The following is a 46,360-nucleotide window of genomic DNA, read 5'->3' on the forward strand; positions in this document are numbered from 1 at the left end:
ATAACATTGCGATGACGGTTAACCTGATCGCGCCGATTGCCATGGATGAAGGCCTGCGCTTCGCTATCCGCGAAGGTGGCCGGACCGTCGGCGCCGGCGTCGTTGCCAAAATCGTCGAGTAAAGCTGGACATTGGGCTCGGTCACCGAGCCGGAGATAGAAGAATATGGACAGTCAAAACATTAGAATTCGCCTCAAGGCATTCGATCATCGGATCCTCGATCAGTCGACTGGCGAAATCGTGAACACGGCGAAGCGCACCGGCGCGCAGGTCAAGGGCCCGATCCCGCTGCCGACCCGTATCGAGCGCTTCACCGTTCTTCGCGGTCCGCACATCGACAAGAAGAGCCGTGAGCAATTCGAAATCCGCACTCATAAGCGGGTTCTGGACATCGTCGACCCGACCCCGCAGACGGTCGACGCTCTGATGAAGCTTGATCTCGCGTCCGGTGTTGACGTCGAAATCAAGCTCTAACGCTGAAGGATTTGGATTCATGCGTTCCGGAGTAATCGCACAGAAGATGGGCATGACCCGTGTGTTCACCGATACAGGTGATCACGTTCCGGTCACGGTCCTTAAGATGGACAGCTGCCAGGTGGTAGGTGTCCGCACCGAAGAGAACGACGGCTACAGCGCCGTTCAGCTCGGCGTTGGCGCAGCCAAGGTCAAGCGCGTCAGCAAGCAGATGCGTGGCCATTTCGCGAAAGCGAAAGTCGAGCCGAAGCGCAAGCTCGCCGAATTCCGCGTCAGCGCGGATGCTCTGCTCGAAGTGGGCGCGGAAATCACCGCGGATCATTTCGTTGCCGGTCAGAAGGTCGACGTTGTCGGCACCTCGATCGGTAAGGGTTTCGCCGGTGCCATGAAGCGGCACAATTTCGGCGGCATGCGCGCCAGCCACGGTGTCTCCATCTCCCACCGCGCACACGGTTCCACGGGTAACTCCCAGGATCCGGGACGTGTGTGGAAGGGCAAGAAGATGGCCGGCCACATGGGCGACGAGCGGGTGACGACGCAGAACCTCGAAGTGGTTCAGCTCGACGTCGATCGTGGTCTGATCCTGGTCAAGGGATCGGTTCCGGGCGCCAAGGGCGGCTGGGTTCTGATTTCCGATGCCGTAAAGGTGAAGCAGCCTGAAAATCTCCCGTTCCCGGCAGCCGTGCGCATGCCGATCGCGGAAGAGGTTGCCGAGCCGGAAGTTGTCGAAGCCGCTGCTGACGCTCCGACCGAAGCCGAGACCTCGGCTGACGACAACGCCGAGAACAAGGACTGAGGGTCATGAAGCTTCCTGTTACGACACTCGACAACAAGAAGTCTGGCGACATTGAAGTCGCGGACTCCGTGTTCGCCGTCGAGCCGCGCCGGGATATCCTTGCCCGTGTGGTAAACTGGCAGCTGGCCAAGCGCCGTGCCGGTACCCACGCGACCAAGACGATTTCCCAGGTCAGCGGCACGACAAAGAAGCCGTTCAAGCAAAAAGGTACCGGCCGGGCCCGTGCGGGCTCGCTGCGGGCTACCCAGTACCGCGGTGGCGGTATCTCCCATGGTCCGATCTCTCGTGACCACGGGTTTGCTCTGCCGAAGAAGGTTCGCAAGCTCGGCATGCGCTCGGCGCTGTCGGCCAAGCAGGCCGAAGGCAAGCTGATCGTGATCGACGATGCAGCCGGCGAGACCAAGACCAAGGAACTGGCCAAGAAGCTTTCCGCTCTCGGTTGGAAATCGGTCCTGTTCATCGGTGGCACCGCGCTTGATGAGGGCTTTGCCCGGGCCGCGCGCAACATCCCGAATGTGGATGTGCTGCCGGAGCAAGGCGCGAACGTCTATGACATCCTCCGCCGGGACACCTTGGTTCTGACCAAGGCGGCAGTGGAAAGCCTGGAGGCTCGCCTGAAATGAGCATGCGTCCTTACAATACCAGCCAAGTCCGGCTGAGCGACGAGCGCGCGTACGACATCATCGTCCGCCCGATCGTCACCGAGAAATCCAGCCTCGGCTCGCAGTTCGGCCAGGTGACTTTCGAAGTCACCCTCGACGCGACCAAGCCGGAAATCAAGGTAGCCGTCGAAAGGCTGTTCGACCGCAAGGTGAAGGCCGTCAACACCGTGCTGACCAAAGGCAAGGTGAAGCGCTTCCGTGGCAAGCTCGGCAAGCGGTCGGACTACAAGAAAGCGATCGTCACTTTCGAGGACGGTCAGGACATCGATGTTACGCAGGGGGTCTGATCCATGGCGTTGAAGACATTCAATCCGACGACGCCGTCCCAGCGTTCACTGGTGATCGTCGACCGCTCGGAACTCTGGAAAGGCAAGCCGGTCAAAGCACTGACCCGCGGTCTGACCAAGTCTGGCGGACGGAATAACACGGGCCGTACCACGTCGTTCTGGCGTGGCGGCGGACATAAGCGTAAATACCGCATCATCGACTTCAAGCGCCGCAAATTTGACGTGGCGGCGACGGTCGAGCGGCTCGAATACGATCCGAACCGGACCGCGTTCATTGCGCTGATCAAATATGACGACGGTGAGCAGGCCTACATTCTGGCGCCGCAGCGTCTCAAGGCTGGTGACAAGGTCATCTCCGGTGAGCGCGCGGATATCAAGCCGGGTAATGCTATGCCGCTGAAGAGCATCCCGGTGGGCACGATCGTCCATAATGTGGAGTTCAAGGCAGGTAAGGGTGGGCAGATTGCCCGTTCCGCCGGTGCTTATGTCCAGATCGTCGGTCGTGACCAGGGTTACGCCCTGCTGCGCCTCACCTCGGGTGAAGTGCGGATGGTCCGCGGCGAATGTATGGCAACTGTCGGTGCGGTATCCAATCCGGACCAGCAGAACGTCAAGCTTGGCAAGGCGGGACGCTCCCGCTGGCTCGGCAAACGCCCGCACGTTCGCGGTGTCGTTATGAACCCGGTCGACCACCCGCATGGTGGTGGTGAAGGCCGGACCTCTGGTGGTCGCCATCCGGTGACACCGTGGGGTAAGCCGACCAAAGGTAAGCGTACGCGCAGCAACAAGAAAACCGATCGCCTTATTGTGCGTCGGCGCCGGAAGTAAGAGGAGATAGACGTTGTCACGTTCTGTTTGGAAAGGCCCGTTTGTAGACGGGTATCTCCTGAAGAAGTCTGATGCGTCGCGCGCGTCCGGCCGTAACGAGGTCATCAAGACCTGGTCGCGCCGGTCGACGGTTCTGCCGCAGTTCGTCGGACTGACCTTTGGGGTTCATAATGGCCAAAAGTTCATTCCGGTCCTCGTGACCGAGAACATGGTCGGACACAAACTCGGCGAATTCGCGCCGACCCGGACTTATTACGGCCATACGGCCGATAAGAAGTCGCGGCGCTAGGACTGGAGCAGAGACCATGGGCAAGAGTGCGGTCGAACGCCGACTGGACGATACCGAGGCGAAAGCGGTGCTCCGCAATGTGCGGGTGAGCCCGCAGAAGCTTAATGTCGTCGCACAGATGATCCGCGGCATGGATGTGGAAAAGGCCCTTGCGGCCCTGACCTTCTCCCGCCGTCGCATCTCGGACGATGTGAAGAAGCTTCTGCAGTCCGCGATCGCGAATGCTGAGAATAATCATCAGCTCGATGTTGACCGGCTTTTCATCAAGGAAGCCTCGGTTGGCAAGAGCATCGTCATGAAGCGCTTCCGTCCGCGGGCGCGGGGGCGTGTCGGCAAAATCATGAAGCCGTTTTCGCACCTGACCGTTGTCGTGCGTGAGCGCGGGGAGACCGAATAATGGGTCATAAAGTTAATCCGATCGGGCTTCGCCTCGGCATCAACCGGACGTGGGATTCACGCTGGTTCGCTGCCAAGGATTATGGCGATCTTCTGCATGAAGACATCCGTATGCGGCGCTATCTGCATAAGCGTCTGGCGCAGGCCGGCATTTCCCGGATTGTCATTGAGCGGCCGGCGAAGCGCTGCCGGGTTGCCATCTACACGGCGCGTCCGGGTGTGGTTATCGGCAAGAAGGGCCAGGACATCGAGAAGCTCCGTCAGGATCTCTCCAAGATGGTCGGCACCGAGGTCAGCCTGAATATCCTCGAGATCCGCAAGCCGGAAATCGATGCCAAGCTGGTCGCCGACAACATCGCGCAGCAGCTGGAGCGCCGGGTTGCATTCCGCCGCGCCATGAAGCGTGCCGTTCAGTCCGCCATGCGTCTTGGTGCCCAGGGCATCCGGATCAACTGTGCGGGTCGTCTCGGCGGCGCGGAAATCGCCCGGACCGAATGGTACCGCGAAGGCCGCGTTCCGCTGCACACGCTGCGTGCGGATATCGATTATGGCGAGTCCACCGCTCAGACCACCTACGGCGCCTGCGGCGTCAAGGTTTGGGTCTTCAAGGGCGAGATCCTGGAACACGATCCGCTCGCCCATGAAAAGCGGCTGACCGACCAGCCCGGCCATCAGCGCTGAGCAGGCGGATAGGATAGAGGTTAGATAGATGCTTAGTCCGAAGCGCACAAAATTCCGTAAGGCCCACAAAGGCCGGATTCACGGAAACGCAAAAGGCGGTACGACGCTTAATTTCGGCTCTTACGGTCTGAAGGCACTGGCGCCCGCGCGCGTCACCGCCCGTCAGATCGAAGCAGCCCGTCGTGCCATCACCCGTCACATCCGCCGTTCCGGCCGGGTGTGGATCCGGATTTTCCCGGATGTTCCGGTGTCGTCGAAGCCGGCGGAAGTACGTATGGGTAAGGGTAAGGGTACCCCGGAGTTTTGGGTCGCCCGTGTTAAGCCCGGTCGGATCATGTTCGAGCTCGAAGGCGTTCCGCGGGACCTGGCTGAGGAAGCGTTTACGCTTGCCGCCGCCAAGCTTCCGCTTGATACGCGCTTCGTTGCCCGGCTCGGCGAATAAGGCCGCGGGAGAGAATGATGGCAAACAAGGCAGCAACAGATCTTCGCGCCAAGACGGGCGATGAGCTGAAAACCAGCCTGGTGGACCTGAAGAAGGAGGCTTTCAACCTTCGTTTTCAGCGCGCCAACGGTCAGCTGGAGAACACTGCGCGGATGCGGCAGGTGCGCCGTGAGATCGCGCGCATCAAGACGATCCTGCACGGGCAGGCCAGCGCCTAAGCAGCGCTGGATTTAGGAGACGAGAAATGCCGAGGCGAATTTTGCAGGGCACCGTGGTAAGCGACAAGGGCGAGAAATCTATCGTCGTCCGTGTTGAACGCCGCGTCATGCATCCGATCTATAAGAAGTTCATCAAACGCTCGAAGAAATTCGCTGCGCATGACGAACAGAACCAGTACAAGGTCGGCGACATTGTGCGGATCCAGGAATGTGCTCCGATTTCGAAGCGCAAGAACTGGACCGTTGTCGTCGATGATGCTGGCAGCAACGCCTAAGCGGCAGGGGACGACGACATGATTCAGATGCAGTCAAACCTTGATGTCGCTGACAATTCCGGCGCGCGCCGTGTTCAGTGCATCAAGGTTCTCGGCGGTTCCAAGCGCAAAGTCGCTGCCGTCGGTGACGTGATTGTGGTCTCCGTTAAGGAAGCAATTCCGCGGGGCCGCGTTAAAAAGGGTGAAGTGCTTCGGGCCGTTATCGTCCGGACCGCAAAGGAAATCCGTCGGAATGACGGTTCCTCGATCCGGTTCGACAACAACGCCGCGGTGCTCATCAACAAGCAGAACGAGCCGATCGGGACCCGTATTTTTGGTCCGGTGACCCGTGAACTTCGCGCTAAGAAGTTCATGAAGATCGTCTCGCTCGCACCGGAGGTGCTGTGATGGCAACTAAGTTCAAGGTGAAGAAGGGCGACAAAGTTGTCGTCACCACCGGCAGGGACAAGGGAAAGACGGGCGAAATTCTGCGCGTCATCACGGATGAAAACCGTGTCCTGGTTCAGGGTGTGAATATGGTCAAGCGCCACACGCGTGCGACCCAGACCTCAGCCGGCGGTATTATTGAGAAAGAAGCACCCGTTCATGTTTCGAACGTGGCGCATATCGACCCGAAATCCAACGAGCCGACGCGCGTCGGGATCCGTACTCTCGAGGATGGCCGCAAGGTCCGCTTCGCGAAACGGTCCGGCGAAGTGCTCGACGCTTAAGCGCGCTCGAAACGAGGCCAGACATGTCGCGATTAAAAGAAGTTTATGAAGCCGAGATCAAGCCGGGAATGCTGTCGGAGTTCAAATATGCGAACCCGATGATGTGCCCGTCGATCGAGAAAGTCGTCGTCAATATCGGCGTCGGTGAGGCGGTGCAGGATTCCAAGCGGGTTAAAGCCGCTGCGGAAGAGCTTGCCATCATCACCGGTCAGCGTCCGATTGTGACCCGCGCGAAGAAGTCGATTGCCGGCTTCAAGCTCCGCGAGGGCATGCCGATCGGCTGTAAAGTCACCCTCCGCCGCGAACGGATGTACGAGTTCCTGGATCGTCTGGTGAACATCGCCCTGCCGCGCGTGCGTGACTTCCGTGGTCTCAGCCCGAAAAGCTTTGACGGACGCGGCAACTATTCGATGGGCCTGAAAGAGCAGATCGTGTTTCCGGAAATCGACTACGACCAGGTCGACCACATCCGGGGCATGGAAATCGTCGTGGTGACGACGGCCGATACCGATGATGAGGCGCGCGAACTGCTGCGTCGCTTTAACTTCCCGTTCGTGAACTGATCGGGCTGGAGAAGAGTCATGGCGAAGAAAAGCGCGATTGAAAAGAACAAGAGCCGCGGGAAGATTGTCCAGCGGGATGCCGAGAAGCGGGCGCGCCTGAAGGCGATTGCCGGCGACAAGGATCTCCCGATGGAAGATCGGTTTAAAGCCCGTCTGAAGCTGAACGAGCTGCCGCGCGATGGTGCGAAGATCCGTCTTCGCAACCGGTGCGAGGTCAGTGGCCGCCCGCGCGGTTACTATCGCAAGCTGAAGATGTCCCGTATTGCCCTGCGTGATCTTGGCTCGATTGGCCAGATCCCGGGCATGGTTAAGTCGAGCTGGTAAGAGAGGAGTCTTACAATGACGATGAGTGATCCTCTCGGGGACATGCTGACCCGAATCCGGAATGGCCAAACTGCTGGTAAAAGCGTTGTGGTCAGCCCGGCATCGAAAATGCGGAGCAATGTGCTCGAAGTGCTGAAGCGCGAAGGTTTCATTCGCGGTTATTCCAGCGCCGAAGTACGCAAGGGCATTGGCGAGCTGCAGATCGAACTGAAGTACCATGACGGCGAGCCGGTCATTCGCGAGATCCATCGCGTTTCCCGTCCGGGCCGCCGGGTGTACTCAAAGATCAAGGACCTGCCGAGGTGTTACAACGGTCTGGGTATCCAGATCTTGTCGACGCCGCGCGGGATTCTTTCCGACAATGAGGCCCGCGTTGCCAATGTTGGCGGCGAAGTCCTCTGCAAGGTATTCTGATCGGAGCCGGGCGAATGTCACGTATTGGAAAACATCCGGTCGCTCTTCCGAGCGGCGTTACCGCTGAAATCGGCGCTGACGTCTTCTCCGCGAAGGGCAAACTCGGCCAGCTATCTGTTCCGCTCAGCGATGATGTTGATATCGCTATCGAGGACAACCTGGTCACCGTGAAGCCGAAGAACGCCTCCAAGCGTTCCCGTGCGATGTGGGGCACCATGCGTGCCCGCGTCCAGAATGCCGTCACCGGCGTATCGGACGGTTTCACGATCAATCTCGAAATCAACGGCGTCGGTTATCGTGCGGCGGTCGAAGGCAAGAACCTCGTTCTGGCCCTCGGTTTCAGCCACCCGGTGAACTATCCGATCCCTGAAGGCATCACCATGAAGTGTGAGCGCCCGACGGCTATTTCGATCCATGGTGCCGACAAGCAGAAGGTTGGTCAGATCGCGGCTGAGATCCGCGGGTATCGTCCGCCGGAGCCTTTCAAGGGCAAGGGTGTTAAGTACGAGACCGAGACCGTCCTCCGCAAGGAAGGCAAGAAGAAGTAAGGATTCGTGGCATGCTGACATCAAAACAACTTTTCCAGCGTCGCCGCCAGCGGACCCGTGCCGCGCTGCGCGCCAAGACAAATGGCAAGGCCCGGCTCTCCGTGTTCCGGTCTTCCAAGAACATCTATGCTCAGGTCATCGACGATCTGAAGGGCGAGACCCTGGTGAGCGCATCTTCTCTCGAGAAGGCAATGCGCGAGCAGCTCAAGACAGGTGCGGACAAGTCCGCGGCTGCGGAGATCGGCAAGCTGATCGGCGAGCGTGCGGTGGGCAAGGGCGTTACCGACGTCGTGTTCGACCGTGGCGGCTACCGGTATCATGGACGCGTCAAGGCTCTTGCCGACGCTGCCCGTGAAGCCGGACTGAAGTTCTAGAAAGGGCCGGAACATGGCACGAGGCGAAAGAAGAGATCGCGACCAACGCGAAGATCCGGAACTGGTTGAAAAGCTGGTCGGTATCAACCGCGTCGCGAAGGTTGTGAAGGGTGGCCGCCGGTTTGGCTTCGCCGCCATCGTGATCGTCGGTGACGGTCGCGGTCGCGTCGGTTACGGTGCGGGCAAGGCCCGTGAAGTGCCGGAAGCGATCCGGAAGGCGACCGAGCAGGCGAAGCGTGGCATGGTCCGCGTTCCGCTGCGCGAAGGCCGTACGCTGCACCACGATATCGGCGGGCGCTTCGGTGCTGGCCGCGTGATCCTGCGCTCGGCTCCGGCCGGTACGGGTATCATCGCAGGTGGCCCGATGCGCGCCATCTTCGAGGCCCTCGGGATGCAGGACGTGGTGGCGAAATCCACCGGGACTTCCAACCCGCACAACATGATCAAGGCCACTTTTGAAGCGCTGAAGAACGTCAGGTCTCCGCGCGCGGTTGCAGCCAAGCGTGGCAAGAAGGTCGCTGAGATCTTCGGCCGGGCTCCTGGCGAAGCCGAAGCGGCTCAGGCCTAAGGACGGAGAAGAGCCATGGCGGCAACAAAGAAGAAAGCGGCCAAGACGACTGTTACGGTCACTCAGACCGGCAGCCCGATCGGCCGCACCAAGGACCAGGAGCAGACTCTCGTCGGCCTGGGCCTGAACAAAATGCACCGCACGCGTACGCTGGAAGATACCCCGGCAGTCCGCGGCATGATCGGCAAGGTTGCCCATCTGGTGCGCGTCGAAGACGCGTCCTAAGGCAGTCGGGCAGAACATCTAGGCGATCCGGTTGAAGCCGGAACGAGGGCAAGAACGATGAAACTCAACGAACTTCGCGACAATCCGGGCGCGCACAAGCCCGCCAAACGGGTCGGTCGTGGCGCCGGTTCCGGCCTCGGCAAGACTGCCGGTAAGGGTCAGAAGGGCCAGACCTCTCGCTCCGGCGTTGCCATTAATGGCTTCGAAGGCGGCCAGATGCCGATCCACCGGCGTCTGCCGAAGCGCGGCTTCAAAAACCCGTTCCGCAAGGAATTCGCACCGGTCAATATCGGTTCGATCCAGGCGGCAATCGATGCGGGCAAGCTCGACGGCAAGAAAGTGATCGATATCGCTGCCCTGCAGGCGGCCGGTCTCGTCGGTCGGGTGCGCGACGGTGTGCGTCTGCTTGCAACGGGCGAGCTGAAGGCCAAGGTAAAGGTGGAAGTTTCCGGTGCGTCGGCTACTGCTATTGCAGCTGTCGAAAAAGCCGGCGGCTCCGTGACGGTCACGGCTCCGGCCGCGAAGCCGGCTGAAGAGGCGGGCGACTCCTCCACCGACTGATTGGGTTCAGCGAAATGGCTTCCAGCGCCGAGCAATACGCGTCATCGATCAACTTTGGGGCCTTCGCGAAAGCGGCGGAACTCAAAAAGCGCATCTGGTTCACACTGGGTGCGTTGATCATTTACCGCCTCGGGACCTATATCCCGATCCCGGGTATCGATCCCGCGGTGCTGGAGCAGATCTTCCAGCAGAACTCGGGTGGCATCCTGGGCATGTTCGACATGTTCGCGGGCGGTGCGCTCGGGCGGATGACGATCTTTGCGCTGAACATCATGCCTTACATCTCCGCGGCCATCATCATGCAGTTGATGACCGCGGTTTCCCCCAGCCTCGAGACCCTGAAAAAGGAAGGCGAGGCCGGGCGCAAGAAGATCAACCAGTATACCCGTTACCTGACGGTGCTGCTGGCGGCGGTCCAGGCCTATGGTATCGCCTCCGGTCTTGAATCCATGGCGGACGGTACGGCGGTCGGAAATCCGGGATACTTCTTCCGGGCGACAGCTGTGATCACGCTCGTTGGCGGTACAGTCTTCCTGATGTGGCTCGGCGAGCAGATTACTGCCCGTGGTGTCGGTAACGGCATCTCGCTGATTATCTTCGCCGGTATCGTCGCGCAGTTGCCGACAGCATTGGTCGGGATGCTTGAGCTTGGCCGGACAGGCGCGCTTTCGGCTGCCGTGATCGTGCTGATCATGATCATGGCGGTCGCGGTTATCGCCGGCATCGTGTTTATCGAGCGCTCGCAGCGCCGTATCACGGTGCAGTATCCGAAGCGCCAGCAGGGTAACCGTATGTTTGGCGGTGAAAGCTCGCACCTGCCGCTGAAGATCAACGTCGCGGGTGTGATCCCGCCGATCTTCGCCAGCTCCCTGCTGCTGATGCCGGTGACGGTAGCGCAGATGAGTGCTGCAAGCGGCGGCGGCCCTGAGTGGCTGAGCACCTTTACGGCGATGGTCGGGCGCGGTCAGCCGCTGTATCTGGCGATCTTCGTCAGCCTGATTGTGTTCTTCGCCTTCTTCTACACGGCGATCGTGTTCAATCCGGCAGATACGGCAGACAATCTGCGTAAGTATGGCGGCTTCGTACCGGGTATCCGTCCGGGCAAGAATACAGCCGACTACCTTGATTATGTCCTGACCAGGCTCACGGTGGTGGGCGCCGCCTATCTCGCGGCGATCTGTATCCTGCCGGAGATCCTGATCAGCCAGTATCAAGTGCCATTCTACTTCGGGGGAACGAGCCTGCTGATTGTGGTGACGGTGACAATGGACACCGTGGGGCAAATTCAGTCGCATTTGCTGGCGCATCAGTACGAAGGCCTGATTAAAAAATCGAAACTGAGGGGGAAACGTCGATGAATTTGATACTGCTCGGCCCTCCGGGCGCTGGAAAGGGCACCCAGGCGAAACGTCTGGAAGAAAAATTCAAGATCATCCAGCTCTCTACCGGCGACATGTTGCGGGCGGCAATCGCTTCCGGCAGTGACGTCGGCCTCAAGGCGAAGAGCATTATCGATTCCGGCGGACTCGTTTCCGACGACATCATGGTTCAGATGATTTCTGAGCGCGTTGATCAGGATGACTGCAAGAACGGTTTTATCCTTGATGGTTTCCCGCGCACGGTGGCTCAGGCGGAAGCGCTTGACGTCATGCTGGCCGAAAAGGGACTGAAGATCGATCACGTGATCGAGCTGAAAGTCGATGAAAGCATTCTGTTCGACCGGATCCGGACCCGCATCGCGGAGACCCCGGAAGCCGAGCGGCGCAGTGACGATACCGAAGAGACGCTGCGAACGCGCCTCCAGGTGTTCAAGGAACAGACGGCACCGATCATTCCGTATTATGCGGATCGCGGTGCGTTGAAGAGTGTGGACGGTATGGCGTCCATTACTGAAGTGAGTGGTCAGATCGACGCGATTGTGGCGGCCTGATCGAGCTGTTTGAAGGTGTGGGTAAACCGGTTGACTCGGCAATCCGGTTGCGTATAATCCGCGCCCTCGGTTTCAGTGAAACCGTGCGCACTTGCTCGTGCGGATTTTCCGAGTTCGGTGCCTGGGTCAAATGACCCGTATTTTTGTTGGACGCTGACAAGCGTTGTACTGAGGAGTTTGCCCGTGGCGCGCATCGCAGGCGTGAATATCCCGACGCAAAAGCGTGTCGAGATTGCTTTGACTTACATACATGGTATCGGCCGGACCACCTCCACGCAGATTTGCGAGAGCGTTGGTATTCCGCGGGAACGCCGTGTGCATGAACTGACTGAAGACGAAGTCGCGCGGCTGCGTGAAGTCATCGACCGCGATCAGGTGGTCGAAGGCGATCTGCGCCGTAAAATCGCGATGGATATCAAACGTCTTATGGACCTGGGCTGCTACCGTGGCCTGCGTCATCGTAAAGGCCTGCCGGTGCGCGGACAGCGGACCCATACCAACGCACGGACCCGTAAGGGCCCGGCGAAGGCTATCGCGGGTAAGAAGAAGTAATTCGGGTCTGACCCGACAAGCCGGAGCGGCAAATTAATGGCTAAACAACCGACCCAGGGACGCGTAAAGCGCCGCGAACGGAAGAACATCACTTCCGGCGTCGCGCATGTGAGCGCATCCTTCAACAACACCATGATCACCATCACCGACGCCCAGGGCAATGCGATTTCCTGGTCTTCCGCCGGCGCGATGGGCTTCAAGGGCTCCCGTAAGTCCACCCCGTACGCGGCTCAGGTCGCGGCCGAGGATGCCGGCAAGAAAGCTGCCGAGCATGGCATGAAGACCCTCGAGATTGAAATCAGCGGCCCGGGTTCGGGACGTGAATCCGCTCTGCGCGCACTGCAGGCTGTCGGTTTCGCTGTGACTTCCATTCGCGATGTCACGCCGATCCCGCACAACGGTTGCCGTCCGCCGAAGCGGCGCCGGGTTTAAGCTGTTAGGGCGGCTTCGGCCGCCCGACCGGTACAGCCCGTGGTCCCGAAACGACCGGTTTTGGGGCCGAAAGCATAAGTTAGAGGCCTGCGGGTCTCGTTAGCGATGAGGTCACTCCCGTGATTCAGAAGAACTGGCAGGCTCTTATCAAGCCGAATAAGCTCGATGTGCAACCGGGTTCCGATCCCGCCCGCAAGGCGACGATCGTAGCCGAGCCGCTGGAACGTGGATTCGGTCTGACCCTCGGCAACGCGCTGCGCCGTATTCTGCTGTCGTCCCTTCAGGGCGCGGCGGTGACTGCGGTTCAGATCGACGGCGTGCTGCACGAATTCTCCTCTGTCGCCGGCGTCCGTGAGGACGTGACCGACATGGTCCTCAACATCAAGGCGATCGCGCTCAGGGCTCATAGTGAAGGCCCGCGCAAGATGCGCTTGAAGGCTGAGGGTCCGGGCGAGGTGAAGGCCGGCATGATCGAAGCCGGATCCGACATCGAGGTGATGAACCCCGATCTGGTGATCTGCACCCTCGATAACGGTGCCAGCCTGTCCATGGAATTCACGGTTGAGACCGGCAAGGGCTACGTCCCGGCCAGTGCCAACCGTCCGGAAGACGCTCCGATCGGTCTGATCCCGGTCGATGCGATCTTCAGCCCGGTGCGCCAGGTGACGTACAAGGTGGATAACACCCGCGTTGGTCAGGTCACCGACTATGACAAGCTGTCCATGCTGGTCGAAACCGACGGCTCTCTGACTCCGGAAGACGCTGTGGCATACGCCTCGCGCATTCTTCAGGATCAGCTTCAGCTCTTCATCAACTTCGAAGAGCCGCAGCAGGTCGTCGAGACCGAAGAAAAGGCCGAGCTGCCGTTCAACAAGAACCTGCTTCGCAAGGTCGACGAGCTGGAACTTTCCGTCCGTTCGGCGAACTGCCTGAAGAACGACAACATCGTCTATATCGGCGATCTCGTTCAGAAGACCGAGCCGGAAATGCTCCGCACGCCGAACTTCGGCCGTAAGAGCCTCAACGAGATCAAGGAAGTGCTTGGTCAGATGGGCTTGGCGCTGGGCATGGATATCCAGAACTGGCCGCCGGACAATATCGAAGAGCTCGCCAAGCGGCTCGAAGAGCCGTTCTGATCGGCTGAGCGCAATTGAATACTGTTTGTGCCGTGAGGCGCTGACGAATACGAAACTGGAGTTTTCGCGATGCGACATCGTTTTAAGGGCCGCCGTTTCAACCGGTCGTCCAGCCACCGCAAAGCCATGTTCAAGAACATGGCCAATGCGCTGATCAAGCATGAGCAGATCATCACCACCCTGCCGAAGGCGAAAGACCTGCGCAGTGTCGTTGAGAAGCTGATCACCCTCGGCAAGCGCCAGGACCTCCATGCCCGTCGTCAGGCGACGTCGGCGCTGCAGGATCCGATCATGGTCCGCAAGCTGTTTGACGTCCTGGCAGAGCGCTACAAGGAACGTCAGGGCGGTTATACCCGGGTCCTCAAGGCTGGCTTTCGCTACGGCGACAGCGCCCCGATGGCCGTGATCGAACTGGTCGACCGTGATGAAGATGCCCGCGGCCAGGATTCCGGTCCGGTACAGGTCGAAGAAGAAGAAGCACTCGAAGGTGCGATGCCGGCTGCGATCTGATCGCGCCTCTCGCTCCGGAAATATGAAAGGCGGCCTTCGGGCCGCCTTTTGTTTTTTGTGCTTCGGTATCAGCCAGGCCGGTTGGGCTAGGCCGTGTTGAGCGGGCTGATCCGGGCGGCGATATCCCAGATCTCCGGATCGTCCGGCCATGCCGAGATCAGTGCCGCCAGTTCCTGGCAGAGAAGATCAGCATGAGCGTCCTCATCGAGTGCGTCCGCGGTCAGGAGCAGGTTCGCGCAAGCCTTGGCGTGCAGCTGGGCCATCTCGGCGTTGGCGGGCTCTTCGGACGACGCGGCGAGGATGTCGTCATAGACGTGACGCGCTTTTCCGATATTTCCGTCCCGGCAGAAATCGGTCATCAGGTTAAACGCCGCGAGCATTGTCTTCTCGCGCATCGTTTCGGATGCTGCCGCGCGCTGGCTCATATCCATATAGATCGTCTCGGCCGCATCCAGCTTCTCATTGTCGCCGAACACGGTGATGAGGCCAAAGCCTGCATCGGCCAGCACATCGTTGAGCCCGGCAGTATGACTTCTCGCATCCACGAAGACAGCCAGATTGAAATAGAGGCCGATGGCTTTCTCCGATGCGCCGGACTGGGCCAGATGGGTCGCCAGATTGAAGCTGCCGTTCGCCCTGTGCAGCATTGTGTCCGGCTGGCTGTTCGATACTTCGGCCAGAGCGCAAAGTGTGCGGTGCAGATGCTGCGCTTCGCGGGTTCGGCCTGCGTCGCAATGGGTGGCGATCCTGTTCGCAATGGCTTTGGCAAGGGTGGAACGCAGCAATCGATCCGTCGGGTGACGGGTGGCAATGGCCTGGATTTCCTCGAATGTCTCGTCAGCCTCTGCGGTCTTGCCATGGCGCGCATATTCGAGGCAAAGCGTCACCGACAATTCGCAATACCCGCGCCGCATGCCGGGGTCGTCCGGATGGCCCAAGGCATAGCGTTCCAGATGCGTGCGCACGTCATGGATGGCACTCAATTCGCTGCGCCTGGCATGACAGGCCGCGAGCCTCAGGGCGCCACAGATCAGGCGATCCCTGATGTCGGCGGAATTGGCATGAGTGCTGGCGAGAGCGTATAGAGAATCGTAACAGGCGCGGGCGCGTTCGATCTCGCCATCGCTGTCGCCGAGAGAGCTGATAGCATCCGCGAGCTCTCCGGCTTTGGAAATCGTGGCTTTCCCGGCGTTCTGGGCGCCTGGCATTGACCCCTCCATTCCCGGTCCGGTGTTGTCTGGTGCGTCCCTTTTGCCCCATGCACCGGCAACCCATATAGGATAGCCTACCTTCGACTTTATTTTGTGACAACAAACGGAAAAGCAACCGATGCGCCGCCCTGATTCTTCTCGCTTTTTCTCCTCGCCAGTCGCTTCGATGCTTCGTTACACGGCATTGATGGCGTGTCTCGGGGGGCTTTTCCTGGCGATTGCAGGGCCGGGTGTGGCGGCGGCTCAAGTCGTAAAACAGGTTCCAGGCTCAAATGCGGAGCTCCAGTATTCCTTCGCGCCTCTCGTAAGGAAGGTCGGGCCTGCCGTCGTGAACATCTATGCTCGGGCGGAAGTGACCGAGCGTCGGGCGTCGCCGCTGTTCGACGATCCATTCTTCCGGCGTTTCTTCGGCGATGTGTTTCCGGGCGAAGCCCGCAAGCGGACGGCGCAGTCGCTCGGCTCCGGCGTTATCATGCGCGCGGACGGGCTTGTCGTGACCAACTATCATGTCATCAAGGGCGCGGATGAGATCACCGTCGTGCTGTCCGATCGCCGAGAGTTCGATGCGAAAATCCTGATTCAGGAAGAGCGCACCGATCTGGCCGTGCTGAAGATTGAAACGGATGGCGAAAAGCTGCCCCATCTCGAGGTCCGCGACAGTGACGAGCTGGAGGTCGGCGACCTGGTGCTGGCCATCGGTAATCCGTTCGGGGTCGGCCAGACAGTGACGAGCGGGATCATCTCGGCATTGGCGCGGACCGCGCTCGGCATCACCGATTACAGTTTCTTCATCCAGACCGACGCGGCCATCAATCCTGGCAATTCCGGCGGCGCGCTGATTTCCATGGACGGACGCCTGGTCGGCGTGAACACGGCGATTTTCAGCAACCAGAAAGGCGGCGGCGGGTCTGTCGGGATCGGCTTTGCCGTGCCGTCCAATATGGTTCGGACCATTCTGGACGGGGTGGACAAGGGCAATGTGGTGCGCCCCTGGATCGGCGTCTCCGGCCAGACCATGACTTCAGACCTGGCGGAACAGTTTGGCTTGCCTCGACCGATCGGCGTTGCCGTGACGGACGTTTATCCTGAGGGCCCGGCTGCCAAAGCCGGGATCCGGGTTGGCGATGTGATCCTGAAAGTCGGCGGCAGGGAGATCGTCGACGAGCAGGCACTGAGATACCGCGTGGCAACGCGCCCGCTCGGGGGCGCGGCGCGGATCGAGATTCTCCGCGGCGGTGTATACGAGGTTGTCGAGGTGCCGATGCGGGCGCCTCTCACTCTGCCGGAACCGGACCTTCGTGACATGCATGGCCAGCATCCGATGGCGGGCGCGCGGGTGGCGAACCTTTCGCCGGCATTTGCCCTGGAACACGGGCTCGACGATATGATGCGGGGAGTCGTGATCATGAAGGTGGCGCGGCAGTCGCCCGCGGCCAGGGTCGGTCTGCGCCCGGGTGATGTCGTGCTGAAGATCAATGACGATGAAATCGATCTGGTCTCGGATCTGGAGCCGGCTCTGATGTCGGCCAGGAATGCCTGGCGGATTTCGATCCGTCGCGAGGGGCAGGTGCTGACCACGGAAATCAAGGGCTGACCGGTGGCAAGTCTGTTTGAAGCCGACGCGCCGAGGCCGCTTGCGGACCGCCTCCGCCCCAAGGTGCTTGCCGAAGTCGTTGGGCAGGATCATCTGCTCGGCCCGGAGGCGCCGCTTGGCCGCATGCTGGCGCGTCAGCGGGTCGCCTCGATCCTGCTCTGGGGTCCTCCCGGCTGCGGCAAAACCACCATCGCCCGTCTGCTGGCGGATGGCACGGATATGGAGTTCGAGCCGCTTTCGGCGGTGTTCTCCGGCGTTGCCGATCTGCGCAAGGTGTTCGAGAAGGCGAAGGAGCGGCGCCAGATGGGGCGCGGCACACTGCTGTTTATCGACGAGATCCACCGCTTTAACCGGGCCCAGCAGGACGGTTTCCTGCCCTATGTCGAGGACGGCACCGTCGTGCTGGTCGGTGCGACGACGGAGAACCCGTCCTTCGAGCTGAATGCCGCGCTGTTGTCCCGCTGTCAGGTGCTGGTGCTGCGGCGGCTGGACGATGCCGCGCTGGATCTGTTGCTGTCCCGTGCCGAAGAAATCGAGGGCCGCTCCCTGCCGCTGACCCCGGACGGCCGCGAGGCTCTGAAGGCGATGGCGGATGGGGACGGGCGTTATCTGCTCAATCTGGCCGAAGAGATATTCCTGCTGCCTCCCGAGCCGCTGCTGGACGGGGCCGGGCTGGCCAAGACGGTGCAGCACCGGGCGCCGGTCTACGACAAGAACCGGGAAGAGCATTACAATCTGATCAGTGCCCTGCACAAATCCCTGCGTGGCTCTGACGCGGATGCGGCGCTCTACTGGCTGTCCCGGATGCTGGCCGGCGGAGAGGATGCCGGTTACATCATGCGCCGCCTGACCCGGTTCGCGTCGGAGGATATCGGCATGGCCGACCCGGCCGCGCTGCCCCAGGCTTTGGCCTGCTGGGACGCTTATGAGCGGATCGGATCGCCCGAAGGCGACCTGATGCTGGCGCAATGCGTGATCTATCTGGCAACCGCCCCGAAATCGAACGCCGCCTATAAGGCTGCCGGCGCGGCGAAGCGTGCGGCCAAGGCCACCGGCTCTCTGGCCCCTCCGGCCCACATCCTGAACGCCCCGACGAACCTGATGAAGGATCTCGGCTACGGCAAGGGCTATGCCTACGATCACGATGCGCCGGACGGCTTCAGCGGCGCGGACTATTTCCCGGAGGATATGCGCCGGGAGCAGTTCTACCGGCCGGTCGAGCGCGGTTTCGAACGGGAAATCCAGAAGCGGCTGGCTTATTGGGACAAATTGCGCCGCCAGCGCGTGGCCGACGGACCGGACGGTGACGGCTGATCCCGGCTTTGATCTTTTCCTCGGCATCGACTGGTCCGGGGCAAAGGGCGCGCGTAATAAAGGCATCCAGATTGCCGTAGCCAAACCGGATGAGGCGCTGCCCCGTCTGGTAGCCAATCCCTACCGGGCGCATGGCATCTGGTCCCGCCCGGATGTGCTCACTTATCTCATCGCCACAATCGATGAAGGCTACCGCGTGCTGGCCGGGTTTGATTTCGCCTTCTGCTACGCCTTCGAGGATGAGGGAGCCTATTTCCCCGGTCTGCCCGACGCCCCACGCTCTCCGGAGGCTGTCTGGGCGCTTGTGGAACGGACGGGGCAGGATGACCCCGATTTATACGGCGCGGCCCTCTACAAGCGCCCAGACTTGCCCTACAGGGATTATTTCATGGCGCCCGGCTGGCGCGGAGAGAAGTACCGCTACCGGCAGCGGCTGGCGGAACAGGCGGCGGCTTTCGTTACGACACCGCATCCGGTCTTCAAATGTATCGGCGCGGCGAATGTCGGCACCGGCTCGCTCGCCGGCATGCGGCTGTTGCACCGGTTGCGCGGGCTGGACCGGGATATCCGTGTCTGGCCGTTCGACCCCGCGCCGGGAGGGGAGCTGACTGTCGTCGAGATCTTTCCACGGCTTTACTACAAGCTGGCCGGCGGCGATCCCCGAGCCTGGAGCGACCGGGACAATCTCGATGCTGTCTGCCGCTACTTTGGCGGCACTGCAGGGAAGGTCCCCGAAATCAGCACCGAAGACGAGGCGGATGCCTTGATCTCGGCCGCTGCATTGCGGCTGCTACACACCGATCCTTCGCTTTGGCGGCAGTCACGCAGGGCTGGTGCCACCAAGGAGGGCTGGATATTCGGCGCGGCTTAGGCTAGCAAGCGCTGATGAAACTGCTCCTTGCCATTGCGTGCGGCGGAGCGCTCGGCGCGCTCGCCCGCCATAAAGTCGGTTCGGTTGCCATGCATCTGTTTGGCAGCGAATTTCCCTATGGCACGATCACGGTGAATATCGTTGGCTCGTTCCTGCTCGGCCTGCTGGCCGGCGGGCTCGCTTTCAAGTTCAGTCTGCCGCTGGAAGCGCGGGCTTTTCTGATCGTTGGTTTTTGCGGTGCCTTCACCACTTTCTCCACCTTCGCGCTCGACGTCGCGACCCTGACGGAGCGCGGCAATCTGATGCTTGCGGGCGTCTATGTCGCGCTATCGGTGGCGGGGGCCATTCTTGCCATGTTCGGCGGTCTCGCCGTGATGAGAGGACTCTTCGCATGAGCGGAGTTCAGACTATTCAGGTTAAGGGCGACGATGCGGATATGCGCATCGACCGCTGGTTCAAGAAGCATTATCCGGGCCTCGGCCATGGCCGGCTGGAAAAGCTGCTGCGTACCGGACAGGTCCGGGTCGACGGCAAGCGGGTGAAGGCGAACCAGCGTCTCGAAGAGGGGCAATATCTGCGCTTGCCGCCGCTTGGAGACAAGGAAACCAGCCCGCCGACGGCTGACAGTCGCCCCGGCAAGGAACCCCGCATCGACGAGGCCCTGCTGGAGGAAATGCGCGAGCGGATCCTGTTCATGGATGACGATGTGATCGTGCTGGACAAGCCGGCCGGCATCGCTACCCAAGGCGGGACCGGGCAGAAAGTGCATGTCGACGGCATGCTGGACGGCTTTCGCTTTGGCCGCTCCGAACGGCCAAAGCTGGTGCACCGGCTCGACAAGGATACCTCCGGCATCCTGCTGATCGCCCGTTCGACCGTGGCGGCCCGCTGGCTGACAGCGGCGTTCCGGGAAAAGACCACGCGCAAGATCTACTGGGCGGTGGTGCTTGGCGAGGTGAAGCCCAGGGTGGCCCGGATCGACATTCCCATCTCCAAGCTGCCCGGCAAGGCTGGTGAGAAGATGGCGGTTGATTACGAAACGGGTCAAAAGGCCCTGACGGACTACGAGGTGGTCGAGCAGCTCGGCAAACGCGTCGCCTGGGTGGCGCTCAGCCCGATCACGGGCCGGACCCACCAGCTCCGCGTTCACATGATGGAACGTCGGGCGCCGATCCTCGGCGACGGCAAATATGGCGGCCCGGAAGCCTTCCTGGTGGCCGAAGGCCTGTCCCGCAAGCTGCATCTGCATGCCCGCGAGATTGAGGTGAAGCGGCCGAACGGCAAGCTGTTGAAAGTCACCGCGCCCTTGCCGGAGCATATGCTGAAGGCCTGGGATTTCTTCGGCTTCGATCCGGAAGGTGGTGCGGACGCGTTGCGAGAGGACGTCTGATGCCGTCCTCCGATCCGCTGCGGCTGGTTGTTTTCGACATGGACGGCACTCTGATCGACAGTCAGCACCTTATTGTCGCCTCAATGACCCGGTCTTTTGAGAGGAACGGCTTTGCTGCTCCGGACCCTGCGTCTGTGCGGGCTGGAGTTGGCCTGCCGCTGGAGATCATTGTCAGGTCTTTGTTACCGGGAATTTCGCCGGATCTTTGTGAGACGTTGGTACAGGATTATCGTAGAGATGTTCGTGCCACTCAGGATCGCGGTGAGCGGCACGAGCCGTTGATGCCAGGCGCCCGGGAAGTGGTCGAGCGGCTCGATGCGGCGGGCTATCTGATCGCTCTTGCGACAGGCAAGGGAACCAGAGGCGCCCGTCATGCGTTGGAGGTACATGGACTGATCGATCGTTTCGTCAGCATCCAGACCTCGGACACGGCGCCGGGCAAGCCGCATCCCGGCATGCTGATCCAGGCGATGAACGAGGCTGGTGTTGAGGCATCCGCCACAATCATGGTTGGCGATACGGTTTACGATCTTGAGACGGCGCGGAATGCGTCGGTGGCGTCAGTCGCGGTGACCTGGGGATACCATGATCGAGCGGATCTGGCGTCTTACGGTCCCGGTGCAGTGATTGATCATTTTGATGATCTGGATGCGGAGGTCGAGCGGCTTCTGGCATTCTGATAGGAGCGGCTAAATGCGCATTCTGAAGATTTCCCTGTTGTCTCTCCTCGGGCTGCTCGTTGTCCTCGCGGGCGGCGCTGCGGTCTATCTGACGTCCCTCGATGAAGAGGATGTTAAGCAGATCGTCGCGGAACAGGTCCAGAAGGCCACGGGCCGCGCCCTGACGATTTCCGGTCCCCTGACCTACGAGCTGTCCTGGACCCCCAGAATCCGGGTCGAGGATGTCCGTTTCCAGAATGCGGACTGGGCAGGCGAGCAGGACATGGTCTCGGTCGGGACCCTGGAGCTGGATCTCGATCTCAACAGGCTGTTCGACGGCATTGTGATCGTCGAGAGACTATTCCTCGAACATGCCAAGGTGAACCTGCTGCGGGAAGCCGATGGCCGGGCGAACTGGCTGCTCGGCGGCGATGAGGCGGGCGACGACAAGGACGACGAGTCCGGCCCGTCCCGCAGCAGCATCTTCCCGGTTATCGAAAGCGTCACCCTGATTGACGTTGATGTGGTCTACAGCGACAAGCTCGAGGGGCAGGAGCATCGCGTCGATATCGATTCTGTCGATCTGGATGCGCCGGATCTCGACAATCCGGTCGAGGCTATCGTGAAAATGTCCATCGACGGCAAGCGTATCGATGTTGCCGGAACCCTGCCGCCAGCCGTGGCGCTCGGCGACGCTTCCGCTCCGCAGCCTTTCGACATCAGTGGCGAGGCCATGGGCCAGCCGCTCCGCGTTGCCGGCAAGCTGCTGTTTGCTTACGAGGATGGCGTGCCTGCGAACATCGCGGTGCAGGGACTCGAGGCCAGACTGTTTTCCTCGGATGTCTCGGGCGATCTGAAGCTCGATACGGCCGGCCGTATCCCAAGCCTTTCGGGCAATCTGAAATCGCAACTTATCGATCTGCGATCGATCGAAGCACTGGCCGGTCCCGACCGCGACGTCAGGAATACTGGCGGTGGGGCGGCGACGGGGAATATCCGTAACGTCCTGGATGATGGGATTTCGGTGGAGTGGCTGGAGCAGGCCGATGTTGCTCTAACACTGAACATCAAGGCTCTCAAATCGAGCGCTGCCGAAGCTTCGGACATTGCGCTGACTGTCGCCCTGAAGGATGGAAAGCTGTCGGTCTCGCCGTTCTGGGCGGTCTATGCGGGCTCGCCGATCAAGTTGCGGGCTGAGGTAGAGAAAGACGGCCGTGCCCTGGTGGCTGCGGTTGATCTCTCCATCAAGGGCGCCGATTTCGATCGGCTCGCCGGCACGGCCGTCAATACGGCGGGCCTTGAGGCAGGAGGCGACTTGAGCGTTTCCGTGAAGACATCAGGCAAGACCGTGGGCGAGCTGATGGCGGGCGCCACAGTCAATGCCAAAGCGGCACTTCCGCTGGTCCGTTACACTGACCCGGACGGTCCGGACGCCGGGCGGGACGTCAGCATTTCCAAGCTCGACATTCAGTTTGACGCCAGCGGAACCGACCCGGAAGCCGTACTGAAACTGGTAGAGAACGTCGCCGATATCGGTCTCGATACGCCGCTGAAACATATAGTCCTGAAAGGTATTTCCGGTGAGGCCCATATCCGGGCCGCCGAAGTTACAACGGCGCAGGACAAGGTGCGGGATCTCGATATCGCGGTCAGCCTGCAGGACGAGGTGTTGTCGGTCTCCATCCCGGAAATGATGCTGGCAAGGGCAAAACTGTCCGCCTCTGCGCGGGTCGAGCCGTCCGGCATGCGTACCAAGATTTCCTCCCGGCTGGTCTGGAAGAACATCGATGTCGGCGTTGCCGCAGAACGTTTCGGTGTCGACGGCAAAGCGTCGGGACGGGCGGATGTCGATATCGACCTTTCCGGCAAGGGGCGCACCATCGCTTCCATGCTGTCTTCGGTGGACGGTACCTTCGCCATCCAACTGGACAAGGTGCGCTACGCGGGGACATCCGCCGATCCTGATGAACGGGTGGAAATCGATACTCTGTCCCTGAAAGCCACCTCCATGGCGGAACCTTTCGAGGGCCGTATCGTCGGGCGTCTCGGCAAGCGCGGCGTTGACATTGTGGGCCGCTTCCCGTCGATCAAGGCGTTGGTGGATCAGGGGCAGGCTCTTCCGTTCGATTTCAATGGAACGGCGGTTGGCGAGAAAGTGGCGATCAAGGGCGCATTGACGCTGGTTCAGGCCGACGAGCGGTTCACCAGTTTCACGCTCTCCGGCCTGGATGCCCGTATCGGGCGCTCCGATCTGACCGGTTCCGTCAAACTCGGGCTGGAAGGTGAGCGGCCGAAGGCGTCCATCGATCTGGCCAGCACGCTTCTCGATCTGGAGCCTTATCTCGACGATGGGAACGGGGTACCTGCCGGTAAGCCGTCGGAGAAGGTGAAGGCGGATGTGCCGTCCGACGAGGCGCTGGACAAGCCGTTTCCCGTGGAAGTTCTGGACCGGATGGACGGGACCTTCAAGCTGTCCGCCGGCGAGTTCCGTCTTCCGGGGCTGGTCGTTACGGGCCTGAAGCTGAATGCCGCCCTTCAGGACAGGGTGCTTACCGTCTATCCGTCCGAAGGCGTCTTCAACGAGGGGCAGGTCAATCTCGAGGCCAAGGTCGATGGCAGCAAGGCCCCGCTGACGGACTTCGCTCTGGACGGCACCTGGACCAATGCACATTTCGGCGGTGTCCTGCGCGAGTATTTCGACACGACCATTTTCCAGGGCTACGGAAATTCTTCGGCGAAACTCGTGGCTTCGGGCCGCACCCCTCGTGAGGCAATGGACACGGTGAACGGCCATGTCGCGCTCTATTTGAAGGACGGCACTATTTCGAACACCTATTGGGAGCTGATCGCCGCTGATCTGGTGACCAGTCTGCTGCCATCCATCGGCAAGACGGCTGACAAGGAAGCCAAGCTGAACTGCATGGCGACACGTTTCGACATCTCTGAAGGCATAGCGAAATCCACCGTCTTTCTGGTCGATAGTGCGCGGGTGACAGTCGGCGGGGCGGGTACTGTGGATCTCCGCGATGAGAAGGTCGATTTCCTGCTGCACCCGAAGCCGAAGGATTTCAGCTTGGTCAGCCTGGCGACCCCGATCCGGATTTCCGGCCCGCTGGCCGATCCGACCATACTGCCCGACGTGGCGGGCGCTGCGAAAACGGCGGTGCTCGGTGCCGGGGCCGTGGCTCTCACGGCGATCAATCCGCTTGCGCTTGTGCTGCCCCTGATTTCCTCCGGCGAGACGGAAGACCCTTGCCCGGCGGCGCTGGCACTGGCAGAAGGCAAGAGCCCGGAAGAAGCGGCGGCAATCGGCAAGGCGTCGAACAAGAGCTCCGGCAAGAACGGTGGTGCCGTCGAGACCGGCAAAGATGTTCTGAAACTGCCCGGCAAGGCGGTCGACGGTCTGTTCGGCGGGATCAAAAAAGTCTTGGAGTAAGTGCGTGAAACGGTTCTACAAGGCGGCCTCGATCGGGGCGGCGGAAGGCGGCTATCAGGTTCTGCTCGATGATCGTCCGGTCCGCACTCCGGCGAAAGCGCCTCTGCTGCTGCCGGGTGAAGATCTCGCAGCGGAAATCGCATCCGAATGGAATGCCCAGGAGGAGAAAATTCTCCCGGACTCCATGCCTTTCATGTCGCTGGCCGCAACCGGGATCGACCGGGTGACGCCGCAACGCGATGCGGTCATTGAGCAGATCGTCGCTTATGGCGGCTCCGATCTGGTCTGCTACCGGGCGGAAGATCCCGACGATCTCGTGATCCGGCAGGCCAAGTCCTGGCAGCCGCTGCTGGACTGGTGCCGGGAGCGATTCGGCGCCGAGCTTGCCGTCACTGCCGGGATCATGCCCCTGACCCAGAGTGAAGAGGCTCTTGCCGCACTGCGTGGTGGGATTGCCGATCACAATGATCTGGTCCTCTCAGGGCTCTATCAGCTGACAACCGGTTTCGGCTCGCTCGTCATCGCGCTGTCCGTTCTGGAAGGCCGCATCGAGGCGGAAAAAGGCATCGAATACGCACTGCTGGACGAGCTGTTCCAGGCCGAGCGCTGGGGCGAGGACTGGGAAGCGACGGCCCGCCGCAAGGCGATGGCAACGGACATGACGAACGCCGCCCGTTTCATTACTTTCTGCCGGGTTTGACGCACCGCGCGGGCTGCGCCTATCGTGGCGCGGTTCAGGGAGATTAGACGTATGCAGGAAATCATTGAGCGGCTCGGGGAAATGCGCGATGCAGCGCGTGCGGGCGGTGGCGAGAAGCGGGTCGCGGCGCAGCATGCCAAAGGCAAGCTGACAGCGCGGGAACGCATCGAGGTCTTGCTCGACGAAGGCTCGTTCGAGGAATGGGATATGTTCGTCGAGCATCGCTGCACCGATTTCGGCATGGCCGAGAACAAGGTGCCGGGCGATGGCGTGGTGACCGGCTACGGCACCGTGAACGGCCGGATGATTTTCGTCTTCAGCCAGGATTTCACCGTCTTCGGCGGCTCTCTCTCGGAAGCCCATGCGGAGAAGATCTGCAAGCTGATGGATCAGGCCATGAAGGTCGGTGCGCCGGTTATCGGGCTGAATGACAGCGGTGGGGCCCGCATCCAGGAAGGCGTCGCCTCCCTCGGCGGTTATGCCGAAGTGTTCCAGCGCAACGTACTCGCCTCGGGCGTGGTGCCGCAGATTTCCATGATCATGGGCCCGTGCGCCGGCGGGGCCGTCTATTCCCCGGCCATGACCGACTTCATCTTCATGGTGAAGGACAGCTCCTACATGTTCGTCACCGGCCCGGACGTGGTGAAGACTGTGACGCATGAGACCGTGACCCAGGAAGAACTGGGCGGCGCGGTCACGCATTCCACCAAGTCCGGCGTTGCCGACCTGGCGTTCGAGAACGATGTCGAGGCGCTGCTGCAGCTCCGCCGCTTTATCGACTTCCTGCCGCTGAACAATCGGGAAAAGCCGCCGGTGCGGCCGACCGCCGATACGATGGACCGGCCGGAAATCTCGCTCGACACGCTGGTGCCGAGCAATCCGAACAAGCCTTACGACATGAAGGAGCTGATCGAGAAGGTCGTCGACGAGGGCGATTTCTTCGAGATCCAGCCGAACTATGCCGGCAACATCATCGTCGGTTTCGCCCGGATGATGGGCTCGACGGTGGGCATCGTCGCCAACCAGCCGATGGTGCTGGCCGGCTGCCTTGATATCGAAAGCTCGAAGAAGGCGGCGCGCTTCGTCCGCTTCTGCGACTGCTTCAACATTCCGATCGTCACCTTCGTCGACGTGCCGGGCTTCCTGCCGGGCACCTCGCAGGAGTTCAACGGCATCATCAAGCACGGAGCCAAGCTGCTCTATGCTTATGCCGAAGCCACGGTGCCGAAAATCACGGTGATCACCCGCAAGGCTTATGGCGGCGCCTATGACGTCATGAGCTCCAAGCATCTGCGCGGCGATCTGAACTTCGCCTGGCCGACGGCGGAAATCGCCGTGATGGGGCCGAAAGGCGCGGTGGAGATCATCTTCCGGGGCGATCTCGGCGACGAGGAGAAAATCGCCGAACGGACCGAGGAATACCGCCAGAAATTCGCCAATCCCTTTGTGGCCGGTGCGCGCGGTTATATCGACGATGTCATCCTGCCGCACAACACGCGGCGGCGGATCTGCCGGGGCCTCTCGATGCTGAAGAACAAACAGCTCGAAAATCCCTGGAAGAAGCACGACAACATTCCTCTCTAACCTTCTTCTCGGACGGCAAACAAGATGCGTGTGGTTTATACGGACGGGCATGCGGCGCATGCCCCGAAACGGTTCATTACGCGGGGCGCCATCGTGCAAAGCCCGGAGCGGCCGGAACGGGCGGAAATCCTGTTCAAGGCGGCAACGGAAGCCGGGCATGATCTGATCCCGGCCAAGCAGCACGGTGCCGGCCCGGCGGCCAGGATTCACGATGCGGGCTATCTCGACTTTCTGGAGAACGCCTGGGAGCGCTGGTGCGCATTGCCGGACCATGCGGACGAGATCATCCCGAACGTGCATTCCGGCCGCAACATGTCACAGCCGCCGCAGCATATCGTGGCCCAGTCAGGCCATTATCAGGCGGACACGGCCTGCCCGATCGGCGCAGGCACCTGGGAAGGGGCTCTGGCCTCCTCGGACGTCGCAGTGACCGGCGCGGACATGCTGGCTCAGGATCTCGACGGTGGGAACAGCGGCGCCTATCTCTACGCCCTCTGCCGCCCTCCGGGGCACCATGCCTACGCGGATCAGGCAGGCGGTTTCTGCTTCCTCAATAATTCCGCCATCGCGGCCCAGCGTCTGCGCGACCGGGGAGCGGCAAAGGTCGCGATCCTCGACGTGGATGTGCATCACGGTAACGGCACGCAGGGCATCTTCTATGAGCGCGGCGATGTGCTGACCGTTTCCCTGCATGGCGATCCGGCGACCTACTACCCGTTCTTCACCGGTTTCGGCAACGAGACGGGAGAGGGCGACGGTGCCGGCTGCAATTTGAATTACCCGTTGCCGCAGGGCACCGGAGACGATGCCTATATGGAAATCCTCGCCGACGCCCTCGAAACCATGGCGACCTTCAAGCCGGATGTGCTCGTCGTCGCCCTCGGTCTCGACGCCTCCGAAGCCGACCCGCTGGCTTTCTGCAAGGTCACCACGGACGGCTTTCGCCGCATGGGCCGCACAATTTCGGAAGCCGGATATCCGAGCCTGCTGGTGCAGGAAGGCGGTTACATCTCCGATCAGCTCGGCGCCAATCTGGCGGCATTCCTGAACGGGTTTGAGGGCGTGCGCTCCTAAGAAATCGGCGCCGCCTTGATTTCCCGCAATAATTTCCGCCGGATTGCCTGGATGTAGTCCTCGTAGTCCGCTGCGGTGATGACGAAAGCGCCGGGGCCGGTGATAACGGTTTCCTCGAAATAACCGCCGAGATCCAGCACCTGATTCTGGATCGCCAGCCCGTTGACGGTGACGCGGGCATTGCTGGCGATCTCACGGCCCTCCTGCATCAACCGGCCCGAATTGTTGAAGCCGTCTCCTGAAATATCGATCACCTGGCGCTGTCCGGCGAAGCCGTTCACGGCGAACAGGGGCACACTGTAGGCGATGGCGGCCGAGATCGAGGTCGCGCCAGTATCGACCATGCGGGCCGAGGAGGCGATGTCTGCGGCGAAGGCTTCGGCGCTTTCGACGCTGTTGATCAGACGCCAGGGAATGTTGACCGCCTGGCGGTCGACGCTGGACCATTCGATAAGGGTTACCGCGATGGCCTGGAAGGCGCCGTTTTTGATGGCCTGCTGCACGTCCGGATCGTTAAAGGCAAGGGCGAGACCGCGCAGCTGCAGGTCGAATTCATTGCGATCAACGCTGGCGGAGGAATCAATGGCGAGCACCAGTTCGACATCGACCGGGTATTCGCTCTGGGCAACGGAAGACGGCCCGAGGCAGAAAAGAAACAGGCCCAGAACCGCCTTCAGAAATCTCAAACCGTCACCCTGATCGCCACGTTGGTCGCCGCGTTCGAACTGATTCTTCAGCGCCGCTCCATGAGCCGCGCCTCGTTCCATGATGGGTCAAGGCCGGACCCGTCCGCAACGGGGACGTCGCGCAGTTCGCGGAAAAGTTTCCGGAAGATGGCGTTTCGGTAGTCCTCGTAATCTTTCGCCACTTCGGTAAAAGCCCTGTCGCCGCCGATCACCCGGTCCTCGAAATAGATGTCGAGATTGGGAAACTCATTCCGGATTGCCAGTCCGTTGATTGTGATGCCGCGGGCCAGCACCTGGGCGCGGGCGATATGAATGTCGAGGCCCTGATTGTTCTCGCCGTCCGCCGACATGTCTATCACCCGGCGGAACCCCTCCATGCCGTTCCCGTTGAAGCTGTTGGCGGCGAAAAGCAGCGCGTTTGCTATCGAGGTTGCGCCGGTGCCGATGGTGCGCGGCATCGCCTCGATCTCGTTTGCCAGATTGTTCGCGTCGGCGGGACCGGTCAGCAGGCGCCAATGCACCGCGACATTCTGGAAACGCTCGCTCGACCACTGGATGATGGAGATCCCGATGGCGCCCTCGACACCGTTCTGGATGGCGTCCTGGATCATCGGATCGCGGAAGGCGTTGGCCATGCCGGAAACCTGGAGGGCGAATTCCTCGTCATCCACACTGGAAGAACAGTCGATGGCCAGAACCAGCTCTATATCGACCGGGATGTCGGCCGCGCCGACGCGCGGTAGAGAGCAAACAAACACGAGGATAAAACAAACGAGACGAAGCATGGTCCACCAAAGCCTTCCTGCCGGGCAGCTATCCTTGCAGGTCTTTGTGAAAAATCCGTGTCTATGCCGCCTTAATGCGACGAAATCGCGGTGCTGTCCGTGAAATCGTGGTCCTCTTCATCCCTGAACTCGTCGAAATAGGGATCGGAAAAGGCATCTCCGTCGAGCGGATAGACCACCTCGGGACGATAGATCGGCCCGTCCCGGTGCAGGAAACTGCGGTAAAGCGTGAAGGACCCGATCGGGAACGGCCCGGCGCTGAACGGGCTCGCCTCGCAGATGAGTTCGTTCACCCCGTCGAGCGGCGCGTCCTTGAACCGGGCCAGAGTCACATGTGGTCTGAATTTCCGCGTTTCACGCGCCACGCCTGCCGAATCGAGGGCGGTGTCGATCTTGCGCTGCAGATGGAGCAACTCTTCGCTGGCGAGGACACGGGCCCACAATGCGCGGACCTTGCCCTTGGTCTCGAAGCAGCCGAAACCGTCAAGTTCGAGGTCGAAGCCCGGCTCGCGGACGCGGTCCAGTCGTTCGGCGATGTCGTCCATCGCCCGGTTATCGACTTCGCCGATAAATCTCAATGTCAGGTGAAAGTTTTCTTCCGCGACCCAACGGGCGCCGGGAAAACCGCGGCGCAGCCGGGAGAGTGCGGCGCGGACATGGTCGGGTAGCGCGAGCGCGACGAACAACCTGTTCATACATAATTGGCTATCACGCTCGCGCAGGCTGTCAAGGACAGGGATTTGAGTACAGCTGGTTAACCTTTTCGATCTCTTCCAGAAGGGCTTCCGGAAGCACCATTTCAGCAGTGTCTATATTGCTTTCCAGCTGCTTCATCGTCGTCGCGCCGATGATGTTCGAGGTGGTGAACTGGCGGGTGTTAACGAATGTGTTGGCGAGGTCCGCAGGCGCGAATCCGTACTCTTTGGCGAGCTTGGCATAGGCGATCGTGGCTTCCTCGGCATTCGGCTTCAGATAGCGTGAGAAATTACCCGGGAACAGCGTCATGCGGGCGCCTTCAGGCTGGGCGCCGTCGAGATACTTGCCGCTGAGCACACCGCCGGCGATGGGCGAGTAGGCAAGCAGCCCGCAATTCTCGCGGATCGCCACTTCGGCCAGACCGACCTCGAAGCTGCGGTTCAGCAGATTGTAGGGATTCTGCACCGAAACAGGGCGCGGCAGGCCCATGGCATCGGACAACGCGATGCATTTCATCGTGCCCCAGGGCGTCTCGTTGGAAAGGCCGATATGCCGGATCTTGCCTTCCTTGATCAGGTCGGCCAGCACGCCGAGGGTCTCTTCCAGCGGTGTCCAGTCCTGCTCCTCGGCATGCACATAGTTGAGCTTGCCGAAAGTGTTGGTGGAACGCTCCGGCCAGTGCAGCTGGTAGAGGTCGATATAGTCCGTCTGCAGCCGCTTCAGGCTGGCATCGACCGCAGCCGTAATGTGCTCGCGGTTGAACTTGGGATTGCCGTCGCGGACATGGGCGAAGCGCTCGCCCGGGCCGACCACCTTGGTCGCCAGGATCACCTTGTCCCGCTTGCCGCTGGCCTTGACCCAGGTGCCGATGACTTCCTCTGTCCGGCCGTAGGTCTCGGCGCGGGGCGGCACGGAATACATTTCCGCCGTGTCGAAGAAATTGACGCCGCGCTCCAGCGCGTAGTCCATCTGCTCATGGCCCTCGGCTTCGCTGTTCTGCTCGCCATAGGTCATGGTTCCGAGGCAGATCACACTGACGCGCAGGTCCGTTCGTCCGAGCGGGCGGTATTCCATTGGCAGCTCACTTCCGTTGATTGGCAGATAGGCGATTGGCTCACGGGCGATAGATAGCCGGGCAGGCAGGGCCCGAAGGCGCGGAGTTTAAGCGCGGGGCGCGTCCGGGATCAACGGGCGGCTGTCTTGCTTTTCGAGATAAGCTCTTTCACGCGCGGCATGATGCGTTTGACGATGATGGCAACGCCCTCCCTGGTCGGGTGGATGCCGTCCTTTTGATTGAGCGCCGGGTCGCCGACGACGCCGTCGAGGAAAAACGGATAGAACAGGGTTTCGTGTTTCTCAGCCAGTTCCCGGAAAACCGCCTCGAACTCTGCGCCATATTCCTGGCCGAGATTGGGCGGCGCCAGCATGCCCGCGAGCAGAACCGGCAGGCCTTTTTCATCGAGGGCGGTCAGAATGGCGTCGAGATTGCGTCTGGTTTCCGCCGGCTCCAGCCCGCGCAGACCGTCATTCGCGCCAAGCTCCAGGATCACCGCGTGCGGATTGGAGGCAAGTGCCCAGTCCAGCCGGGCCCGTCCGCCTGCACTGGTATCGCCGGACACACCGGCATTCACCACTTCGGCGTCGATACCCGTCGCCCGCAACGCGGTTTGCAACTGGTCGGGAAAACCATCGCCCGGGGGCAATCCATACCCCGCCATCAGGCTGTCACCGAGGCCGAGGATGCGGATTTCAGCATGTGCCGCTGTGCCGAGAGTGAGGAAAATCAACAATAACGCCGGGAAGACAACCGCGGCACAGCGGCGGAAAGCACGGCTGACAGCGTTGCAATGCACCATGGTAACCCTATATGGCGGAGGTGCGCATAATTCCGGGGCGTCTGGCGATGCCGGACTCCGCCGCTGTTTAATCTGGGAAGACTCACTCATGGCATTGATCCGACTGTCCGACTTGCACCTTAACCTGAGGAGCGGGGCGGGCGAGGTCAATATCCTCCGCGGAATTGATCTTGAGGTGACTGCCGGCGAGACGGTCAGCATCGTCGGGCCGTCCGGTGCGGGAAAATCGACCCTGATGATGGTGATGGGCGGTTTGGAGCAGGCCAGCTCCGGCAGCGTCTCCGTCGCGGACCACAACCTCTCCGCCATGAGCGAGGATGCGCTCGCCGTGTTCCGCCGCGACACGGTGGGGATCGTCTTCCAGGCCTTCCGTCTGGTGCCGACCATGACGGCGCTGGAGAATGTGGCCATACCGCTTGAGCTGGCGGGCTCCCGCGATGCCTTTGCTGTGGCAGAAGAGAGCCTCGCCAAGGTAGGACTGGCGCACCGGGTGACGCACTACCCGGACCAGCTTTCCGGAGGCGAGCAGCAGCGCGTGGCCATTGCCCGCGCCTTCGTCACCCGGCCGAAACTGTTGCTGGCGGACGAGCCGACGGGAAATCTCGACGGTGCTACCGGCGACACCATCATGGAACTGCTTTTTGAGTTGAGCGAGACCCACGGCACTACCCTGGTGCTGATCACCCATGACATGGCACTGGCCGAACATTGCAGTCGGGTCATCTCCATGGCCGACGGCAAGATCGTGGGGGATACCAGACGCACGGCATGCGGTGAGGTCGCCCAACCGGATGACGGTGCGGCAGCCGAGCGGCAGAGCGCCTGATGCGAAATTTCTTCATTGCCCTGACGATTGCCCGCCGGGAGCTGCGCGGAGCCGCTTCGTCCTTTCGCGTGTTCCTGGCCTGCCTCGCCCTTGGCGTGGCGGCGATGGCCGGTGTCGGCTCCGTTTCCTCGGCCATGATGGCCGGGGTCGAGCGGGACGCCCGGGAGATCCTCGGCGGCGATATCGAGATCCGCTACACCCACCGCGAGGCGGCACCTGAACAGATCGACTGGTTCCACCAGTCCGGCACCGTGGCCGAAACCGTCGAGATGCGCGCCATGGCCCGCAAGACGGATGCGGACCGGCGCACTCTGGTCGAGCTGAAGGCGGTGAGCGACGCCTACCCAATGTTTGGCTCCCTCGATCTGCAAAAAGGTGGCGCCATCCAGACGGAACTGGCGCTGCGCGACGGTACCTACGGCGCGGTGGTGGATGAGGCTCTAGCGACCCGGCTTGAGCTTGTGCCGGGTGATCGCCTGAAGATCGGCGAGGCCGTCTTCGAGGTCCGCGATGTCATCGCGAAAGAGCCGGACCGGGCCGTCAGCTTTGCCTCCTTCGGGCCGCGCGTGATGATCCCGGCGGCTTCCCTGCCGGACACGGGTCTGGTCCAGCGCGGCAGCCTGATCCGCTTCCACTACCTGATCGCCCTGAAACAGGGCATCAAGGGAGCCGACTGGATCGAGCAGACCAACAAGAAATTCCCTGACGCGGGCTGGCGGATACGCGGCGTCGACCGCGCTGCCCCGGGGTTCGACCGTTTCATCAACCGGGTGACGCAATTCCTGACCCTTGTCGGGCTGACGGCGCTTCTGGTCGGCGGTGTGGGCATTGCCAATGCGGTGCGGGCCTTCCTCGACCGGCGGATGGCAACCATCGCTACCCTGAAATGCCTCGGCGCCACGACCGGAACCGTTTTCACCGCCTATTTCATCCAGATTCTTGCGGTCGCCACCGTGGGGATCGGCGCCGGGCTTGTCATCGGCGCGCTGGCACCATTGGTCGCGGGCACGCTGATCAGCGGCATGCTGCCGTTCGAGGTACCGGGCGGGCTTTACTGGAAGCCGCTGCTGACCGCGGGTGCCTTCGGCTACCTGACCACCGTCGCCTTCTCGCTCTGGCCGCTCGGCCGGGCCGGGGCTGTGCGTGCGGCGCAGCTTTTCCGCGCCCTGATCGTGCCTCCGTCCGGACGGCCTGCCGGTAAATACATCGTTGCCAGTGCGATCAGCGCCCTGATCCTGGCCGGGTTGGCTGTAGTTGCGACGGACGATCCGAAACTGGCGAGCGGGTTTATCGCCGGGGCGGTGGGTGTTCTGCTGCTGTTCGGCGGTGGAGCCCAGCTTATCGTTCGGGGCGCCCGCATGATACCGACGCCGAAACGCCCGGACCTGCGGCTGGCCATTGCCAACCTGCACCGGCCCGGCGCGCCGACCGCCAGCGTGATCCTTTCCCTCGGGCTTGGTCTTACCGTGCTGGTGGCCATCGCCTTGATCGAGGCCAACCTGTCGCGGCAGTTGAAAGAGCAGATTCCGGAAATCGCGCCGTCCTATTTCTTCATCGATATTCAGCCGCACCAGGTTGACGGCTTTATCGAGACGGTGGAGAGCGTGCCCGGCATCACCAAGATGGAACGCACGCCGCTGGTGCGCGGCCGGATCGTGCAGATTGCGGGGGTGCCTGTCGCGGAGCGCAAGGTCGATCCAGACGTGCAATGGACTATCAACGGCGATCGCGGCCTGACCTATGCCGCCACGCCGCCACCCGGCACCGATCTGGTCGAGGGTGAGTGGTGGGCGGAGGATTATAGCGGGCCGCCGCTGCTGTCCTTCGACGCGGAAATCGCGCGCGGCTACGGCATCGGTGTCGGCGATACCATCACGCTGAACGTGCTGGGGCGCGAGATCACCGCGACGGTGCATAACCTGCGGAATATCGAGTGGCAGTCGCTCGGGATGAATTTCGTCTTCGTCTTTGCACCCGGCACGCTGGAGGCGGCGCCACACAGCATCATCTCGACGGTTTATGCCGAGACACCGGGGGCCGAAGAGGCGGTGCAGCGGGCGGTCACAGACCGGTTCGCCAATGTCTCCGCCATCCGGGTGAAGGATGCGCTGGAGAATGCCGGGCGGATCATGGACGCGGTCGGTATCGCTATCCGGATCACCGCATCGGTGACGCTGCTGGCCGGTGTGCTGGTGCTGGCGGGCGCTGTCATCTCGGGTCATCAGCGCCGGATCTACGACGCTGTGGTGTTGAAGGTGCTGGGGGCGACCCGGCGCAAGGTGCTGACTGCCTATGTCATGGAATACGGCCTGCTCGGCCTAGCCACATCTCTGGTCGCGGCCCTGATCGGCACGGTCATAGGCTATGTCGTCATCACCCAGCTGATGCGGGGCGATTTCGCCTTCGATGCGCCGTCTGTGGTGCTGACGGCGGCCTTCTCGACGGCGATCACCATCACGCTCGGCCTGATCGGCACCTGGAGTGCTCTGTCACAGAAAGCGGCACCGCTGCTGCGGAACGAATAACGGACGGACCGCCAATAGGCGGTCCGCTGGTTCTTTCGGGAATATGGATCGGCCTCAGGCGACCGACAGCTTCACATCGATATTGTTCCGTGTGGCGTTCGAGTACGGGCAGACCTGGTGGGCTTTCTCGATCAGATCCTGGACCGCGTCCTTGTCCGCGCCGGGAACGGAAACGGCGAGCGATACCTCAAGCCCGAACCCGCCTTCCGCGCGCGGGCCGATGCCAACTTCGGAGGAGACGGTGGTGTCCGGCGTGATCTTCACCGAAGAGTCTCCCTGGGAGGCGACGAACTTCATGGCGCCGAGGAAGCAGGCGGCATAGCCCGCTGCGAAAAGCTGTTCCGGATTGTTACCTGCGCCGCCCGCGCCGCCGAGTTCCTTCGGGGTCGAGAGCGTGACGTCGAGCGCGCCGTCGCTGGTTTTTGCCTGGCCGTCCCGGCCGCCGGTTGCGGTGGCGCCGATGGTGTAGAGGACATTCACTGACATGATTAGGCTCCTTGAAGTGCGGCGATAAATATATCGTGCACGATATAAATAATGCTCATGTCGATAGCGTCAAGGGCTTGCGATTAAATCGTGTGCGATTAAATTTCTCCTGAACCTCTCTGGAGAAATCCATGACGGACTCGCATTCGGAAAAGCACCAGCCGCCTCATCTGGACGACTTTCTGTGTTTCGCCCTCTACAAGGCGCATCACGCCATGAACCGGTTCTACAAGCCGCTTCTGGGAGAGCTCGGGCTGACCTATCCGCAATATCTGGTGCTGGTGGCCCTGTGGGAGCAGGACGATCAGAGCGTCGGTCAGCTTGGTGAGCTGCTGCATCTTGAATCGAACACCCTGACGCCTTTGCTGAAGCGGCTTGAAGGTGCGGGGCTGGTGCGCCGCCGCCGTGCCGCCAACGACGAACGCCAGGTGCAGGTTTCCCTCATGCCGGAGGGGCGGGAGCTGAAGCAGAAGTCCTGGGACGTCGCGGCCTGCCTGTTCGAGACCATCGGCATGAGCCGGGAGGATATTGGCACCCTGGTCGAGGATCTGAATGGTGTCACCGGTGCCGTGGTTGCCGGGCGGGGCAGATAACTTGCCTCTGCCTTTTTGTCGGCTAAATCATGGCTATGATGGGTTGTCCTGACAAAGGAGCCATAGATGAAGACTCTACCGTCGCTAGCCGTACTTCTTGGCCTCTCCATGGCCGTCGCCGCCGGACCTGCAAGGGCCGCCGAAGAGCCGCCTGCAGACACGATCGAGCGCGGAGCGCAGATGGTGCTCGACGGCCTGCGCGCTTTCTTTTCCTCGATCCCGCAATACGAGGCACCGGAAGTCCTGCCGAACGGCGACATTATCATCCGCCGGGTCAATCCGAAGGGCGGGCAGCCGGACAAGCATGACGGCGACGAGAGTGACGACAAGGGCCTGAAGCTCTGAGCCAATCCCTTGCGTAAGCATCCGCTTACAAGGCTTCTCATAAGCGAAAAGCGCATTCCGTAACGGTATGTCATGCGCCATCTGCAGATCACCGGCGGCAATCATGTTGTCGGACAATCTGAAGATTGGAGACAGTCATGAAGAAGCTGATGCTCGGTGTCTGCGCTGCGGCGCTCATCGCCATTCCCCTGGTTGGTTACAGCGTTGCCGGAACCGACAGCAAATCCGGCGAGCGGCTGTCGGATGCACAGGTCCGGACCCTGCTCGAAAAGCAGGGCTACGAAATCATCCGGTTGGAACACGACGACGATGAGATCGAGGTCTATGTGAAACGCGATGGTGTGACGTGGGAGCTGGAACTCGATCCGGTGACCGGTAAGACCCTCGAACAGGAGCGCAAGGACTGATGGACGGGAGCCGCCCGGTGCCCCTACGGCTCTGGGACCCGGTCGTCCGCATCACACACTGGACCGTCGCGGTCTGCGTCCTGCTGAATTTCACTGTCGTTTCGGAACATTCGGAGCTGCATGAATGGCTCGGTTATGTGGCGCTCGCGATGGTCGTGTTGCGGATGATCTGGGGCGTCGTCGGAGCCCGGCGCGCCCGGTTCTCTTCCTTTCCGCCCAGCTTGACGGCCGCGCGGGATCATGCCCGGACCATGTTCAGTCCCAGCGGGCTCAGTCCCGGCAGGCATGGGCATGGAGAAGCAAACCGGTCCCACAATCCTCTGGGCGCGCTGATGGTCTATGGGCTGTGGGGCATGTTGTTCGCGGTTGCCGGAACGGGCATCCTGCTGGAAAATTTCGGTGAGGCCAGCCAGATTGGCGAGGTTGCCGAAGAGGTGCATGAGGTTACGGCAAATCTCCTGGTTCTCATGGCCGCCTTGCATGTCGGCGGTGTATTGCTGGAATCGAGACTTTCCGGGATCAATCTGATCCGGCAAATGACATGGAGCCGGCGCGGCAAATCCGGACCTGTGTGAGGGGGCATTCTTGGGCGACACTGATTCAAAAGCCAGATTGCGGCGGCGAGTCTATGGGCTCGCCGCCGTTCTTGTTCTGCAGTCCGTTTGCGCGGTGTTCTTTGTCGGCGACGCGATCAGGGATCTGCACTTCTCCGGCTTGTCCGGGCACGATGTGCTGGAGGCGGCTGTTGCTGTCGCACTTGTGTCCGGCATCGTCTTCGGTGCGCTTGAAATGCGCCGGACGATCGAGCAGGCGGAGCGGGCGGAAGAAGCGGTGACGATTGCGTCCGGCGCGCTTGGTACGATGATCGGAGAGCATTTCAAGCACTGGCAACTGACAGCTGCCGAAGCAAACGTTGCTATGCTCGCCATCAAGGGGTTCGAGATTGCGGAAATCGCGGAGATCCGAAGGACGGCGGCAAGCACTGTCAGGGCCCAGCTCACCCGTATCTATGCCAAGGCCGGGGTGACCAGCCGCTCCCAACTGGTCAGCCTGTTCATTGACGATCTGCTCGGCGGCCCGTTGCCAGGGATGGAGGCGACGGAAGAAACCTCTTCGGCCGAGCGTTAACCGAGATCTGCGATTGTGGCGCCGGTGGCGTCACGAAGCGCGGTGCCAGTGATCTCGAATACCGCGTTCGGCGCACCGGCCGCCGCCCAGACTGTTCCGAAGCCGAGCAAAGTCTCGTCCATCCAGGTCGCGACCGGGGTCAGATGTCCGAGCGGGGAGACACCGCCGATGGCGAAACCGGTGATCTCACGGACTTCCTTCGGATCGGCCCGTTCCAGCGGCTCGCCAACCAGCGCCGCCGCCTTATCCAGATCCACCTGATTGGCGCCGGAGACCAGCAGCAGCTTCAGCGCGCCCGTCTCGCCTCCCTTGAAGATCAGTGACTTCACGATCTGCGCGACGTCGCAGCCGCAGGCGGCAGCGGCTTCGGCAGCGGTCCGTGTCGAGTCCGGCATACGCAGGATCTCGACGGTCAGCCCGGCCGCCTCGGCGGCTGCTTTCACACGATTGACGCTCTTGCTCATGGGGGTCCGTCTTTCAGGAGGGGGGCAAGAGAGGAGTGGAGCGCAGGCGCGGAGGAGTCGTCAATCGCCAATCGTCACCCGATGGCAGGGGCTCATGTCTCTCTATCGGCCGAGCGGAAATGGGCGGGCTATTCAACCGGAGCTGAAAATGAATATAGAACGAGCCCCGCAACAGAGATTGCGGGGCTCGTTCACATTAATCTGAAATCAGATGATCAAGAAGTCTGCCGCACTGAGATCACTCGGCGCGACACCGATTAGGGTCACAGTGTTGTCCCCACCGAGCGAGATCACCGCATCTCCATTTTCGGTCTCGGTGGCCCATGACAGCAGTTCCTGGGCGTTTTCGGGGCCATCGCCGGCATCACCCTCGACATCAATTGAGTCCCACGCGATGACATCACCGTTGTCCGGGTCGAAATCATAGACCGTGTCCTGACCGGACTGGCCTGCGAACACGAACGTGTCGGCGCCAGCTCCGCCGGTTAGCTGATCATCATTGCGGCCACCGTTTACTACGTCGTTGCCGTCGCCGCCGTTGATCGTGTCGTTGTCCCGCCCGCCATGCAGCCAATCATTTCCAGCGCCACCATCCAGCGCGTCATCTCCAAGGTTGCCAAAGGCATAATCGTCGCCGTTCCCGCTGTGGACGGTATCGTTGTCTTGTCCCCCGAAGAGAACATCAAACGCATCATCTCCGTCGAGGCGATCAGAGCCAATCTTGCCGTGGATGATGTCATCGTCGGCTTCGCCATACAGGCCGTCATGACCTTCGTGCCCTTCCAGATGGTCATCATCCAGGTCGCCGTAGTCATCATCATGGTCATCGTCGTCGCTATCATGAAGATCGTCCTGATGATTATCGTCATCGTCATCATCATCATCATGGTCGTCGTCGTCGCTATCATGAAGATCGTCCTGATGATTATCGTCATCATGGTCATCGTCGTCGCTATCATGATGATTATCGTCATCATCATGGGCGAGTGCTGCGAACAACTTTTCATTCCAGTCGTCAATGAGTTCGTCGAAGCTAGCCATTGGTTTCTCCTCGGCTCCATTCGCGACTAGAGTCGCCGCATAGCGAGCAACACTCGCACGCAAACCTGACGTGAACCTGACAGCTTTGAACAAAACGGTTGGGTTACTAAAAGCGGATGATAGCCTCGAACCCGTCATGGCGTCCGGTCGCCGGGGACCGGAGTTCGAGCGTTCCGCCAGCCTGCTCCACGATCGTCTTCACGATCGCGAGCCCGAGGCCGCTGCCTTCGGATCTGGAACGGCCGCGGGAAAACCGGTCCGTCAGGTGAGACAACTTCTCACCGGGAACGACTGCGCCTTCGTTGATCACCCGAATAGAACGGTCTTTCCCGATCAGCACGATCACCGTGCAATCCTTCATGCCGTGAACCAGGGCATTTTCAATCAGGTTCCGGAGGGCAATCGCGAGCGCATCGAGATCGGTCTCTACAACATCCTGGCCTTCTTCGTCGGTCTCATTGACGAGCTTCACCAGCCCTGCATAGGGTGTCTTGCGGTCGAATTCATCCACGAGATACTGCGCGACATAACCGAGTTTCATCGGCTCGCGTTTCAAGGCCACCCCGGCTTCTGCTCTTGAAAGCTGCAGCAGCTTCTCGACCAGGCCACCAAGCTCACGAAGGATTTCTTCGATCCGGATAACCCGATCCGTTGCCGGATGCTGCTGAAGGTCAGCCTTGAGGCGGGATACCTGCGCCAAGGCAGAGGCCACAGGTGTGCGCAGCTCATGGGCGCTGCTTGAGGCAAAGGCGCGTTCTGCCTGCAGTGATTTCTGCAAGCGTTCCAGCAACCGATTTACATCTTCCACGATCGGGCTCAGTTCCTGCGGGAGTGACTCATCGCCGATAGGCGCTGTGTTGCTGCCTCCGCGAGAAGCGATCGACGCTCGTACGCTTGTTATCGGGCGTAGCGTTCCCAGAACGAAACAGCGAACGATGAAGGCGGAAAGGGGCAACAACACGAACAAAGGCGCGGTCAGGGTGAGCACCAGATGGAGGAGCGCTTCGTCACGGTGATCAAGGGCTTCGGCGACCTGGATGAAGACGTCCTGACCGGCGCTCGGCTCGGTATAGATGCGCCAGCCATTCCGGTTCGCGTAGCCTGGGGTCAGGGGTGTCTGGAAAGCCTGCTGAGGTGCATCGTGCGAACGGATGAGCACACGGCCGTCGGATGCCCTGATCTGGTATATGAGATATTCTTCATGCTCTGCGACAACGATCTCTTCGCGGATCTCGCGCGACCATTCCACGGGTTCGCCTCGCTCCCTCAGGTCTTCGACCGCAAGTGGCAGCAAGCGCTGCGCGGTTTCCTGAAGTGCGCTGTCGAATACTTCGTTGAATTCATACCGGATAACAAACGCGGAAATCACTGCCGCCGCGATCCAGAGGAGCGCGATAGCCGCACTCAGGCGGACAGTCAATCGCTGCGTAAGGCTCCATCGTGCCATATTCAGATCACCAGTTTGTAGCCCACGCCCCGTTGTGTGTTGATCAACTCGGCGCCGAGCTTTTTCCTTAAACGGCTGATATGCACCTCCACCGCGTTGCTTTCGACTTCCTCGCCGAACTCGTAGAGCGCTTCCTCAAACTTTTCCTTCGATATGACTGTGCCGGGCCGGCGTGAGAGCAGATCGAGTATCGCCCATTCCCGCCGCGTGAGAGCAATTTCCTCACCGTTCTTTCGAACCAGCTTTGCCGTAATATCGACCGAGACGTCACCGAAATCGACAACCTGCTTCAGATTTCCAACATAACGTCTGATCACCGCATGAATGCGCGCCGACAGCTCTTCCAGATCGAAGGGTTTTACAAGGTAATCGTCCGCACCGGCGTTAAGGCCTGCGATCCGATCGCTGATCTGGTCCTGTGCGGTAAGGATGAGCACAGGGCAGCTACTACCCCGCTCACGCATGGACTTGAGCAGATCAATGCCATTTCCGTCCGGCAGATTAAGATCCAGAAGCAAGAGCTCGTAGTCAGTTGCGACAGCCGCCGCGTCTGCATCGGCCAGCGTCTGCACCCAGTCGACGGCATGGCTCTCGCTTCGAAGCTGCTCCTGGACAGCCGCGCCGAGATGATGCTCATCCTCAATCAGGAGTATGCGCACGCAAAGCCTCTCTCAACTGGTCGCGACGACATGCTGTTCCGTCAATGCCGAACACCATCCGGCAATGCCGCTTGAAATGCAAATATCCGGGCTCGTGGTGCAACACGCGGCACTTAGGAGCCGATTGGCTTGGGCCGCTTCCGGAACGGGCTGCTAGGAGGGTTCCGGCTAAAGGATGGCGTGACGAAGCGATTGAAGCGCGGGCGACCGGAAGTCGTCAATTAAGAGATCAGCCCCGATGAGTGCAGCTGGATCGCCCGGGCCGGTAATTGCGACTGAAAAGACACGGGCGCCGATTAGCGCGGTCAGCCCGCTTGGCGAATCCTCGAACCCGATTGCCGCCTCTGCCGCGCAGCCGATGCGAGACAGGCCTTCCAGATAAGGTCCCGGGTCCGGTTTACCCAAGGGCACTTCTTCCGCGACAACGATTGCGTCGAAGCGGTCCGCGAGGCCAAGGGCACGCAGCATCAGATCCGCATTCGCCCTCGGTGCGTTGGTTACAACGGCGGTTTTCAGACTGTGCTCGGCGGCCCAGTCCAGAAGCTCGGTCAGTCCTGGCATTCTGTCCAGCTGGACGACGCTGTCCCGGAACAGCTGTTCCTTCAGATCGACATAGTCTCGGCCTTTGCCTTCGGGATCGTCGGGAAACAGAAAGTGCCGGGTGTCGTCATTGGCGCCGCCATGCAGGTGCGCTTCATAGTCGGGCCGGGAAATCTGCCGGCCGAATGTCGCGAGAGCGGCGTTGGTCGCGTCGACATGCAGTTCGGCGGTGTCCACCAGCGTGCCGTCGAGATCGAACAGCAACGCATCGAGACGGAGAGGGACGGGGCGCTTGCCCGTCCCCGGCAGGATACTGCCTTGCACCGCTTACTCAGCCGCGTCCTGATAGGCCTCAATCGGCGGGCAGGAACAGATCAGGTGTTTGTCGCCATAAGCCTGATCGATCCGGGCGACCGGCGGCCAGTATTTGTTGCTTCGCAGGCTGTCGACCGGGAAGGCGCCCTGGGCGCGGGAATACTTCCGGTCCCAGTCGTCCGCCATCAGATCGCCCGCCGTGTGCGGGGCATGGGCCAGCGGGCTCTCGTCGCGGGTGAGCTTGCCTTCCTCTATATCGCGGATTTCCTGCCGGATGGCGATCATCGCCGCGCAGAAGCGTTCGAGTTCGGCCAGAGGCTCGCTCTCGGTCGGCTCGATCATCAGCGTCCCCGGCACGGGGAAGGACATGGTGGGGGCGTGAAAGCCGTAATCCATCAGCCGCTTTGCGACATCGTCGACGGTAACGCCGGTTTCGTCCTTCAGCGGGCGCAGATCGATAATGCATTCGTGCGCAACCAGCCCATTCTTGCCCTTGTAGAGCACCGGGAAATGCTCTTCGAGGCGCTGCGCCAGATAGTTGGCGGAGAGGATCGCGACCTCGGTCGCTTTCTTCAGGCCGTTGGCGCCCATCAGCTCGATATAGCTCCAGGAGATCGGCAGGATGCCGGCGCTGCCGTATGGCGCGGCGCTGACCGGGCCGATGGCGGTTTCCTGGGCGTTCATGTTGCGGTGGCCCGGCAGGAAGGGCGCCAGATGCGCACCGACGCCGATCGGGCCGACACCGGGGCCGCCGCCGCCATGCGGGATGCAGAAGGTCTTGTGCAGGTTCAGGTGGCTGACGTCGGAGCCGAACTGGCCCGGCTTGCAGACACCGACCATGGCATTGAGGTTGGCGCCGTCCATATAGACCTGCCCGCCATGTTCGTGGATCAGATCGCAGATCTCGGTGACAGTCTCCTCGAACACGCCATGGGTCGAGGGATAGGTGATCATCAGGGCGGCGAGATTGCTGCTGTGCTGCTCGACCTTGGCCTTCAGATCGGCCATGTCGACATTGCCGTCATCGTCGCATTTCACGACCACGACCTTCATGCCCGCCATCGCGGCTGACGCCGGGTTGGTGCCGTGCGCGGAGCTCGGGATCAGGCAGATATTGCGATGCCCTTCGCCCCGGCTGGCGTGATAGGCGCTGATCACCAGCAGGCCGGCATATTCGCCCTGGCTGCCGGCATTCGGCTGCAGGGAGACGGCGGCATAGCCGGTGATCTCGGCCAGCATCCGCTCCAGCTCCGAGATCATCAGATGATAGCCCTCGACCTGATCGCGGGGGGCAAAGGGATGAATGTCGGAGAAAGAAGCCCAGGTGACGGGAATCATCTCGGTCGTCGCGTTCAGCTTCATGGTGCAGGAGCCGAGCGGGATCATCGAGCGATCCAGCGCCACATCCTTGTCCGCGAGGCGGCGCAGATAGCGCAGCATTTCGGTTTCTGAATGGTATTGGTTGAAGGCCGGATGGGTGAGGAATTCCGAGCTGCGTTCCAGCTTCGCCGGAATGGCGTCCGGGGTGCGATCGGCGACGGCTTCGTAGGTCAGCTCCTTCATGCTGTCGAAAGCCATCATTGCCCAGAGCCGTTCGACCAGCTCGCGGGTGCAGGTCTCGTCCAGCGAGATGCCGACACTGTTCTCGAAGATGCGCAGATTGACGCCTTCGATGCGGGCGGCCTCCGTGACGGAGCCGGTCCAGTCGTCCGTCTGCACGATAATGGTATCGAAGAAATTGTCATGCGCGATGGTGTAGCCAAGCTCGCGCAGGCCCTGGGCCAGGATCGCGGTCCGGCGATGCACCCGGCGGCCGATCTTGGTCAGCCCGTCCGGCCCGTGATAGCAGGCATAGGCCGCCGCCATGACGGCGAGCAGGACCTGGGCGGTGCAGATGTTACTGGTCGCTTTCTCGCGGCGGATATGCTGCTCGCGGGTCTGCAGGGCCAGCCGGTAGGCCGGATCGCCGTTCTTGTCGACGGACACGCCGACGATACGGCCCGGGATGGAGCGCTTGTACTCGTCCTTGGTGGCGAAATAGGCCGCGTGCGGGCCGCCGAAGCCGAGCGGCACGCCGAAGCGCTGGCTGGTGCCGATGGCGACATCCGCGCCGAACTCGCCCGGAGGGGTGAGGTGGGTCAGGGCGAGCAGGTCCGCCGCGACCACGGCGAGCGCGCCCTGGGCATGCGCCTTCTCGACGATAGCGGCATAGTCATGTACGGCGCCGTTGGTGTCCGGGTATTGCAGCAGGACGGCGAAGGCGTCTTCCGGCAGCGGCTCGTTCTCATCGCCGACCATGACAGTCAGCCCGGCTGGAGCGGCGCGGGTCTGCAGAATGTCGATGGTCTGCGGATGACAATTCTTTGAGACGAAGAAGACGTTGCCCTTGTTCTTCGAGGCCTTGTGGCAGAAAGCCATGGCCTCCGCTGCCGCAGTGCCCTCGTCGAGCAGGGAGGCATTGGCGATTTCCAGACCGGTCAGATCGCCGATCATGGTCTGGAAGTTCAGCAGCATTTCCAGCCGGCCCTGGCTGATTTCCGGCTGGTACGGCGTATAGGCCGTGTACCAGGCCGGATTTTCCAGGATGTTGCGCTGGATGACGGCCGGCACGCGGGTGCCGTAATAGCCCATGCCGATCAGGGTGCGGTTCACCGTGTTGGTGTTGGCATATTGCCGGAGCTTCTGCAGCACCGCGCTTTCGGTCTGCGCGGGTGGCAGGTCGAGCGGCTCCTTGATGCGGATCTTTGCCGGAACGGCGGCATCGATCAGGGCGCCGAGGTTCTCGTAGCCGAGCGCCTTCAGCATCACTGCCTGATCTTCCGGGCCGGGGCCGATATGACGGCGAATGAACTCTTCGCTTTCTTCCTGTTCGGCGAAGGCCAGCCTGTTGTCCATCATCTCTTCTGCTCCTTGTGGCCCGCAGGCCATTCGTCATCTCGTGCATCAGGCGCCCGAACGGCGCCCGGCCTCAGGCCTCCGCGTGTGCCTTGTAAGCGTCCGCGTCCATCAGGGCGTCGAACTCGGCCTTGTCGGAAATCTTGATCTTGTAGAACCAGGCAGCGCCTTCGGGGTCGCTGTTCACCAGATCCGGCGTGTCGGCCAGTGCCGCATTCGCCTCGACCACTTCACCGGTCACCGGTGCATAAAGCTCGCTCGCGGCTTTCACGGATTCAACGACGGCGGTTTCGTCCCCCTTGGCGACACTCTTGCCGACATCCGGGACTTCCACGAACACGACTTCGCCAAGCTGTTCCTGGGCGAAATCGGTAATACCCACGGTGCCGATCTCGCCGTCGAGATCGATCCACTCATGGTCTTCGGTAAAGCGACGCTCGCTCATATCTGATCCCCTCTGGTGCTTTGTTTTAACGTTTGTAGCCATTCGGGACGAACGGCATTTTGGCGGTTTTGGCGGGCAGGGCTTTGCCCCGAACGACAACATTTACAGCGCTACCGGCGGCTGCGTGTTCGGTGGTGACGTATCCCATGGCCAGCGGTGCTTCGAGGCTCGGCCCGAAGCCGCCACTGGTGAT

Annotated in this window: 60 protein-coding genes; 45 read left to right on the forward strand and 15 right to left on the reverse strand. The window is 61.3% G+C overall.

Annotation, left to right across the window (positions count from 1 at the left end):
* The 28 genes from IG629_RS18965 to rplQ all read left to right on the forward strand — a co-directional run.
* On the forward strand, window positions 1-122 hold a 122-nt coding region (locus IG629_RS18965), incomplete at its 5' end, for an EF-Tu C-terminal domain-related protein (protein WP_449867061.1).
* Between the two features lie 43 nt (window positions 123-165).
* Window positions 166-474, forward strand: coding sequence for a 30S ribosomal protein S10 (gene rpsJ / locus IG629_RS18970; protein ID WP_028466776.1), 309 nt, complete (start codon window positions 166-168; stop codon window positions 472-474).
* A gap of 19 nt (window positions 475-493) precedes the next feature.
* Window positions 494-1,270, forward strand: coding sequence for a 50S ribosomal protein L3 (gene rplC / locus IG629_RS18975; RefSeq protein WP_193173491.1), 777 nt, complete (start codon window positions 494-496; stop codon window positions 1,268-1,270).
* Window positions 1,271-1,275: 5 nt separating this feature from the next.
* On the forward strand, window positions 1,276-1,893 hold the full coding sequence (rplD, locus tag IG629_RS18980; protein ID WP_193173492.1) for a 50S ribosomal protein L4: 618 nt from the start codon (window positions 1,276-1,278) through the stop codon (window positions 1,891-1,893).
* Window positions 1,894-1,895: 2 nt separating this feature from the next.
* Window positions 1,896-2,219 (forward strand): 50S ribosomal protein L23, encoded by a 324-nt coding sequence (locus IG629_RS18985; protein WP_226886937.1) that lies wholly within the window; start codon window positions 1,896-1,898, stop codon window positions 2,217-2,219.
* Window positions 2,220-2,222: 3 nt separating this feature from the next.
* Window positions 2,223-3,047: a 50S ribosomal protein L2 gene (gene rplB / locus IG629_RS18990; RefSeq protein WP_193173494.1), complete on the forward strand. Its 825-nt coding sequence runs from the start codon at window positions 2,223-2,225 to the stop codon at window positions 3,045-3,047.
* A 13-nt stretch (window positions 3,048-3,060) separates the two neighbouring features.
* On the forward strand, window positions 3,061-3,336 hold the full coding sequence (rpsS, locus tag IG629_RS18995; RefSeq protein ID WP_028466781.1) for a 30S ribosomal protein S19: 276 nt from the start codon (window positions 3,061-3,063) through the stop codon (window positions 3,334-3,336).
* Window positions 3,337-3,352: 16 nt separating this feature from the next.
* Window positions 3,353-3,733: a 50S ribosomal protein L22 gene (gene rplV / locus IG629_RS19000; protein WP_193173495.1), complete on the forward strand. Its 381-nt coding sequence runs from the start codon at window positions 3,353-3,355 to the stop codon at window positions 3,731-3,733.
* A complete protein-coding gene (gene rpsC, locus IG629_RS19005) occupies window positions 3,733-4,413 on the forward strand; it encodes a 30S ribosomal protein S3 (protein ID WP_028466783.1) in 681 nt (226 codons plus the stop codon). The genes rplV and rpsC overlap by 1 nt, the downstream gene beginning before the upstream one ends.
* Before the next feature lie 28 nt (window positions 4,414-4,441).
* Entirely contained in the window at window positions 4,442-4,855 is a 414-nt protein-coding gene (gene rplP / locus IG629_RS19010; protein ID WP_193173496.1) for a 50S ribosomal protein L16, read from the forward strand.
* Window positions 4,856-4,872: 17 nt separating this feature from the next.
* Window positions 4,873-5,073, forward strand: a complete 201-nt coding sequence (gene rpmC / locus IG629_RS19015) for a 50S ribosomal protein L29 (RefSeq protein WP_193173497.1) — start codon at window positions 4,873-4,875, stop codon at window positions 5,071-5,073.
* Window positions 5,074-5,099: 26 nt separating this feature from the next.
* A complete protein-coding gene (gene rpsQ / locus IG629_RS19020; protein WP_193173498.1) occupies window positions 5,100-5,348 on the forward strand; it encodes a 30S ribosomal protein S17 in 249 nt (82 codons plus the stop codon).
* Between the two features lie 18 nt (window positions 5,349-5,366).
* A complete protein-coding gene (gene rplN, locus IG629_RS19025) occupies window positions 5,367-5,735 on the forward strand; it encodes a 50S ribosomal protein L14 (protein ID WP_028466787.1) in 369 nt (122 codons plus the stop codon).
* Complete coding sequence (gene rplX, locus IG629_RS19030; protein WP_193173499.1) at window positions 5,735-6,058, forward strand: 50S ribosomal protein L24; 324 nt, start codon at window positions 5,735-5,737, stop codon at window positions 6,056-6,058. The genes rplN and rplX overlap by 1 nt, the downstream gene beginning before the upstream one ends.
* Before the next feature lie 23 nt (window positions 6,059-6,081).
* Window positions 6,082-6,621 (forward strand): 50S ribosomal protein L5, encoded by a 540-nt coding sequence (gene rplE, locus IG629_RS19035; protein WP_193173500.1) that lies wholly within the window; start codon window positions 6,082-6,084, stop codon window positions 6,619-6,621.
* Window positions 6,622-6,639: 18 nt separating this feature from the next.
* Window positions 6,640-6,945, forward strand: a complete 306-nt coding sequence (gene rpsN, locus IG629_RS19040) for a 30S ribosomal protein S14 (RefSeq protein ID WP_193173501.1) — start codon at window positions 6,640-6,642, stop codon at window positions 6,943-6,945.
* A 15-nt stretch (window positions 6,946-6,960) separates the two neighbouring features.
* Window positions 6,961-7,359 (forward strand): 30S ribosomal protein S8, encoded by a 399-nt coding sequence (rpsH, locus tag IG629_RS19045; protein ID WP_193173502.1) that lies wholly within the window; start codon window positions 6,961-6,963, stop codon window positions 7,357-7,359.
* Between the two features lie 14 nt (window positions 7,360-7,373).
* The gene (gene rplF, locus IG629_RS19050; RefSeq protein ID WP_193173503.1) at window positions 7,374-7,907 is read left to right on the forward strand and encodes a 50S ribosomal protein L6; all 534 of its coding nucleotides are present in this window, start codon (window positions 7,374-7,376) and stop codon (window positions 7,905-7,907) included.
* Between the two features lie 11 nt (window positions 7,908-7,918).
* A complete protein-coding gene (gene rplR, locus IG629_RS19055; RefSeq protein ID WP_193173504.1) occupies window positions 7,919-8,281 on the forward strand; it encodes a 50S ribosomal protein L18 in 363 nt (120 codons plus the stop codon).
* Window positions 8,282-8,294: 13 nt separating this feature from the next.
* Window positions 8,295-8,849, forward strand: a complete 555-nt coding sequence (rpsE, locus tag IG629_RS19060) for a 30S ribosomal protein S5 (protein WP_028466794.1) — start codon at window positions 8,295-8,297, stop codon at window positions 8,847-8,849.
* A gap of 15 nt (window positions 8,850-8,864) precedes the next feature.
* Window positions 8,865-9,074, forward strand: coding sequence for a 50S ribosomal protein L30 (rpmD, locus tag IG629_RS19065; RefSeq protein WP_028466795.1), 210 nt, complete (start codon window positions 8,865-8,867; stop codon window positions 9,072-9,074).
* Between the two features lie 57 nt (window positions 9,075-9,131).
* Window positions 9,132-9,635: a 50S ribosomal protein L15 gene (gene rplO / locus IG629_RS19070; RefSeq protein WP_193173505.1), complete on the forward strand. Its 504-nt coding sequence runs from the start codon at window positions 9,132-9,134 to the stop codon at window positions 9,633-9,635.
* Window positions 9,636-9,649: 14 nt separating this feature from the next.
* Window positions 9,650-10,993, forward strand: coding sequence for a preprotein translocase subunit SecY (gene secY / locus IG629_RS19075; RefSeq protein ID WP_193173506.1), 1,344 nt, complete (start codon window positions 9,650-9,652; stop codon window positions 10,991-10,993).
* On the forward strand, window positions 10,990-11,565 hold the full coding sequence (locus tag IG629_RS19080) for an adenylate kinase (RefSeq protein WP_193173507.1): 576 nt from the start codon (window positions 10,990-10,992) through the stop codon (window positions 11,563-11,565). Before secY ends, IG629_RS19080 begins: the two co-directional genes overlap by 4 nt.
* Before the next feature lie 183 nt (window positions 11,566-11,748).
* Window positions 11,749-12,117, forward strand: coding sequence for a 30S ribosomal protein S13 (gene rpsM, locus IG629_RS19085; protein WP_193173508.1), 369 nt, complete (start codon window positions 11,749-11,751; stop codon window positions 12,115-12,117).
* Window positions 12,118-12,153: 36 nt separating this feature from the next.
* Window positions 12,154-12,549, forward strand: a complete 396-nt coding sequence (rpsK, locus tag IG629_RS19090) for a 30S ribosomal protein S11 (RefSeq protein ID WP_193173509.1) — start codon at window positions 12,154-12,156, stop codon at window positions 12,547-12,549.
* Window positions 12,550-12,668: 119 nt separating this feature from the next.
* Window positions 12,669-13,685, forward strand: coding sequence for a DNA-directed RNA polymerase subunit alpha (locus IG629_RS19095; RefSeq protein ID WP_193173510.1), 1,017 nt, complete (start codon window positions 12,669-12,671; stop codon window positions 13,683-13,685).
* Between the two features lie 69 nt (window positions 13,686-13,754).
* Complete coding sequence (gene rplQ, locus IG629_RS19100) at window positions 13,755-14,195, forward strand: 50S ribosomal protein L17 (RefSeq protein WP_028466802.1); 441 nt, start codon at window positions 13,755-13,757, stop codon at window positions 14,193-14,195.
* An 86-nt stretch (window positions 14,196-14,281) separates the two neighbouring features.
* Here rplQ and IG629_RS19105 read toward each other — a convergent pair whose 3' ends face one another.
* The gene (locus tag IG629_RS19105; RefSeq protein ID WP_193173511.1) at window positions 14,282-15,403 is read right to left on the reverse strand and encodes a hypothetical protein; all 1,122 of its coding nucleotides are present in this window, start codon (window positions 15,401-15,403) and stop codon (window positions 14,282-14,284) included.
* 190 nt (window positions 15,404-15,593) lie between these two features.
* Here IG629_RS19105 and IG629_RS19110 point away from each other — a divergent pair, with 190 nt between their 5' ends.
* The 10 genes from IG629_RS19110 to IG629_RS19155 are packed head-to-tail and all read left to right on the forward strand — an operon-like array spanning window position 15,594 to window position 28,028.
* Window positions 15,594-17,000 (forward strand): Do family serine endopeptidase, encoded by a 1,407-nt coding sequence (locus IG629_RS19110; RefSeq protein ID WP_226886938.1) that lies wholly within the window; start codon window positions 15,594-15,596, stop codon window positions 16,998-17,000.
* Window positions 17,001-17,003: 3 nt separating this feature from the next.
* Window positions 17,004-18,314, forward strand: coding sequence for a replication-associated recombination protein A (locus tag IG629_RS19115; protein WP_193173512.1), 1,311 nt, complete (start codon window positions 17,004-17,006; stop codon window positions 18,312-18,314).
* Window positions 18,304-19,185, forward strand: coding sequence for a hypothetical protein (locus IG629_RS19120; protein ID WP_193173513.1), 882 nt, complete (start codon window positions 18,304-18,306; stop codon window positions 19,183-19,185). Before IG629_RS19115 ends, IG629_RS19120 begins: the two co-directional genes overlap by 11 nt.
* 14 nt (window positions 19,186-19,199) lie before the next feature.
* Window positions 19,200-19,580 (forward strand): fluoride efflux transporter CrcB, encoded by a 381-nt coding sequence (crcB, locus tag IG629_RS19125; RefSeq protein ID WP_193173514.1) that lies wholly within the window; start codon window positions 19,200-19,202, stop codon window positions 19,578-19,580.
* The gene (locus tag IG629_RS19130; protein WP_193173515.1) at window positions 19,577-20,575 is read left to right on the forward strand and encodes an RluA family pseudouridine synthase; all 999 of its coding nucleotides are present in this window, start codon (window positions 19,577-19,579) and stop codon (window positions 20,573-20,575) included. The genes crcB and IG629_RS19130 overlap by 4 nt, the downstream gene beginning before the upstream one ends.
* Window positions 20,575-21,255, forward strand: coding sequence for an HAD-IA family hydrolase (locus IG629_RS19135; protein ID WP_193173516.1), 681 nt, complete (start codon window positions 20,575-20,577; stop codon window positions 21,253-21,255). The genes IG629_RS19130 and IG629_RS19135 overlap by 1 nt, the downstream gene beginning before the upstream one ends.
* Window positions 21,256-21,268: 13 nt before the next feature.
* Window positions 21,269-24,670 (forward strand): AsmA family protein, encoded by a 3,402-nt coding sequence (locus tag IG629_RS19140; protein ID WP_193173517.1) that lies wholly within the window; start codon window positions 21,269-21,271, stop codon window positions 24,668-24,670.
* Window positions 24,671-24,674: 4 nt separating this feature from the next.
* Window positions 24,675-25,370 carry an ATP12 family chaperone protein gene (locus tag IG629_RS19145; RefSeq protein ID WP_193173518.1) on the forward strand — a complete coding sequence of 232 codons (696 nt, stop codon included), beginning with the start codon at window positions 24,675-24,677 and terminating at the stop codon, window positions 25,368-25,370.
* 51 nt (window positions 25,371-25,421) lie between these two features.
* The gene (locus IG629_RS19150; RefSeq protein WP_193173519.1) at window positions 25,422-26,954 is read left to right on the forward strand and encodes an acyl-CoA carboxylase subunit beta; all 1,533 of its coding nucleotides are present in this window, start codon (window positions 25,422-25,424) and stop codon (window positions 26,952-26,954) included.
* A 24-nt stretch (window positions 26,955-26,978) separates the two neighbouring features.
* The gene (locus tag IG629_RS19155; RefSeq protein WP_193173520.1) at window positions 26,979-28,028 is read left to right on the forward strand and encodes a histone deacetylase family protein; all 1,050 of its coding nucleotides are present in this window, start codon (window positions 26,979-26,981) and stop codon (window positions 28,026-28,028) included.
* On the opposite strand, the gene IG629_RS19160 is transcribed toward IG629_RS19155, so the two are convergent.
* From IG629_RS19160 to IG629_RS19180, 5 genes are all read right to left on the reverse strand, one after another.
* The gene (locus IG629_RS19160; RefSeq protein WP_193173521.1) at window positions 28,025-28,795 is read right to left on the reverse strand and encodes a DUF1194 domain-containing protein; all 771 of its coding nucleotides are present in this window, start codon (window positions 28,793-28,795) and stop codon (window positions 28,025-28,027) included. The genes IG629_RS19155 and IG629_RS19160 overlap by 4 nt on opposite strands.
* Window positions 28,762-29,499 carry a DUF1194 domain-containing protein gene (locus tag IG629_RS19165; protein WP_193173522.1) on the reverse strand — a complete coding sequence of 246 codons (738 nt, stop codon included), beginning with the start codon at window positions 29,497-29,499 and terminating at the stop codon, window positions 28,762-28,764. The genes IG629_RS19160 and IG629_RS19165 overlap by 34 nt, the downstream gene beginning before the upstream one ends.
* Before the next feature lie 71 nt (window positions 29,500-29,570).
* On the reverse strand, window positions 29,571-30,194 hold the full coding sequence (gene thpR / locus IG629_RS19170; RefSeq protein ID WP_193173523.1) for an RNA 2',3'-cyclic phosphodiesterase: 624 nt from the start codon (window positions 30,192-30,194) through the stop codon (window positions 29,571-29,573).
* Between the two features lie 31 nt (window positions 30,195-30,225).
* The gene (locus IG629_RS19175; RefSeq protein WP_193173524.1) at window positions 30,226-31,269 is read right to left on the reverse strand and encodes an NADP(H)-dependent aldo-keto reductase; all 1,044 of its coding nucleotides are present in this window, start codon (window positions 31,267-31,269) and stop codon (window positions 30,226-30,228) included.
* Window positions 31,270-31,379: 110 nt separating this feature from the next.
* Complete coding sequence (locus IG629_RS19180; RefSeq protein WP_226886935.1) at window positions 31,380-31,982, reverse strand: arylesterase; 603 nt, start codon at window positions 31,980-31,982, stop codon at window positions 31,380-31,382.
* 157 nt (window positions 31,983-32,139) lie between these two features.
* Between IG629_RS19180 and IG629_RS19185 the strand changes: the two genes are divergently transcribed.
* Entirely contained in the window at window positions 32,140-32,877 is a 738-nt protein-coding gene (locus tag IG629_RS19185; protein ID WP_193173526.1) for an ABC transporter ATP-binding protein, read from the forward strand.
* On the forward strand, window positions 32,877-35,402 hold the full coding sequence (locus IG629_RS19190; protein ID WP_193173527.1) for an ABC transporter permease: 2,526 nt from the start codon (window positions 32,877-32,879) through the stop codon (window positions 35,400-35,402). Before IG629_RS19185 ends, IG629_RS19190 begins: the two co-directional genes overlap by 1 nt.
* Window positions 35,403-35,456: 54 nt before the next feature.
* Here the strand turns inward: IG629_RS19190 and IG629_RS19195 are convergent, their stop codons facing one another.
* Entirely contained in the window at window positions 35,457-35,888 is a 432-nt protein-coding gene (locus IG629_RS19195) for an organic hydroperoxide resistance protein (RefSeq protein WP_226886936.1), read from the reverse strand.
* A 131-nt stretch (window positions 35,889-36,019) separates the two neighbouring features.
* Between IG629_RS19195 and IG629_RS19200 the strand changes: the two genes are divergently transcribed.
* The 5 genes from IG629_RS19200 (at window position 36,020) to IG629_RS19220 (ending at window position 38,361) form a co-directional block, all read left to right on the forward strand.
* Window positions 36,020-36,481: a MarR family winged helix-turn-helix transcriptional regulator gene (locus IG629_RS19200; RefSeq protein WP_193173528.1), complete on the forward strand. Its 462-nt coding sequence runs from the start codon at window positions 36,020-36,022 to the stop codon at window positions 36,479-36,481.
* Window positions 36,482-36,547: 66 nt separating this feature from the next.
* Complete coding sequence (locus tag IG629_RS19205) at window positions 36,548-36,826, forward strand: hypothetical protein (RefSeq protein ID WP_193173529.1); 279 nt, start codon at window positions 36,548-36,550, stop codon at window positions 36,824-36,826.
* Between the two features lie 137 nt (window positions 36,827-36,963).
* The gene (locus IG629_RS19210; RefSeq protein WP_028466817.1) at window positions 36,964-37,233 is read left to right on the forward strand and encodes a PepSY domain-containing protein; all 270 of its coding nucleotides are present in this window, start codon (window positions 36,964-36,966) and stop codon (window positions 37,231-37,233) included.
* The gene (locus tag IG629_RS19215) at window positions 37,233-37,808 is read left to right on the forward strand and encodes a cytochrome b/b6 domain-containing protein (protein WP_193173530.1); all 576 of its coding nucleotides are present in this window, start codon (window positions 37,233-37,235) and stop codon (window positions 37,806-37,808) included. The genes IG629_RS19210 and IG629_RS19215 overlap by 1 nt, the downstream gene beginning before the upstream one ends.
* A 10-nt stretch (window positions 37,809-37,818) precedes the next feature.
* Entirely contained in the window at window positions 37,819-38,361 is a 543-nt protein-coding gene (locus IG629_RS19220) for a helix-turn-helix transcriptional regulator (protein WP_193173531.1), read from the forward strand.
* Here the strand turns inward: IG629_RS19220 and IG629_RS19225 are convergent.
* From IG629_RS19225 to IG629_RS19260, 8 genes are all read right to left on the reverse strand, one after another.
* On the reverse strand, window positions 38,358-38,825 hold the full coding sequence (locus IG629_RS19225; RefSeq protein ID WP_193173532.1) for a YbaK/EbsC family protein: 468 nt from the start codon (window positions 38,823-38,825) through the stop codon (window positions 38,358-38,360). The two genes, IG629_RS19220 and IG629_RS19225, sit on opposite strands and share 4 nt — an antisense overlap.
* A 207-nt stretch (window positions 38,826-39,032) precedes the next feature.
* Window positions 39,033-39,866: a calcium-binding protein gene (locus IG629_RS19230; RefSeq protein WP_193173533.1), complete on the reverse strand. Its 834-nt coding sequence runs from the start codon at window positions 39,864-39,866 to the stop codon at window positions 39,033-39,035.
* A gap of 106 nt (window positions 39,867-39,972) precedes the next feature.
* A complete protein-coding gene (locus IG629_RS19235) occupies window positions 39,973-41,286 on the reverse strand; it encodes a sensor histidine kinase (protein ID WP_193173534.1) in 1,314 nt (437 codons plus the stop codon).
* A gap of 29 nt (window positions 41,287-41,315) precedes the next feature.
* Window positions 41,316-41,972, reverse strand: a complete 657-nt coding sequence (locus IG629_RS19240) for a response regulator (protein WP_193173535.1) — start codon at window positions 41,970-41,972, stop codon at window positions 41,316-41,318.
* A gap of 168 nt (window positions 41,973-42,140) precedes the next feature.
* Window positions 42,141-42,836, reverse strand: a complete 696-nt coding sequence (locus tag IG629_RS19245) for an HAD family hydrolase (RefSeq protein WP_319025128.1) — start codon at window positions 42,834-42,836, stop codon at window positions 42,141-42,143.
* A gap of 3 nt (window positions 42,837-42,839) precedes the next feature.
* Window positions 42,840-45,725 carry an aminomethyl-transferring glycine dehydrogenase gene (gene gcvP / locus IG629_RS19250; protein ID WP_193173536.1) on the reverse strand — a complete coding sequence of 962 codons (2,886 nt, stop codon included), beginning with the start codon at window positions 45,723-45,725 and terminating at the stop codon, window positions 42,840-42,842.
* Window positions 45,726-45,795: 70 nt separating this feature from the next.
* Entirely contained in the window at window positions 45,796-46,167 is a 372-nt protein-coding gene (gene gcvH, locus IG629_RS19255) for a glycine cleavage system protein GcvH (protein ID WP_193173537.1), read from the reverse strand.
* A gap of 25 nt (window positions 46,168-46,192) precedes the next feature.
* On the reverse strand, window positions 46,193-46,360 hold the full coding sequence (locus IG629_RS19260; RefSeq protein ID WP_319025129.1) for a glycine cleavage T C-terminal barrel domain-containing protein: 168 nt from the start codon (window positions 46,358-46,360) through the stop codon (window positions 46,193-46,195).

It is taken from the genome of Nisaea nitritireducens, from assembly GCF_014904795.1.
Taxonomy (GTDB): Bacteria; Pseudomonadota; Alphaproteobacteria; order Thalassobaculales; family Thalassobaculaceae; genus Nisaea; species Nisaea nitritireducens.

Excerpts from the sequence above, each read along its gene's own strand:
- rplN (WP_028466787.1), top strand. The coding sequence starts at position 5,367 with ATGATTCAGATGCAGTCAAACCTTGATGTCGCTGACAATTCCGGCGCG.
- rpsH (WP_193173502.1), top strand. The coding sequence starts at position 6,961 with ATGACGATGAGTGATCCTCTCGGGGACATGCTGACCCGAATCCGGAAT.
- thpR (WP_193173523.1), bottom strand. The coding sequence starts at position 30,194 with ATGAACAGGTTGTTCGTCGCGCTCGCGCTACCCGACCATGTCCGCGCC.
- IG629_RS19205 (WP_193173529.1), top strand. The coding sequence starts at position 36,548 with ATGAAGACTCTACCGTCGCTAGCCGTACTTCTTGGCCTCTCCATGGCC.
- IG629_RS19150 (WP_193173519.1), top strand. The coding sequence starts at position 25,422 with ATGCAGGAAATCATTGAGCGGCTCGGGGAAATGCGCGATGCAGCGCGT.
- IG629_RS19165 (WP_193173522.1), bottom strand. The coding sequence starts at position 29,499 with ATGCTTCGTCTCGTTTGTTTTATCCTCGTGTTTGTTTGCTCTCTACCG.
- secY (WP_193173506.1), top strand. The coding sequence starts at position 9,650 with ATGGCTTCCAGCGCCGAGCAATACGCGTCATCGATCAACTTTGGGGCC.
- IG629_RS19200 (WP_193173528.1), top strand. The coding sequence starts at position 36,020 with ATGACGGACTCGCATTCGGAAAAGCACCAGCCGCCTCATCTGGACGAC.
- IG629_RS19155 (WP_193173520.1), top strand. The coding sequence starts at position 26,979 with ATGCGTGTGGTTTATACGGACGGGCATGCGGCGCATGCCCCGAAACGG.
- rplO (WP_193173505.1), top strand. The coding sequence starts at position 9,132 with ATGAAACTCAACGAACTTCGCGACAATCCGGGCGCGCACAAGCCCGCC.
- IG629_RS19175 (WP_193173524.1), bottom strand. The coding sequence starts at position 31,269 with ATGGAATACCGCCCGCTCGGACGAACGGACCTGCGCGTCAGTGTGATC.
- IG629_RS19210 (WP_028466817.1), top strand. The coding sequence starts at position 36,964 with ATGAAGAAGCTGATGCTCGGTGTCTGCGCTGCGGCGCTCATCGCCATT.
- rplX (WP_193173499.1), top strand. The coding sequence starts at position 5,735 with ATGGCAACTAAGTTCAAGGTGAAGAAGGGCGACAAAGTTGTCGTCACC.
- IG629_RS19195 (WP_226886936.1), bottom strand. The coding sequence starts at position 35,888 with ATGTCAGTGAATGTCCTCTACACCATCGGCGCCACCGCAACCGGCGGC.
- IG629_RS19185 (WP_193173526.1), top strand. The coding sequence starts at position 32,140 with ATGGCATTGATCCGACTGTCCGACTTGCACCTTAACCTGAGGAGCGGG.
- IG629_RS19190 (WP_193173527.1), top strand. The coding sequence starts at position 32,877 with ATGCGAAATTTCTTCATTGCCCTGACGATTGCCCGCCGGGAGCTGCGC.
- IG629_RS19225 (WP_193173532.1), bottom strand. The coding sequence starts at position 38,825 with ATGAGCAAGAGCGTCAATCGTGTGAAAGCAGCCGCCGAGGCGGCCGGG.
- IG629_RS19230 (WP_193173533.1), bottom strand. The coding sequence starts at position 39,866 with ATGGCTAGCTTCGACGAACTCATTGACGACTGGAATGAAAAGTTGTTC.
- rplE (WP_193173500.1), top strand. The coding sequence starts at position 6,082 with ATGTCGCGATTAAAAGAAGTTTATGAAGCCGAGATCAAGCCGGGAATG.
- rpsJ (WP_028466776.1), top strand. The coding sequence starts at position 166 with ATGGACAGTCAAAACATTAGAATTCGCCTCAAGGCATTCGATCATCGG.
- gcvH (WP_193173537.1), bottom strand. The coding sequence starts at position 46,167 with ATGAGCGAGCGTCGCTTTACCGAAGACCATGAGTGGATCGATCTCGAC.
- crcB (WP_193173514.1), top strand. The coding sequence starts at position 19,200 with ATGAAACTGCTCCTTGCCATTGCGTGCGGCGGAGCGCTCGGCGCGCTC.
- rplD (WP_193173492.1), top strand. The coding sequence starts at position 1,276 with ATGAAGCTTCCTGTTACGACACTCGACAACAAGAAGTCTGGCGACATT.
- rpsE (WP_028466794.1), top strand. The coding sequence starts at position 8,295 with ATGGCACGAGGCGAAAGAAGAGATCGCGACCAACGCGAAGATCCGGAA.
- rplF (WP_193173503.1), top strand. The coding sequence starts at position 7,374 with ATGTCACGTATTGGAAAACATCCGGTCGCTCTTCCGAGCGGCGTTACC.
- IG629_RS19160 (WP_193173521.1), bottom strand. The coding sequence starts at position 28,795 with ATGGAACGAGGCGCGGCTCATGGAGCGGCGCTGAAGAATCAGTTCGAA.
- rplQ (WP_028466802.1), top strand. The coding sequence starts at position 13,755 with ATGCGACATCGTTTTAAGGGCCGCCGTTTCAACCGGTCGTCCAGCCAC.
- rplV (WP_193173495.1), top strand. The coding sequence starts at position 3,353 with ATGGGCAAGAGTGCGGTCGAACGCCGACTGGACGATACCGAGGCGAAA.
- IG629_RS18985 (WP_226886937.1), top strand. The coding sequence starts at position 1,896 with ATGCGTCCTTACAATACCAGCCAAGTCCGGCTGAGCGACGAGCGCGCG.
- rpsK (WP_193173509.1), top strand. The coding sequence starts at position 12,154 with ATGGCTAAACAACCGACCCAGGGACGCGTAAAGCGCCGCGAACGGAAG.
- rpmC (WP_193173497.1), top strand. The coding sequence starts at position 4,873 with ATGGCAAACAAGGCAGCAACAGATCTTCGCGCCAAGACGGGCGATGAG.
- rpmD (WP_028466795.1), top strand. The coding sequence starts at position 8,865 with ATGGCGGCAACAAAGAAGAAAGCGGCCAAGACGACTGTTACGGTCACT.
- rpsQ (WP_193173498.1), top strand. The coding sequence starts at position 5,100 with ATGCCGAGGCGAATTTTGCAGGGCACCGTGGTAAGCGACAAGGGCGAG.
- rplC (WP_193173491.1), top strand. The coding sequence starts at position 494 with ATGCGTTCCGGAGTAATCGCACAGAAGATGGGCATGACCCGTGTGTTC.
- rplB (WP_193173494.1), top strand. The coding sequence starts at position 2,223 with ATGGCGTTGAAGACATTCAATCCGACGACGCCGTCCCAGCGTTCACTG.
- IG629_RS19130 (WP_193173515.1), top strand. The coding sequence starts at position 19,577 with ATGAGCGGAGTTCAGACTATTCAGGTTAAGGGCGACGATGCGGATATG.
- IG629_RS19215 (WP_193173530.1), top strand. The coding sequence starts at position 37,233 with ATGGACGGGAGCCGCCCGGTGCCCCTACGGCTCTGGGACCCGGTCGTC.
- IG629_RS19080 (WP_193173507.1), top strand. The coding sequence starts at position 10,990 with ATGAATTTGATACTGCTCGGCCCTCCGGGCGCTGGAAAGGGCACCCAG.
- IG629_RS19140 (WP_193173517.1), top strand. The coding sequence starts at position 21,269 with ATGCGCATTCTGAAGATTTCCCTGTTGTCTCTCCTCGGGCTGCTCGTT.
- gcvP (WP_193173536.1), bottom strand. The coding sequence starts at position 45,725 with ATGATGGACAACAGGCTGGCCTTCGCCGAACAGGAAGAAAGCGAAGAG.
- IG629_RS19110 (WP_226886938.1), top strand. The coding sequence starts at position 15,594 with ATGGCGTGTCTCGGGGGGCTTTTCCTGGCGATTGCAGGGCCGGGTGTG.
- IG629_RS19105 (WP_193173511.1), bottom strand. The coding sequence starts at position 15,403 with ATGCCAGGCGCCCAGAACGCCGGGAAAGCCACGATTTCCAAAGCCGGA.
- rplP (WP_193173496.1), top strand. The coding sequence starts at position 4,442 with ATGCTTAGTCCGAAGCGCACAAAATTCCGTAAGGCCCACAAAGGCCGG.
- rpsC (WP_028466783.1), top strand. The coding sequence starts at position 3,733 with ATGGGTCATAAAGTTAATCCGATCGGGCTTCGCCTCGGCATCAACCGG.
- rplR (WP_193173504.1), top strand. The coding sequence starts at position 7,919 with ATGCTGACATCAAAACAACTTTTCCAGCGTCGCCGCCAGCGGACCCGT.
- rpsN (WP_193173501.1), top strand. The coding sequence starts at position 6,640 with ATGGCGAAGAAAAGCGCGATTGAAAAGAACAAGAGCCGCGGGAAGATT.
- IG629_RS19135 (WP_193173516.1), top strand. The coding sequence starts at position 20,575 with ATGCCGTCCTCCGATCCGCTGCGGCTGGTTGTTTTCGACATGGACGGC.